Source organism: Bradyrhizobium sp. UFLA05-112, assembly GCF_053572325.1.
This window is the reverse complement of sequence record NZ_JBANBK010000018.1, coordinates 1-57671: the sequence shown is the minus strand read 5'-3', so window position 1 is coordinate 57671 and position 57671 is coordinate 1. Positions and strand designations below refer to the sequence as shown.

Annotated in this window: 51 protein-coding genes, 1 other RNA gene and 1 pseudogene (1 of these 53 running past the window's edge); 36 read left to right on the top strand and 17 right to left on the bottom strand. The window is 63.7% G+C overall.

Translation table 11 applies throughout. From position 1 onward, the window contains the following. Both SO180_RS13280 and SO180_RS13275 read left to right on the top strand, forming a co-directional pair. Positions 1 to 275: the end of a Spy/CpxP family protein refolding chaperone gene (locus SO180_RS13280; RefSeq protein ID WP_449379271.1), read on the top strand. It extends 772 nt beyond the left edge of the window; the window shows 275 of its 1047 coding nt (coding positions 773–1047); the start codon falls outside the window, past its left edge; the stop codon is at positions 273 to 275. A gap of 97 nt (positions 276 to 372) precedes the next feature. After that, complete coding sequence (locus SO180_RS13275; RefSeq protein WP_449379270.1) at positions 373 to 774, top strand: hypothetical protein; 402 nt, start codon at positions 373 to 375, stop codon at positions 772 to 774. Between the two features lie 10 nt (positions 775 to 784). On the opposite strand, the gene SO180_RS13270 is transcribed toward SO180_RS13275, so the two are convergent. From SO180_RS13270 to SO180_RS13260, 3 genes are all read right to left on the bottom strand, one after another. Next, a complete protein-coding gene (locus tag SO180_RS13270) occupies positions 785 to 2464 on the bottom strand; it encodes a SulP family inorganic anion transporter (protein ID WP_449379269.1) in 1680 nt (559 codons plus the stop codon). 121 nt (positions 2465 to 2585) lie between these two features. Then, a complete protein-coding gene (locus SO180_RS13265; protein WP_449379268.1) occupies positions 2586 to 4070 on the bottom strand; it encodes a caspase family protein in 1485 nt (494 codons plus the stop codon). Positions 4071 to 4216: 146 nt separating this feature from the next. Further along, on the bottom strand, positions 4217 to 5137 hold the full coding sequence (locus tag SO180_RS13260) for a LysR family transcriptional regulator (protein WP_449379267.1): 921 nt from the start codon (positions 5135 to 5137) through the stop codon (positions 4217 to 4219). Between the two features lie 96 nt (positions 5138 to 5233). Between SO180_RS13260 and SO180_RS13255 the strand changes: the two genes are divergently transcribed. From SO180_RS13255 to SO180_RS13220, 8 genes are all read left to right on the top strand, one after another. Next, entirely contained in the window at positions 5234 to 5674 is a 441-nt protein-coding gene (locus SO180_RS13255; RefSeq protein WP_449379266.1) for a DoxX family protein, read from the top strand. Between the two features lie 409 nt (positions 5675 to 6083). Further along, entirely contained in the window at positions 6084 to 7115 is a 1032-nt protein-coding gene (locus SO180_RS13250; RefSeq protein WP_449379265.1) for a TRAP transporter substrate-binding protein, read from the top strand. Positions 7116 to 7122: 7 nt separating this feature from the next. Further along, complete coding sequence (locus SO180_RS13245; protein WP_449379264.1) at positions 7123 to 8982, top strand: TRAP transporter large permease; 1860 nt, start codon at positions 7123 to 7125, stop codon at positions 8980 to 8982. Between the two features lie 14 nt (positions 8983 to 8996). Next, complete coding sequence (locus SO180_RS13240) at positions 8997 to 9974, top strand: hydroxyacid dehydrogenase (RefSeq protein ID WP_449379263.1); 978 nt, start codon at positions 8997 to 8999, stop codon at positions 9972 to 9974. A gap of 272 nt (positions 9975 to 10246) precedes the next feature. Further along, the gene (locus SO180_RS13235) at positions 10247 to 10534 is read left to right on the top strand and encodes a hypothetical protein (RefSeq protein ID WP_449379262.1); all 288 of its coding nucleotides are present in this window, start codon (positions 10247 to 10249) and stop codon (positions 10532 to 10534) included. A gap of 231 nt (positions 10535 to 10765) precedes the next feature. Beyond that, positions 10766 to 12781, top strand: a complete 2016-nt coding sequence (locus SO180_RS13230; protein ID WP_449379261.1) for a caspase family protein — start codon at positions 10766 to 10768, stop codon at positions 12779 to 12781. 29 nt (positions 12782 to 12810) lie between these two features. Then, complete coding sequence (locus SO180_RS13225; protein WP_449379324.1) at positions 12811 to 12897, top strand: hypothetical protein; 87 nt, start codon at positions 12811 to 12813, stop codon at positions 12895 to 12897. Between the two features lie 577 nt (positions 12898 to 13474). Further along, a complete protein-coding gene (locus SO180_RS13220; protein ID WP_449379260.1) occupies positions 13475 to 15043 on the top strand; it encodes a winged helix-turn-helix domain-containing protein in 1569 nt (522 codons plus the stop codon). Positions 15044 to 15160: 117 nt separating this feature from the next. Here SO180_RS13220 and SO180_RS13215 read toward each other — a convergent pair whose 3' ends face one another. Continuing rightward, on the bottom strand, positions 15161 to 16321 hold the full coding sequence (locus SO180_RS13215) for an ABC transporter substrate-binding protein (protein ID WP_449379259.1): 1161 nt from the start codon (positions 16319 to 16321) through the stop codon (positions 15161 to 15163). Between the two features lie 327 nt (positions 16322 to 16648). Between SO180_RS13215 and SO180_RS13210 the strand changes: the two genes are divergently transcribed. The 6 genes from SO180_RS13210 to SO180_RS13185 all read left to right on the top strand — a co-directional run bounded on the left by SO180_RS13210 (position 16649) and on the right by SO180_RS13185 (position 25062). Next, a complete protein-coding gene (locus tag SO180_RS13210) occupies positions 16649 to 19051 on the top strand; it encodes a bifunctional diguanylate cyclase/phosphodiesterase (RefSeq protein WP_449379258.1) in 2403 nt (800 codons plus the stop codon). A 221-nt stretch (positions 19052 to 19272) separates the two neighbouring features. Then, entirely contained in the window at positions 19273 to 20574 is a 1302-nt protein-coding gene (locus tag SO180_RS13205; protein ID WP_449379257.1) for an MFS transporter, read from the top strand. 156 nt (positions 20575 to 20730) lie between these two features. Beyond that, the gene (locus SO180_RS13200; protein WP_449379256.1) at positions 20731 to 23316 is read left to right on the top strand and encodes an EAL domain-containing protein; all 2586 of its coding nucleotides are present in this window, start codon (positions 20731 to 20733) and stop codon (positions 23314 to 23316) included. Positions 23317 to 23584: 268 nt separating this feature from the next. Further along, positions 23585 to 24049 (top strand): YidB family protein, encoded by a 465-nt coding sequence (locus SO180_RS13195; RefSeq protein WP_449379255.1) that lies wholly within the window; start codon positions 23585 to 23587, stop codon positions 24047 to 24049. A 23-nt stretch (positions 24050 to 24072) separates the two neighbouring features. After that, positions 24073 to 24228: a hypothetical protein gene (locus SO180_RS13190; protein WP_449379254.1), complete on the top strand. Its 156-nt coding sequence runs from the start codon at positions 24073 to 24075 to the stop codon at positions 24226 to 24228. 6 nt (positions 24229 to 24234) lie between these two features. After that, the gene (locus tag SO180_RS13185) at positions 24235 to 25062 is read left to right on the top strand and encodes a potassium channel family protein (protein ID WP_449379253.1); all 828 of its coding nucleotides are present in this window, start codon (positions 24235 to 24237) and stop codon (positions 25060 to 25062) included. Between the two features lie 61 nt (positions 25063 to 25123). Here SO180_RS13185 and SO180_RS13180 read toward each other — a convergent pair. Further along, positions 25124 to 25474 (bottom strand): annotated as a pseudogene (locus tag SO180_RS13180) (HAD family hydrolase); the annotation flags it as partial. A 110-nt stretch (positions 25475 to 25584) separates the two neighbouring features. On the opposite strand from SO180_RS13180, the gene SO180_RS13175 reads away from it, so the two are divergent. The 7 genes from SO180_RS13175 (at position 25585) to SO180_RS13145 (ending at position 36605) form a co-directional block, all read left to right on the top strand. Further along, entirely contained in the window at positions 25585 to 26817 is a 1233-nt protein-coding gene (locus SO180_RS13175; RefSeq protein ID WP_449379252.1) for a cytochrome P450, read from the top strand. Between the two features lie 303 nt (positions 26818 to 27120). Beyond that, positions 27121 to 30798, top strand: a complete 3678-nt coding sequence (locus tag SO180_RS13170) for an AsmA family protein (protein WP_449379251.1) — start codon at positions 27121 to 27123, stop codon at positions 30796 to 30798. Positions 30799 to 30996: 198 nt separating this feature from the next. Further along, on the top strand, positions 30997 to 32118 hold the full coding sequence (locus SO180_RS13165; RefSeq protein ID WP_449379250.1) for a DUF2336 domain-containing protein: 1122 nt from the start codon (positions 30997 to 30999) through the stop codon (positions 32116 to 32118). 34 nt (positions 32119 to 32152) lie between these two features. Then, complete coding sequence (locus SO180_RS13160) at positions 32153 to 32392, top strand: hypothetical protein (protein WP_449379249.1); 240 nt, start codon at positions 32153 to 32155, stop codon at positions 32390 to 32392. 289 nt (positions 32393 to 32681) lie between these two features. Further along, positions 32682 to 34415, top strand: coding sequence for a SulP family inorganic anion transporter (locus SO180_RS13155; RefSeq protein WP_449379248.1), 1734 nt, complete (start codon positions 32682 to 32684; stop codon positions 34413 to 34415). Then, a complete protein-coding gene (locus SO180_RS13150) occupies positions 34412 to 35845 on the top strand; it encodes a DUF2252 domain-containing protein (protein WP_449379247.1) in 1434 nt (477 codons plus the stop codon). The genes SO180_RS13155 and SO180_RS13150 overlap by 4 nt, the downstream gene beginning before the upstream one ends. Positions 35846 to 35927: 82 nt before the next feature. Next, a complete protein-coding gene (locus tag SO180_RS13145) occupies positions 35928 to 36605 on the top strand; it encodes a hypothetical protein (protein ID WP_449379246.1) in 678 nt (225 codons plus the stop codon). A 4-nt stretch (positions 36606 to 36609) separates the two neighbouring features. On the opposite strand, the gene SO180_RS13140 is transcribed toward SO180_RS13145, so the two are convergent. The 3 genes from SO180_RS13140 to SO180_RS13130 are packed head-to-tail and all read right to left on the bottom strand — an operon-like array spanning position 36610 to position 39231. Then, positions 36610 to 37110, bottom strand: a complete 501-nt coding sequence (locus SO180_RS13140; RefSeq protein WP_449379245.1) for a GNAT family N-acetyltransferase — start codon at positions 37108 to 37110, stop codon at positions 36610 to 36612. 27 nt (positions 37111 to 37137) lie between these two features. Beyond that, positions 37138 to 37515, bottom strand: a complete 378-nt coding sequence (locus SO180_RS13135) for a nuclear transport factor 2 family protein (protein WP_449379244.1) — start codon at positions 37513 to 37515, stop codon at positions 37138 to 37140. A 51-nt stretch (positions 37516 to 37566) separates the two neighbouring features. Beyond that, a complete protein-coding gene (locus SO180_RS13130; RefSeq protein ID WP_449379243.1) occupies positions 37567 to 39231 on the bottom strand; it encodes a sulfatase-like hydrolase/transferase in 1665 nt (554 codons plus the stop codon). Positions 39232 to 39437: 206 nt separating this feature from the next. On the opposite strand from SO180_RS13130, the gene SO180_RS13125 reads away from it, so the two are divergent. Continuing rightward, positions 39438 to 39785 carry a hypothetical protein gene (locus SO180_RS13125; protein ID WP_449379242.1) on the top strand — a complete coding sequence of 116 codons (348 nt, stop codon included), beginning with the start codon at positions 39438 to 39440 and terminating at the stop codon, positions 39783 to 39785. A gap of 162 nt (positions 39786 to 39947) precedes the next feature. Here the strand turns inward: SO180_RS13125 and SO180_RS13120 are convergent, their stop codons facing one another. Both SO180_RS13120 and SO180_RS13115 read right to left on the bottom strand, forming a co-directional pair. Then, positions 39948 to 40229 (bottom strand): hypothetical protein, encoded by a 282-nt coding sequence (locus tag SO180_RS13120; protein ID WP_449379241.1) that lies wholly within the window; start codon positions 40227 to 40229, stop codon positions 39948 to 39950. 334 nt (positions 40230 to 40563) lie between these two features. Beyond that, positions 40564 to 40782 (bottom strand): hypothetical protein, encoded by a 219-nt coding sequence (locus tag SO180_RS13115; RefSeq protein WP_449379240.1) that lies wholly within the window; start codon positions 40780 to 40782, stop codon positions 40564 to 40566. Between the two features lie 327 nt (positions 40783 to 41109). Between SO180_RS13115 and SO180_RS13110 the strand changes: the two genes are divergently transcribed. Then, a complete protein-coding gene (locus tag SO180_RS13110; protein WP_449379239.1) occupies positions 41110 to 41319 on the top strand; it encodes a hypothetical protein in 210 nt (69 codons plus the stop codon). Between the two features lie 602 nt (positions 41320 to 41921). On the opposite strand, the gene feoB is transcribed toward SO180_RS13110, so the two are convergent. From feoB to ssrA, 7 genes are all read right to left on the bottom strand, one after another. Next, positions 41922 to 43793: a ferrous iron transporter B gene (gene feoB / locus SO180_RS13105; RefSeq protein ID WP_449379238.1), complete on the bottom strand. Its 1872-nt coding sequence runs from the start codon at positions 43791 to 43793 to the stop codon at positions 41922 to 41924. Positions 43794 to 43829: 36 nt separating this feature from the next. Continuing rightward, a complete protein-coding gene (locus SO180_RS13100) occupies positions 43830 to 44129 on the bottom strand; it encodes a FeoA family protein (RefSeq protein WP_449379237.1) in 300 nt (99 codons plus the stop codon). A 114-nt stretch (positions 44130 to 44243) separates the two neighbouring features. After that, on the bottom strand, positions 44244 to 44498 hold the full coding sequence (locus SO180_RS13095; RefSeq protein ID WP_254103758.1) for a ribbon-helix-helix domain-containing protein: 255 nt from the start codon (positions 44496 to 44498) through the stop codon (positions 44244 to 44246). Beyond that, a complete protein-coding gene (locus SO180_RS13090) occupies positions 44495 to 44683 on the bottom strand; it encodes a DUF4169 family protein (RefSeq protein ID WP_449379236.1) in 189 nt (62 codons plus the stop codon). Before SO180_RS13090 ends, SO180_RS13095 begins: the two co-directional genes overlap by 4 nt. Before the next feature lie 274 nt (positions 44684 to 44957). Next, positions 44958 to 46388 (bottom strand): class II fumarate hydratase, encoded by a 1431-nt coding sequence (fumC, locus tag SO180_RS13085; RefSeq protein ID WP_449379235.1) that lies wholly within the window; start codon positions 46386 to 46388, stop codon positions 44958 to 44960. A gap of 87 nt (positions 46389 to 46475) precedes the next feature. Further along, positions 46476 to 46994 (bottom strand): SspB family protein, encoded by a 519-nt coding sequence (locus SO180_RS13080; protein WP_449379234.1) that lies wholly within the window; start codon positions 46992 to 46994, stop codon positions 46476 to 46478. Between the two features lie 134 nt (positions 46995 to 47128). Then, positions 47129 to 47494, bottom strand: a transfer-messenger RNA (tmRNA) gene (gene ssrA, locus SO180_RS13075). Positions 47495 to 47579: 85 nt separating this feature from the next. Between ssrA and SO180_RS13070 the strand changes: the two genes are divergently transcribed. The 11 genes from SO180_RS13070 to SO180_RS13020 all read left to right on the top strand — a co-directional run bounded on the left by SO180_RS13070 (position 47580) and on the right by SO180_RS13020 (position 57321). Then, the gene (locus SO180_RS13070) at positions 47580 to 48182 is read left to right on the top strand and encodes a chromate transporter (RefSeq protein ID WP_449379233.1); all 603 of its coding nucleotides are present in this window, start codon (positions 47580 to 47582) and stop codon (positions 48180 to 48182) included. Next, positions 48179 to 48709, top strand: a complete 531-nt coding sequence (locus tag SO180_RS13065) for a chromate transporter (protein ID WP_284266397.1) — start codon at positions 48179 to 48181, stop codon at positions 48707 to 48709. Before SO180_RS13070 ends, SO180_RS13065 begins: the two co-directional genes overlap by 4 nt. Before the next feature lie 93 nt (positions 48710 to 48802). After that, positions 48803 to 49567: a tripartite tricarboxylate transporter TctB family protein gene (locus SO180_RS13060; RefSeq protein ID WP_449379232.1), complete on the top strand. Its 765-nt coding sequence runs from the start codon at positions 48803 to 48805 to the stop codon at positions 49565 to 49567. A 7-nt stretch (positions 49568 to 49574) separates the two neighbouring features. Next, a complete protein-coding gene (locus tag SO180_RS13055; RefSeq protein ID WP_449379231.1) occupies positions 49575 to 51092 on the top strand; it encodes a tripartite tricarboxylate transporter permease in 1518 nt (505 codons plus the stop codon). Positions 51093 to 51288: 196 nt separating this feature from the next. Continuing rightward, positions 51289 to 52083, top strand: coding sequence for a thymidylate synthase (locus tag SO180_RS13050; RefSeq protein WP_449379230.1), 795 nt, complete (start codon positions 51289 to 51291; stop codon positions 52081 to 52083). 99 nt (positions 52084 to 52182) lie between these two features. After that, positions 52183 to 52668 (top strand): GNAT family N-acetyltransferase, encoded by a 486-nt coding sequence (locus SO180_RS13045; RefSeq protein WP_449379229.1) that lies wholly within the window; start codon positions 52183 to 52185, stop codon positions 52666 to 52668. After that, entirely contained in the window at positions 52668 to 53177 is a 510-nt protein-coding gene (locus tag SO180_RS13040; protein WP_449379228.1) for a dihydrofolate reductase, read from the top strand. Before SO180_RS13045 ends, SO180_RS13040 begins: the two co-directional genes overlap by 1 nt. A gap of 154 nt (positions 53178 to 53331) precedes the next feature. Continuing rightward, positions 53332 to 54471, top strand: a complete 1140-nt coding sequence (gene hflK / locus SO180_RS13035) for an FtsH protease activity modulator HflK (protein WP_449379227.1) — start codon at positions 53332 to 53334, stop codon at positions 54469 to 54471. Next, positions 54468 to 55373 (top strand): protease modulator HflC, encoded by a 906-nt coding sequence (gene hflC / locus SO180_RS13030; protein ID WP_449379226.1) that lies wholly within the window; start codon positions 54468 to 54470, stop codon positions 55371 to 55373. The genes hflK and hflC overlap by 4 nt, the downstream gene beginning before the upstream one ends. A 71-nt stretch (positions 55374 to 55444) precedes the next feature. Then, positions 55445 to 55648 carry a DUF2065 domain-containing protein gene (locus SO180_RS13025; RefSeq protein ID WP_449379225.1) on the top strand — a complete coding sequence of 68 codons (204 nt, stop codon included), beginning with the start codon at positions 55445 to 55447 and terminating at the stop codon, positions 55646 to 55648. 158 nt (positions 55649 to 55806) lie between these two features. Then, positions 55807 to 57321: a Do family serine endopeptidase gene (locus tag SO180_RS13020; RefSeq protein WP_449379224.1), complete on the top strand. Its 1515-nt coding sequence runs from the start codon at positions 55807 to 55809 to the stop codon at positions 57319 to 57321. The last annotated feature ends 350 nt before the right edge of the window (positions 57322 to 57671 follow it).

Sequence of the window (57671 nt, the reverse complement as noted above, 5' to 3'; positions counted from 1 at the left end):
AAATCGAAGCGAGGCTTCACCCCGACGACACCCAGCGCGGCGCGTTGCAAGTGCTCCAGGATACCAGCGCCAAGGTCAGCGCATCGCTCAAGGCGGCCTGCCAGCCCAGCGACGTGATGACGCCGCCGGCGCGCATGGCTGCGATCCGCAAGCGGCTCGATGTGATGCTCGACGGCGTCAAGTCGGTGCGATCAGCGCTTGAGGATTTCTATGCGACGCTCAATGACGAGCAGAAGGCGCAATTCGAGGCGATCGGTCCGCGTCGGACGTCCTGAGCGCGTCGCAAGCCAAAGGCGTGGCGGGAAAAACCGTCTCGCCGAGCGCGGTCGAGTTCAATATGCTGGGGGGTGTCTGAAGGCCACGGGTAGAGCGATGAAGTGGTTAGCGCGACAAAAGCCCGGAGACATCTGGGACGAGCCGGTTTCGGGCCCGATCGGCGACATTGAGGCCGCCGACCGGATCCGGAATATTTGCCAGTCCGCGACTGCGAGCGCCGAGCTGATCGGCGACTTTGCCGCGCGCCCCGACAATCGTGAAAAATCGGTGCAGAAACAGAGGAAGCACGAGAGCGAACGCTATCAGCGTGCCGCAAGAGCCGCGATGGGAATCGCAATGAAGATGTCTGACGATCTCATGCGCGACGACGCCGTTCGGCGGATCGTGGAGCTCTGCATGAAGGCCAACGATGTCGAGACGGCTCAGATATTGAACCGCGCCGTGCAGACCGCCTGGGTCAGGGAAGCGATCCGCCGGGATTATCCGGCGCTGGGCTAGCGTGCCGAATTCATTGCTTTGCCAGCGCGTGGATGGCTTCGTCGACGCTGTGGAAGACATGCTGCCGTGGCAGGATGTCGAACAGCGCAAAACGCTCGAACGCGTTCTGCGCCCGCACCGATTCCAGCCGCGCCACTGCGACGCTGACGCCCTGTTCGCTGCACGCCCTGAAGATCTCCAGCAGAGCCTGCGCCGCGGTGAAGTCGATCTCGACCATGCCGCTTGCCTCCAGCACCAGGAGTTTTGGCGTCGAGGTCTTCAGCAGGTCCGCAACGTCGTTGCGGAAACCGGGCGCATTGAGGAACGACAGTGGCGCCTGCAATCCGATCACGGCGACGTCGGGAAGGCGTTCGCCCGGGATATGCGGGTGGGTCGGCCACCAGATCGTGGTGCCCGGCACGCGATCGAACTCGACGAGTTTGGCGCGCGTCGTGCTCCAGATGCCGTGCAGCAGCGAGAGCACGATGCCGAGGAACGCACCCTGCTGGATCGGCAGCACGATGATCAGCGCTGCGGTCGCAAGGATCAGCAGGAACTCGCTGAAGGACTGGCGATAGATGGTCGCGATCTGCTTCACGCGAATGATCCGCAGCGCCACGAACAGCAGGATGCCGCCGAGCGCTGCATCCGGCACGTGCTGCAACAGGCCGGTCCCGAACGCGAGCAGCGCCAGCACGATCAGCGCCGCGGCAAGCCCCGACAGTTGCGACCGCCCGCCGGTCTCGACCACGATGCCCGTGCGCGGCGGGCTGGCATTGACCGGAAACGCGCCGAACACGCCCGCAAGAAGGCTGCCGGCGCCGGCGCCGAGGAAATCGCGGTCGACGTCGGCGGGCTTGTCGGGATCGGAGGGAAACGATCGCGTCGTCGCTGCGGTTTGGACCATCACGACGACGGTGACCACGAAGGCCAGCGGAACGAGGCGCACCCACGCCTCGGGGGCAAGCTCCGGCAAGGTCGGCATCGGCAACGTGCCCGGGACTGTGCCGACCACCTTCACGCCTTTGGCTTCGAGCCCGGCCCCGATCACCGCGAGCGTTGCGCCGACGAGTCCGATCAGCGCTCCGGGAATCTTGGGGCTGATCGCCTCGGCGAGGAAGACGACGGCGAGCACGCCGAAGCCGATAAAGATCGTGTAGGGATTGGACCGGCCGAGCTCGCGCGCCAGCGTGCCGATGCGGTCGAGCGTCGGTCCGCCTGGCGCCTCCACGCCGAGCACGCCCGGCAGTTGCGAGACGATGATGTGGACGGAGATGCCGGCGAGGAAGCCCACCATCACCGGCACCGACAACAGATTGGCGATGCCGCCAAGCCGGAAGATACCGCTCGCGACCAGCATCGCGCCGACCATCAGCGCGAGCGCGATCGCAAGCGATTGATATTCCGGCGAGCCGGTCGCGGCGGCCGCGGCAAGGCCGCCGGCGAAGATCGGCGTGATCGTGGAATCGGCGCCGCAGGACAGGAAGCGGTTGCTGCCGAGCAGCGCAAAGCCGAGCGAGCCCGCCATGAAGGCGAAGAAGCCGATCTGCGGCGCGAAGCCGCCGAGCCGCGACGTTGCCATCTGCTCGGGGATGGCGATCGCCGCCAGCGTCAGGCCCGCCATCAGGTCTCCAGGGAGCAGGCCGACCTGGTAGGACGAGAGCGAGCGGAACAACGGCCAGGATGGCTTGGCGTCAGCGTCATGCGGCATCGATACGAATCCCCGGCGACAATGCGGGGAACAGACTAACAGGAATCTGGCGATGTCAGGCGCCCATGAAGATGCCCGCAGACGCTGTATGCATCTGCGGGCGCCTTTTCGATCTCGAGCTCTAATACCTGCGATAATCGCCGTGGTTCATCTCGCCGCCGCGGCCGCCGCCCATGCCCATGCCGAGGCCAATTCCGACGCCGATGCCGATGCCTTCCATGATGGCGCCGGGCGGTGGACCGCGGTCCGGCGGCGGCGGACGGCGATCGACCACGACCTCGTCCGGCGGCGGCTTGCGCTTGGGGGTGTCGACGACCTTCCTCTTCGGCGGCGCGTCGTCGACGCGTTTCTTGATGATCGGCGCGACGATCGGGTTGATCGGCGTCGCCGGTGTCGACGGCGTCGAGCACGGGCAGGTCGGCGCCATCGCGACGGCGACCGGTACTGCGGCGGCCGCAGCCGTCGGCCCGTAGTTGCGGTTCTGCACGCGCAGCAGCAGCCTGCGCGCGGTTGCCGCGAGGTCGCTGCTGCTCCAGTTCGTGAGATACGTCTCGTACGAGGCGCGGGTGTTGATCGCGACCGCCAGCTCCCAGGCCAGCATCTGGCGCCGTCGCTCCAGGATCGTGCGCAGGCGCGGAGTGGCAGGTGCCTGCGCGAACAGCTCGACATAGGCTTGGTACGCGGCGACGGTGTCGTCGGCGATCACGAGATCATAGGCGACCTTGGGCTCCTTGCCCCGCAACTCCTGACGCCAGTCCTCGACGGTGCGGCTCGCGCTGGCCAGTGTCGGCGAACCCGCACCGGGAACGGAAGGCGGCTGACCGCTGCCGTCGCCGAAGAACTTGAAGTCGGCCGTCAGCGACGAGCTTTCCCACGGGATCTGCCGGCCGTCCGTCGACTGGGCGACGGCGACGCGGATGCGCTTGAAGACTTCCTCGATCGGCAGGTTCGGCTGCTTGGTGATCGTCAGCGTCGCCGTGGTGTAGGGACTGTCGACGCCGGAGCCGTCCTCGGCTTCCGCGCCGGGTGAGGTCGAGTAGGAAATGAAGGTGCCTGGCGCGCCGGCCTTGGTGTCGACGATCGCAAGCCCGTGGCCGGCGCCGCTAAGTGCCGGGAAGGGATTGTTGCGACAGGCATCGAGCATGAAGATGCGCGCGCGCGTCGGCAGTGCGCCCAGTGTGTTGAGCAGGTCGTTCAGCCGCACGCCCTGCAAGGGAATGTCGGCCTCGCGCTTCGGATCGAGATCGACCGGCACCAGATAGTTCTCGCCGTCGATCTGCAGGCCGTGGCCGGCATAGAACACCAGCGCGACCGTTTCGGCGCCGCTGGCGCTGACCTTGCCGGCGAAATCGCTGATCGTCTGGCGCATCTCGTTCTGCGCCAGATTGGGCGCGGTGGTGACGTCGAACCCGGCGCTGCCGAGCAGCTCCGTCATGCCCTTGGCGTCGTTGGCGGCGTTGGGCAGTTCGGGCACTGCGCGATAGGCGGACTGACCGATCACGAGCGCGAGCCGCGTTTCGGCGGAGGCGTACGTCAGTGTGATGAGCTGGAAAAGAACGAGAAGGCTGGACGCAAGAAACAAATGGCAAAGGGCGGGACGGCGCATGAAGTCACCTCCATCGGCAATGCGCGCGAGGGTGACAGCTTGTCTAGCCGCGTACCAAGACTGAGTCTGTGCGCTAGCTCACTCTGGGATGTGCGGCAAATTGGGCAGTTCTCTTGCCCAGGGGCGCCCCTCACGTGGTGGCGTCGTCAGAACAGGCCACGATCCCAGGGCGGCTCCGGCGAAAAGCGCGCCGCCAGGAAATCGATGAAGGCGCGGACCTTCGCCGGCGGCCGCCGATCGGGCAGATAGACCGCATGCACCGCCGACGACTGGACCTCCGGCTGGTCGAGCGGCAGCGCCACCAGGGTTCCGGCGCGCAAATCATCGGCGACGATGAAGGTCGGCTGCCGCGCCAGGCCCAGGCCGGCGAGGCTCGCGGCGCGCAGCGCATCGCCATTGTTGGCGCGGAGGTTGCCGCTCACCTGGACGCGGATCTCGCCATCCGCGCCGAACAGCCACTCGGCGGCGCTCGCCTGCTGCGACAGCGTGTAGCCAAGGCAGTTATGGGCAGCGAGGTCGGCGACGGTACGCGGCGTGCCATGTTTGGCGAGGTAAGACGGCGCGGCGCACACGACGAGACGGTTCGGTGCCAAGCGCCGCGCCACCATGCTGGAGTCGCGTAGGCGCCCGATGCGGATCGCGAGGTCCCAGCCTTCCTCGGCGAGATCGACCAGCCGGTCGTTGAGCCCGAGCTCTGCCGTGACCTTGGGATAGCGCTCGGCAAAATCACCGAGCAGCGGCGCGATCTGCCGTGTGCCGAACACCACCGGCACGTTGACGCGGAGCAGGCCGCGCGGCTCGACCCGTTCGGCGGTGACCGCGGCGTCGGCAGTCTCCATGTCGGCCAGGATACGCTCGGAGGATTCGAGATAGCTGCGTCCGGCCTCGGTGATCGACAGTCGCCGCGTGGTGCGATGGAACAGCTTGATGCCGAGGCGGGCTTCAAGCGACGCAACGTGCTTGGTGACCATGGTCTGCGACAGGCCCATCGCGCGCGCGGCGCCGGTGAGGCTGCCGACCGCCGCCACCTTCGCGAAGACTTCCAGGCTGGTCAGGCGGTCAAGCAATGATCTCACTCTCTGGGTGTGAACTATTGTTCCAAAATAGCAGATTATCACCAAATTGAGAATAGATCATAAGGCGGGCCATCAAAGGAGACTGCTATGATCGATTCCCGTACCGCGCCCTATGCGGCGCTGGTGTTGCGCGTGACACTGGGGGCGCTGTTTCTCGCCCATGCCAGCTTGAAGTTTTTCGTCTTTACCCCGGCCGGGACAGCAAAGTTCTTCGGCAGCCTCGGCTTTCCGCCGGAACTCGCCTATCTCGTGATGACGGTTGAGGTGCTGAGCGGCATCGCCCTGATTCTCGGCGTCTGGACCCGCTACGCCGCGCTCGCCGGCATTCCGATCCTGCTCGGCGCCATCTTCACCGTTCACGGCGCCGCCGGCTTCTTCTTCACCAATCCGAAGGGCGGCTGGGAATTCCCGGCCTTCTGGGCCATCGCGCTGTTTGCGCAGGCGCTGCTCGGCGACGGCGCCTATGCGCTTCGCCCCTCGCGCCAGGACGCCGCGCTCGGCGAGTTGAGCGGCGCGCATTCGCGCTGACGCCGTTCGCCAGGACCTATTGCCAGGACTGATTGCCAGGACTGATTGCAAGTACTGATTGAGCGACAAAGGCTGCGGGATGACATCCCGCAGCCTTTTTCGCGTTTCGTTGCGCGGGCAGCGAGAGCCCGATCGCAACCAATATGACTTCTGCATCGATCCATACCCGAATTGGATCGATCGATTATGGGCCTGGCTGAACGCCGTACCGTTCATCGCGCGGCCCGCTGGAAACGGCTGCAAACATAGGCCAATCGCGCGTCGTTCTACCGACGTGCTCACGATTGCCGCGACCCCCGCCGATGGTCCGCTACCCTTGCCTGCTTTGTCGCTTTGGTCCTACAGTCCGACAGACGGCTGCGGCAACGACCGTGGCACGAATAAAAAAGACTTGGGGAGAGAGAGCACCATGACAATTGTGCCAGTGAGCCGTCGCGCGTTCATCAAGTCCTCGACGGCGATAACCGCCGGCCTCGTCTTCTCTCCCGCCATCATCGGCCGAGCCGAAGCCGCGACATTGAAGCTGAAATGCTCCTCGTCGCTGCCCAACGATCCCAAATTTGCCAACGGCCGTGTCTATTACGACAATCTGGTCAAGCAACTGAAGGCCAACGGCCTCGGTGAGCAGGTCGAGGTCGCCTTCTTCCCTGACAACCAGCTGGGCCAGGAAATCGACGTCATCAATTCGGTGAAGCTCGGCGTCATCGACCTGATGGTGTCAGGCTCGTCGATCTCGGCCAATCTGGTGCCGCTCGTCGGCACCTTCGACCTCGGCTATCTCTTTGCGAGCTTCCCGCAGCAGACCAAGGCGTTCGATGCCGGCGCCGCCAAGCCGATCGAGGATGCGCTGCTCAAGGGCGCCAACATCCGCATCATCGCCTGGGCGTATAATTTCGGCTCGCGCAGCGTGCTCGCGAAGAAGCCGGTGAAGACGCCCGAGGATCTCGCGGGCCTGAAGATCAGGACACTGCCCAATCCCGTCATCACGGAATGCCTGCGATTGATGGGCGCAGCGGCGACGCCGCTGGCGTTTGGCGAAATCTACACGGCGCTACAGGCCGGCGTGCTCGACGGGCTCGAGCACGACCCACCGACCATCCTCGCCAGCAAGTTCTTCGAAACGGCAAAGTTTTATGCGTTGACGCAGCACAACTTCTCGCCGCTCGCGATCTACTTCAGTGACATGACCTACAACCGCATGGATCCGAAGCTGCGCGACGGCTTTCTCGATGCTGCGAAGAAGGCCGCGGCCGACACGCGTACGCACGGGCTTGCGGTCGAGAAGGAGGCGCTGGCGGCGCTGACCGAGAAGGGCGTGACGGTGGCCGAATGCGACCGCGAAGCGTTCAGGAAGCGCGTCATGCCGCAGACCGATAACTTCATCAAGGCGCGGCCTGAATCCAAGCCTGTCATCGACATGATCCGCGCGACCCAGGCCTGAGATGACGATGACCGCCGCCGCGTCCCTCTCAGGCGGCCGCCGCGGGAGCATCGCCCTTTTGCTGCGCGTGAGCGACGGGGTCGCGGCCATCCTGCTGGCCGCTGACCTCGTGGTGGTCTGCATCTCGGTGCTGCTGCGCTTCCTCTTCAATGCGCCGGTCGAATGGTCCGACGACGTCGCGCGCGGTCTGATGGTCGGATCGGCCTTCTTCGGCGCGGCGAGCGCGCTCGCGCGCGGTGAGAATGTCGGCGTGTCCTTTTTCCGCGACATGCTGGCTCCGCGGCTTCGGGCGCTGGTCGATGCCGCGAGTGCGCTGCTGATCGTGCTGATCTCGGCCTATGTCGCCTACAATGCGATCAAGCTGGGGACGCTGACCACGGGCCAGACCACGGGATCCGGGCTGCCGCTCGAGCTGACGTTCTATCCGATGGGCGTCGGCGCGCTTTTCATGACCGTGTTCGCGATCGACCAGCTTTGCGCAAGGCCGCTTTCCGAGATCGCCAAGGGTCTCTTTGCGATCGTCATCGTCACCGGCCTCTATCTCGCCTGGGACGCGCTGCTGCCCGCGTCGGTGCCGTCGTCGGGCACGCTGATGCTGATCGGCTTCTTCGTCACGCTGTTCGGCGGCCTGCCGATCGGCTTTGCGCTGGCACTGGCGGCGTTGCTCTTCATCTGGGTGGAGGGCGCGCTGCCCGGCGTCATCTTCGCCCAGCAGATGGCGCGCGGCATCGACAATTTCGTGCTGCTCGCGATCCCCTTCTTCATCCTGGTCGGCTACCTCATGGAAGCCAACGGCATGTCGGTACGCCTGATCGAGCTGTTGCAGCGCGCGGTCGGCCGCATGCGCGGCGGCCTCAACGTCGTGATGGTCACCTCGATGGTGCTGTTCTCCGGCATTTCCGGGTCGAAGATGGCCGATGTCGCCGCGGTCGGCTCGGTGCTGATCCCGGCGGCGCGCCGCTCGCGGCAGAATCCGGGCAGCGCAGTGGCACTGCTCGCGGCCTCCGCCGTGATGGCCGAAACCATTCCGCCCTGCATCAACCTGATCATCCTCGGCTTCGTCGCGAACCTCTCGATCGGCGGCCTGTTCATGGCGGGCCTGCTGCCGGCGGCCCTCATGGCGCTGGTGCTGATCGCCGTGTCCATCATTTTCGGCAAGCCGGCGGCGTCGACTGAGGCCGAGGATCTCGAGCCGCAGATTCCCGTCTCTGGCCTCTGGAGCGGTGCGATCGCATCCTTCGGCCTGATCTTCATGATCTTCACCGGTTTCAAGACCGGCTTTGCCACCGCAACCGAGATCTCCGCCTTCGCCGCGGTGTATGCCGTCCTGGTCGGCAGCCTCGTGTTCCGCGAGCTCACGCTGAAAGCCGCCGCGCACAGTTTCGTGCAGGCGGCGACACGCGCCGGGCTCGTGCTCTTCATCGTCGCTGCCGCTCAGTCGCTCGCCTTCACGCTGACCTTGCAGCAGGTCCCGCACGCGGTCGGCGATTTCATGCTGGGCCTGTCCAAGACCTCCGGCGTCTGGCTGTTCATGCTGCTCGCGATCCTCGTCCTGATCGTGATGGGCTCGGTGCTGGAGGGCGCGGCCGCGCTGATCATCTTCGGGCCGCTGCTCTTGCCGGTCGCGGTCCAGCTCGGCATCGATCCCCTGCATTTCGGCGTCGTGCTGGTGATCGCGATGGGCATCGGCCTGTTCGCGCCGCCGCTCGGGCTCGGTCTTTACGGTGCCTGCCTGATCGGCAATGTGCCGATCGAGCGGACGGTGAAGCCGATCATGGGGTATCTCGGGCTGTTGATGCTCTGCCTGCTCGTGATCGCCTTCGTGCCGTCGATCTCGACCGCGTTGCCGCGCGCATTCGGCTATTAGAGGGAGTTTTCGCAGTGAAGGTTCTGCTGGCTCATACGCCGGAGATGCGCAGGAATTACTACGGCGAGCGCAGCCTGAAAGGCTTGCTGGCGCTCGCCGAGGTGATCATGCACGAGGGCGAGCAGCCGCTCGATGCCGTCGGTCTCGTCCGCGCCGCGGCAGAAGCGGATATCATCGTCGCCGACCGCATGACCGAGGGGCGCGGCGAGATCTTTGCGCAATTGCCGCGCCTCTCCGCCTTCGTCCGCTGCGCCGTCGACATCCGCAATGTCAATGTCGAGGCCGCTTCTGAAGTTGGCGTGCTGGTGACGCGCGCCGGTCCCGGCTTCGTGCAGGCGGTGGCCGAGCTCGCGCTCGGCTTCATGGTTGATCTTTCCCGCGGCGTGTCGCGAACCACGGCGGACTACCAGGCGGGCCGCAAGCCCGAAGCGCGGATGGGGCGTCAGCTCGCCGGCAGCAAGCTCGGCATCATCGGCTTTGGCAGCATCGGGCGCTATCTTGCCGAGGTCGCAAAAGTGCTGCGCATGGAGGTGCTGGTCGCCGATCCCTTCGTGGCGATCGACGATAGCGCGATCAGGCATGTCCTGCTCGACGAACTCCTGGCGGCATCGGATTATGTCGTCTGCCTCGCCATCGCCAACGAACAGACGGAGAATCTGATCGGCGCGGCGGCGTTGGCGCGCATGCAGCAGCACGCCGTCTTCATCAATCTCTCACGGGGCAACCTCGTCGACGAGGCGGCGCTTGCGGCCGCGCTGCGCGAGAGGCGAATCGCCGGCGCCGCGATGGATGTCGGCCGCGCTCCGGACCAGATGCCGACGCCGGAGCTGGCACGGCTTCCCAACGTCATCGCCACACCGCATGTCGGCGGCCTGACGCCGCAGGCGATCGAATATCAGTCGCTGGAAACCGTGCGTCAGGTGGAGGCGATCATCAAGGGCAAGATCCCGCCGGGCGCCGTCAATGCCGAACGCTGGACGCGCCGTCCGTGAAGAGCACTTGAGTCCTGGCGTGTGCTCATAAAGAGGCGGACGCCAACTTCCTGGCGGCCAAGCGCAAATCCTTACGATCAGTCATGGCTTTTGCGCTCATGCCCTGTATTGGGCGCGACCGGCGCCGTGATCATTTCTGCAATTGAACCAACATCAAATCCGGCCACACCAAGACCAAGTAGCGCTCGTGGACGCACCTGGCTTTAACCCTGCCGATTGACGCGCAACACGGCCTGGTCATCAAACCGGTTACTTGATGAGCGGATGTTTGAATGCAGTTCTTTCTTTATGAAATCGTCGCACGCATCGTCGCAATCTATCTTTGCGTCGATTGCTTCCGCACCGTGCGATCTGGCCTTCTCGAGAGAAAGATCACGGCTTACCCGCATAGTACTGGTATTCTGGACTGGATTGTCGACAGTCTTGCAGGATTGTCGAAGCAGGTTGTTCATAGAGACACCGCTCCGGTTCGGTATTGGCTCGAAATGGGTCTGCAGACAGTCAGCCTGGTTGGATGCTCCGTCGTTGCGATATTCGGCTGGTTTCACCCAAACACCTGAGCATCCGCTGATGGCTGAAGAAACTGGGATGCCGCCCCGGACCGGCTGCTCGGGAATGGATCGGCCTGTCTCCCGTGAAGCTCGACGGGGCTCTTGATCGATAGCGGTCCAAGCGGCAAGTCGCCCGGTCTCTGACGTGTGAGTGGCCAACGGACCGTGCCGAAGATCACAATTTGCCTTTCGGCTCATATCATATTCTTATTGAAGCATTGTTCTCCGTAGGAGGCACGGGTGAAAATCCGGTCGTCCCTTTCAGCGCTTCTCTTAAGCCTGCTTCCACTCCTGTTTATGGCGATCACCGACCGGTGCCTTGCCGATACGAGGGTGGCCCTGGTCCTCGGAAACGGGGCCTATCGCAACGTACCGCGCCTGACCAATCCGGCGAACGACGCCGCCGATGTTGCCGCCGCGCTCAAGCTTCTCGGATTCGAAACCATCGTGGCAACAGATCTCGATCGGGCCGGCATGGACGAGGTTGCGATCCGCTTCGCGCGCGCGGCGCGCGGCGCCGATGTCGCACTGCTGTACTACAGTGGTCATGCGCTTCAGTTCGGCGGAGTCAATTATCTGGCGCCGATTGACACGCAACTGACGGATGTCGCGGACCTGCGGCGTCTGGTGCGCCTCGACGACATCATTGCCGACCTACAGCAAGCCAAGAACTTGCGCGTTCTGGTGCTCGATGCCTGTCGCGACAACCCGTTTGCCAACGAACTCCGGCGCTCGCTCGGCGCCAGCCGAGCCGTTCCGCTCCAGCGGGGATTGGCCAAGTTGGACAACGCGCAAGGCATGATCGTCGCCTACGCCACCCAGGCCGGGCAGACCGCGGAGGACGGCGATGGACGCAACAGCCCATACACCACGGCGTTTCTCGCGAACATCAAGGCACCGGAGGAGATTGGGACAATCTTCCGCAGGATCAGCTCGGACGTCTATGAGTCGACCAAGCACAGTCAATTGCCCGAACTTTCCCTGTCGATCATCGGGGAGTTCTACCTGCGTGGAAAGGTGGAGGTCTCGTCGGCGCCTGAGCAGTCCGGCTTGTCCCGAACGTTGCTTGGCACGCAGTTCAATGCCGACGAAGTCCCCTTCCTATGCGATCAATGCCGTGCGCAGATCAAGGCTGCCTTCGCGGGCAAGCCATTGCATTCCGCTCTGGTCGTGGCGATCGACGGGGGATATTACTGGTCGACGGCACGACGCACCGCTCTGGAGGCACGCGCCAACGCGCTGGCTCTATGTTTGAATGCCAACCGGCAAGGCTGCCTCGTCTATGCCATCGATGGCCGGATCAGCTGGGACGAACCGCCGCCGCCCCTTCCGATCGAGCCCTGGTTTTCATCGAGCTCCGGCGTAGCCCGGCCCTTGAACATCCAAGACATCGGCGCGATTCATGCGAGCGATCGGGACAAGGTCGCCCGGCTCTATCGGGAGTTTCACGGCAAGGCTCTCGCCGTCGGGCCGGACTGGCAATGGTCTCTAACTGGCCGGGCCGACTCCGATAACGAAGCTGCTCGTATCGCATTGCAGAGATGTGGCTACATCACCCATTCGCCGTGCCGTGTCGCCGCGATTGCCGATTCGTTAGTCGTCGACCGCAACCTCCTCGATTTTGTGCCCCGCTCGATACCCGCAAGACCCCTGACGCAAAACGTGACGGGACCCGACTACGCGCTGACGGGACCGCAATTCCGGTCAAGCGAAATTCCATTCGTCTGTGATCAGTGCCGCGAGCAGATCGAGCAGCAGTTGAGCGCCAAGCCGGGTCACACCGCGCTCGCCATTTCCTTGTCCGGAGGCTTCTGGCCGACATGGGGGCGGGGCAGCGCAGAGGAGGCTCGGACGCGCGTCCTGGGCGCATGCCTAGGGGCCAGCCAAACAATGTGTTTTGTCTATGCCGTCGACGGAAAGGTGGTGTGGAAGGAAGCTCCGCTGGACGTTCCGCCAGCCCCCTGGTTCAGTCACGCAGGCGAGACACCGCTGGCGGTCGCCGATCCCATCTTCTCGGAAAGGGCACGGACGTACGTCGAGAAGTTCTATTCTCCCGCTTCCGGCCCAAAGGCGATAGCCTACGGCGAAGGTGGCTTTTACGGCTACGGGTATGGCGCGCTACTGAGATCCGAGAACGAGGCAGCGCGCCTGGCGCTTGAACGTTGCGGATTCCTGGTCCAGGCCACATGCCGTGTCATTGCGATCAACGATAGCTTCGTCGTCGACACTGACGCGATTGCGCGCCAGCGCCATTGAACTCCAGCGGCACTGGGCGGCTGGACGGCATGAACGAGCACGGGCTCGCCATCGGCCTGCATCTCGTGAAGGCGCGACCGCGATCGCCCGGCCTCATTTCCAGACGTCGCAACTGAGGCGCCTGAACCGCCGCGTTGCGCACGCGATTGACCGGCTGCCGCCGCTCGAAGGCTGGGCCGCGCGGAAGCTCAGTGCCGAACAGACGTTCACGGCGCTGAACTTCTCCGCCTCACCGGCCTTCCACAACTACGGCAACGCCCAGACGCTGCACACCACCGTTGCCGAGCCGGTCAGGCGACAGCTCTTGATCGGCATCGGCGGCGATGCCGCCGCGCTCGATGAGGATATGCTGGACGTTGATTTCAAATTGTGGGTCGCCGGTGAAGATCTCCCGACAAAGCAGCTCAGGGGGCAGCTCGGCTTGGGTCGGCTATCGCCCGGCGAACGAGAGCGAGGCTATACCGCAAGGTCTGAGCCCCGAAGCGGATGGGTTTACGAGTGCACGCCCTAGTCGATCGACCTGAACATCCCGTTCCTCTGGATCATCGTCAGAAATACTCTTGGTGGCGCGTCGAGCATCCGCACGCCGACCGCGGGGTCGACGAACGGCTTACATTTTCCTTGCCGGCGGCCTATTCTTCTGGCGTCAGACGTCACCATAGCGGCCTCAAAGGGCAACGGGGGGAACGTCCCTTGCGCTATTTCTTCGAACACTACGCGTTCGACACTGACCGGCGCGAGCTGCTGCGCGGATCTGACGTGGTGCCTACGACGCCTCAGGTTTTCGACCTGCTCGATTACCTGATCCGGCACAGGGAGCGCGTCGTCAGCAAGGACGACCTCATCAACGCCATATGGAAAGGACGTGTCGTCTCGGACGCAGCGCTGACGACCCGCCTGAATGTTGCCCGGATCGCAATTGGCGATTCCGGCGGGGAACAGCGCCTCATCAAGACATTGCCGCGGAAGGGCTTCCGCTTCGTCGGACGAGTGCAGGTAGCGCAAGAAAGCAAGGGCGCTGCAGTCACCGACAACGGGATAGAACCGACAACGCCCACGCTCACTCTCCCGGATAAGCCCTCTATCGCCGTGCTGCCGTTCGAGAACCTGAGCGGCGATCCCGAGCAGGAGTATTTCGCGGACGGAATGGCGGAGGAAATTGTCACGGCCCTCTCTCGAAACAAGCAGCTATTCGTCATTGCCCGGAACTCTAGTTTTGCCTTCAAGGACAGATCTGTCGAGATCAAGCAAGTGGCTAGGGATTTGGGGGTTCGATATATTCTCGAAGGGAGCGTCCGGAAATCCGGTAGTCGCGTCAGGATAACCGGTCAGTTGATAGATGCAGCTTCCGGCACGCATCTCTGGGCTGACAGGTACGATGGAGCGCTCGAGGATATCTTTGAGCTGCAGGATCAAGTCGCCGCCAAGGTGGCTGGCGCAATTGCGCCAAGCGTGAACCAAGCTGAAATAGAACGTGCCAAACGAAAGCCCACCAGTAATCTTGATGCGTACGACTACTATCTGCGTGGGGAGGCGGCACATTTCGAATACACGAGGGACGCCACGGATCGAGCCATTGGTCTCTACGAGCGGGCGATTGCGCTGGATCCGCAGTTTGCACTGGCCAACGCTGCACTGGCAGCGACGTTGAGCACCCGCAAATCCTGGGGATGGAGTACCGATCCAGAATCCGACAAATCTCAGGCCATCGCGTACGCCAAGACCGCTTTGCGTCTGGAGAGGCAAGACGCTTTGGTGTTGGCGCGATCGGCACTGGTTCTGACATTCAACAGCAATGAAGTCGAACTGGCCGATAGTCTTCTGGATGAGGCAATTCACCTTGATCCAAACGGAATGTCGGGATGGATGTGGGGTGGATGGACCAAAACCATCTTGGGCGACTCGCGAACCGCGATTGACTACCATCAGCGCGCATTGAGACTAAGCCCGCTGGATGTGCGCATCATCTTCGCACACGAAGGATTAGCTTTCGCCCACTTCTTTCTCGGCAACTATAAGGAGGGGCTTGCGTTCGCAGCCAACATGTTGCGTCATCATTCGACCTACACGCAGGGCCTACGCATGGCAATGGCTTGTCATGCCATGTTGGGCAACATAGAAGCTGCACAAAAGCTCTGGCAGCAAGTTGCCCTTCTCTCTCCGTCTGATTGTTTGTCCGGGAGGCGAGAGCGCGCTCCATGGAGAGATCAGGACGTTGCGAGATTGGAGGAAGCCTATCGCCTTGCTGGAATGCCGGACTGAGCGACCGTTCGTCTGCTATTTGCCCGGCAGGGATCTTTCGTGAGGTCCGCCATAGCGCCGCCATAAGGGGTGCAGCGGACCTCGCACGCGCCCTGACTGCGGTGCGGGGTACAAGCTCTAGTCGATCGGCTTGAACGTCCCGTCCTTCTGGATCATCGTCAAGAACACTTTTGGTGGCGTGTCGATCATGCGGATGCCAACGGTGATGCTGCTTCCGCTGATCTCGAAGCGGCCGACGTCGTTGATGGCGCGCAACAGCCCCGCACGCGTCGGGTTCGGTCCGGCCTTCTCCAGCGCCGCGGCGGCAAGGCGCGCGGAGATATAACCTTCGAGCGACACGAAGTCCGGCGTCAGCGTCGGGTCGAGCGTCGTCTGCGCCGCCTGGTAGTCGGCAACGAGCTCTTGCGATGCGTCCCAGGGAAACGGCACGACCTGCGAGACGATGACGCCTTCGCCCTCGGGCCCGAGCTCCTTGGCCAGCGCGTTGGCGCCGACGAAGGAGATGTTGACGAAGGTCGGATTGAGACCGCTGCGGTGCACGAGCTTGATGAACTCCGCGCACGGGCCGTAGGTCCCGACCATGACGATGGCTTCCGGCTCGGCGCGCCTGAGCATCCGCCAGGCAGACGCAACGGCCTTGGTGTTACGCTCAAAGGTGCCTTCGGCCGCAAGCTCGAGGCCGCGCTTGGCGAGCGCGCGTTTCACGCCCAGGAGACCGTCGCGCCCGAAGGCGTCATCCTGGTAGAAGATGCCGATGCGGCTGAACTTGCGGTCTTCGGTGAGATGCTTGATCCAGGCCTCGGCCTCCGCGCCGTAGGAGGCGCGGATGTTGACGACGTTGCCGAGCTCCAGATCGCGCAGGAATTCCGCGCCGCTGAACGGGCCGATGAAGGGAATGTTCCTGAGGCTGGTGATCGGAATGGTCGCCATCGCGGTCGGCGTGCCCACCGCGCCGATCAGTGCGAACACCTTGTCCTCGTCGATCAGCCGCAGCGTCTGCGCCACCGACCGGTCGGGATCATAACCGTCATCGCGGCTGATGAGTTGCAGCTTGCGGCCATGGACGCCGCCCTTGGCATTGATCTCGGTGAAAGCGGCGACGATGCCTTGCCGCATGCGCAAGCCAAGCGCGGAGGAGGGCCCTTCAAGCGCCGCAGCCTGGCCGAACAGGATCGCGTCGGCGCTGACGCCGGCCTCCTCGCTTCGCGCCGTCGGCGCGGTGAGCGCGACCAGCGCGACGGCCAGAACGATGCATGTCGCGGAACGGACTCGTGTCATGACGAAGTTGATAGGGGATTTGCGGTAATTACGGGAAGACGATAGTTCCGCTGTTCTGAACAGCTCGCTAACCGCGAGGCTGACCGCACTCCGTATTACTCCGGTGAAATCCGTGCAGATTGTTTCCAAGATGCGGCGACTTGCGGGGTAACCGTTAACTAAGCCCCGCAGTCGCGTGTGGTCTCGCAGTGAAATTGTGCACTTCTTAACCGAGCTCCATGTCCCATCGGCGTCCCGACGGCTCAACCAGAAGTTCGATCCGTCACGCCAGAGGGACGGCTGAGAGAGATGGGCGATCGCGATCAGAATGATCAGGATCGGAAGCGCATGATCGGGCGATGGAGCCCTGCGAAGCTAGCCGGGATCTATCGTCCTGCGCTCGTCGCAGCAGGCCTAGGCGTCTTGTTCTCGGTGGTGGGCGCGGCCGCGGTCGGGCGCTGGGAGGACCGCGTCAACAAGGTCGAGTTCGAGAGCGCGGCCGAAACCGAAGCCATCGTCATGCAGAACGGCATGAACGAATATATCAGCCGGCTCGTGGCGCTGCGTACCCTGTTCGAGTCGGCCAACGAGGACGTCACCCGCAGCGAGTTCGAGACTTTCGCCGGCCGACTGTTCGAGCATCACCCCGGCATGCTCCGCGTCGCCTGGCTGCCGCGCATCAACCGCAAGGAGCGCGCCGAATACGAGGCCGCCGCGGTCGCGGACGGCGTGTCCGGCTATCGCATCAAATCGTTTCAGGGCCAAGGAAGCGATCAGGGCTTTGCGACCGCGCCGCAGGGCGAGGAGTATTTCCCGGTCTTCTATTCCACGCAGCCGAAGACCTCGCTCGTCTACGGGATGGACTATGCCAGCATTCCGGATCGCCATGCCGCGATCGAGCGCGCGCGCGACCATGACCGGATCGCAGCGCTGCGCACGCAACTCTACGAGCCGCGGGAAGGCGGCCAGTCGCCCAACGTCCTCGTCGTCGTTCCCGTCTACGCCAAGGGCACCTCGCGCGACACGGTTGCCGATCGCCGCCGCAACCAGGCGGGCGTCATCGTCGCCGTGTTCGATCTGCCGCTGCTGCTGCGCGCCATCCGGACCACGACGGCGGCGAGTCCCGCGATCAGCGTCAACGTCTATCCGCCCTTCACGGCGCAGATCGTCAGCCTCGAGCAGTCGCTGCCGGATTTCTCGTCCTCGGCAACCGCGCCGCAATCGATGAGCGACGTGTCGAAAAGCGTGCACTGGTCGGGTGGCTTGCGGATCGGCGACACCGATTGGCAGGTGCGTGCCGTGCCGACTGCTGGCGGTCCGCTGGAAACCGCCTATGATCGCGCGCTCACGGTGCTGGTTGTGGGCATGCTTCTGACGCTGTCGCTGGCGAGCTATCTCGTGCTCGCAAGCCGCAATTCGCGGCGGCTGTCGCTTGCCAACCGCCGGGTGCTCGAGCTCGCCCAGACCGACATCCTGACCGGCCTGCCGAACCGCGCCTTCTTCCTCGCGCGGCTGGACGAGATCAACCGTCAGATGCGCGAGGACGGGCTGACGTTCTCGATCCTGATGCTCGATCTCGACCGCTTCAAGAACGTCAACGACTCGCTTGGCCATGGCGCCGGCGACCTCTTGCTGCGCCAGGTGGCGCAGCGCCTGAAATCCGCGCTGCGGGCCAGCGACGTGCTGGCGCGGCTCGGCGGCGACGAGTTCGCGATCATCCAGGAAGGTTGCGACGATCAGCGGGTGTGCTCGACCGAGCTCGCAGGCCGGATCGCCAAGCTCGTCACCGAGCCGTTCTTCCTGCCCGGCCACCGCGTGGAGATCGGCACCAGCATCGGCATCGCGATCGCGCCGGAGCACGGCAGCAATCAGGAACAGCTGCTGAAGAAGGCCGATCTCGCGCTCTACCGCTCGAAAGGTGCAGGGCGCAACTGCTTCACGATCTATGATGAGGCGATGTCGGCCGATCTCGAGGCGCGCAACGTGCTCGAGGGCGACCTGCGCGACGCCATCGCGCGCTGTCAGTTCGAGCTGCACTACCAGCCCTTCGTCGACGTCGCCAACGCCGAGCGCCGCGGCTTCGAAGCGCTGGTGCGCTGGCGTCATCCGACGCGCGGGCTGATCCCGCCGGACCAGTTCATTCCGCTCGCGGAGGAGACCGGCCTGATCGTGGCGCTCGGCGAATGGGTGCTGCGGCGCGCCTGCGAGGACGCGGCGTCATGGCCTTCGGACACGCGAGTCGCCGTCAACCTGTCGCCGGTGCAGTTCAAGGAGGCCGAGCTGTTCGACGTGATCTGCGCGGCGCTGCAGGATTCCGGCCTGCCGCCGGAGCGCCTCGAGATCGAGATCACCGAGTCCGTCCTCTTGGAACGCGGTATCGAGAACCACGCCTTCATGGAGCGGCTCAAGAGCATCGGCATCGAGCTGGCGCTCGACGATTTTGGCACCGGCTATTCGTCGCTCAGCTACCTGACGGCGTTTCCGTTCGACAAGATCAAGATCGACAAGTCCTTCATCTGCAATCTCAGCCATCGGCCGCGCAGCTCGGCCATCATCTCCTCGATCGTGACGTTGGCGCGCGGCCTCGACATGTCGGTGACGGCAGAGGGCGTCGAGACCAGCGAACAGTTCGAGCGGCTGAAGGGGCTCGGCGTGAATTTCGCACAAGGCTATCTCCTGGGAAGGCCGCAGCCGATCGAACGGATGGCGCTTGAGGAGCGGGTCTCCGGCTCGCAGCTCGACGCGGCCTGAGACCGACCGCCGCGCAAAGGTCAGTCGTGCGCCACAGCATGATCCGGAAAAGTGTGGAGCGGTTTTCCGAAAAGATCATTGCTCAAACAACAGCCCAAAGCGGGATGACGATTCATCCTGATCTCATCGCGCTTTAGCGTGGGCCGGGCATGCGCGAAAAGCGCTTGACCCGGACATCCCCTTAATGGTCGGAAAGATCGTCCAGGGATGAAACCATCACAATGCGGCTTCCGTTCTTCTATGGCTGGGTCGTAGTCGCGGTGACCTTCGTCACCATGGCCATCGGCGTCAATGCGCGCACCGCCTTTTCACTGTTCTTTCCTCCCATTATCTCCGAGTTCGGCTGGGAGCGCGGCGTCACCGCGGGCGCCTTCTCGTTCGGCTTCGTGGTCTCGGGCGTGGTTAGTCCGCTGATCGGGCGGCTGATGGATCGCGCAGGCCCCCGCGCGGTGATGGAGGTCGGTGTCGCGCTGATGGCGGGCGGCCTCCTGCTCGCGCCGCTCACGAGCCAGCCTTGGCATCTCTATGTCACCATCGGCGTCATGGTCGGCGCCGGCAGCGTCTGCCTGGGCTATTCCGGCCAGTCGCTGTTCCTGCCGAACTGGTTTATCCGCAAGCGCGGCTTCGCCATCGGGATTGCCTTTGCCGGCGTCGGCATCGGTTCGGTGACCCTGCTGCCCTGGGCGCAGCACATGATCGAGCAGAGCGGCTGGCGCAGCGCCTGCACCGCGATGGGACTGTTGCTGTTGATCGCGCTGGCGCCGATCAACCTGCTGCTCCGCAAGCGGCCTGAGGATCTCGGTTTGCGGCCGGACGGCGACGCGGCGCTGTCGCCGAGCGCGGCACGGCCTGTTTCCAACATCGTCGATCCGGTCTGGGCCGGTACCGAATGGACGCTGAAGAGTGCGCTGCGCACGGCGCGGTTCTGGTGGATCGCGCTCGGCTATTTCTGCGGCCTGTACATCTGGTACGCGGTGCAGGTGCACCAGACCAAATTCCTGCTGGATATCGGCTTTAGCCCGAGCGTCGCAGTGTGGGCGCTCGGCGCCGTCAGCCTGCTCGGCATTCCCGGCCAGATCCTGCTCGGCCATGTCTCGGACCGGATCGGCCGGGAATGGGTCTGGGCGACAAGCTGCGCAGGCTTTGCGATCTGCTTTGCTGCGCTGATCGGCCTGAAATTCGAAGCCTCACTCTGGCTCGTCTACCTGATGGTGTTTACGCAAGGTGCGCTCGGCTACGGGCTGACCTCGATCATGGGCGCGGTGGTGTTCGAGATTTTCGGGGGTAGGAATCAGGGCAGCATCTTCGGCATGATCATGCTGGCCGCGCTTGCGGGCGGCGCGGCCGGGCCCTGGGTGACGGGCATCCTCTATGATCTTGCCGGCGACTACACGCTCGCCTTTGCCATCGCGATGGTCGTCAGCGGATTGTCGGCGCTGTCGATCTGGCAGGCGGCGCCGGGCAAGGTGAGGGCGGTCGCCGGCCGGCTGCACAAGCTTCAGCCCGGAACCGGCGCCCGATAAGTCGCCTCCCTTCGCAATTCCGCGGCTCGTCTTTGCGGAATCTTAAGCATGTCTCATCTTGACGAGCCTACGCCAGGTTGAGCCAACTACTTGGACACCATCGGACCGCTAGGCTCGCCGCCCTTGTCGCACCTTGCGACGCGCCCGAGTCCAACAATGTCGGCTGAGGATTGCCCTGCAATCGGAACTCCGGAAGTCCTGCTGGCTGCGCTTGAGCTGGCCGAGGACGGCGTTGTCATCGTCGATGCCGATCGCCGGATCACGCATTTCAACGCGGCTGCGCAGCAGCTCTGGAAGCTCCCGCGGGCGGACGCGCTCGGACGCGACGTCCGCGTCCTCTCGCTCAAATGCTTGCAGGCCGACCCGGTCACGGATGTCCGCGACGAGATCAGCCTCGTGCGTTGCGACGGCACGCGGCTCAGGGCGGCCATCTCGCTTTCGACCATCACTGCCGACGGCGCGACCCACCATGTCGTCTTCGTTCGCGACGTCACCGAGGAGGCCGAACGTCGCGTGCGGATCGGGCTGCTCAACGCGGTCTCCGACCAGACCAATCGCGCGGTGATCATCACCGATACCGAGCTGAATATCCGCTACACCAACGCGGCCTTCGCCGCTGTGTTCGGCTATGCCTCCGACGAGGCCAATGGGCGGCGCGTGAGCGAGCTCGTGGCCGGACGCCACACCAACCGCAGGGCGCTTGCAAGGCTCGGCAAACGGCTGATGGCGGGTGGCCGGGGCGGCGAAGCCGAGGTGATGCTCTACAGCAAGGATGGCGAGGAGATCTGGGTCGCTGCCAGGATCGATGCCTTCCGCGATCGCAGAGGCCGGGTCAAGCATATCTTCGCCCTGATCGAGGACATCACCGAAACCAAGCAGTTGCGATCGCTCCAGCAATTGATCACGTGCGCGCTTGCCGACGAAGTCCCGATCACCGAGATCGCCGACCGGCTGTGCCGGCGCGTCGAGGAGATCGCGCCCGATGTCGTCTGCTCGCTGCTTCATGTCGATGCCGCCGGTTTCGTGCATCCCCTCGGCGGTCCCAGCCTTCCCGAGGACTATTCGCGGGCGCTGGACGGCGTCGCGATCGGACCCGATGTCGGCTCCTGCGGAACGGCGGCCTACTACGGCAAGCCGGTGCTCGCGGTTGATATCGACAGAGATCCGCGCTGGCAGCCATACAAGGCGATGCCGCTGTCGATCGGCTTGCGCGCTTGCTGGTCGACGCCGATCAAGTCCAAGGAAGGAAGGGTCATTGCCACCTTCGCCTTCTACTACAGGGAGCCGCGCGCGCCGAGCCGCTGGCACCGGCGCATCGTCGATGCCTGCGTCAATCTCGGCGCGCTCGCAATCGAGCGCAAGGAAGCACGCGCTGAGATCGCGCGGCTCGCCTATCACGACATCCTCACCGGCCTGCCGAACCGCGTGCAATTGCGCCACCTGATCACGGCCGCGATCGACGATTGTCGACCCGGCAGCCATGTCGCGCTGGCGTTTCTCGATCTCGACCATTTCAAGGACGTCAATGACACGCTCGGCCACGCCGCGGGCGACGAGCTGCTGGTCGAGCTGGCGCATCGCCTGCGCGCGCAGATCGAGCCCAGCGACATGCTCGGCCGGCTCGGCGGCGACGAATTCGTCATCCTGTTGCCGAACCGCGACGCCGAAAGTGCCGCGCGCGTCGCGAGCCGGATCACCCAGTCGCTCGCGGAGCCGCTGCGGCTAGGCGCGCGGCAGATGCAGATGTCCGCCAGCATCGGCATCAGCCTCTATCCTGATCACGCCACCGATATCGACACGCTGATGCAGCAGGCCGATGCGGCGATGTACAACGCCAAGCAGGCGGGACGTTCCACCCATCGCTTCTTCTGCGCCGACATGAACGGGCTGACCGAGCAGCGCCTCGCTCTCACCGCGGCGCTGCGCAGCGCCATCGCCGAGGACAAGCTCAGCCTGCGCTACCAGCCGCAGATTCGCACCGCCGACGGCGCGATCCATGGCGTCGAGGCGCTGGCGCGCTGGCATGACGTTGATCTCGGCGACGTTTCGCCGGCCAAGTTCATTCCGCTCGCCGAGGAATGCGGCTTGATCGAGCAAATCGGGCTGTGGTCGATCCGCGAGGCCTGCCGCCAGATGGCAGGCTGGCGTCGCGCCGGGCTCGACATCCCCAGCGTATCGGTCAACCTCTCTCCGATCAATTTCCGCAACCTCGTGCTGGCAAAGCATGTCGGAAGTGTCCTCGCAGCGCATGATCTGCCGCCGGACGCGTTGATGCTCGAGATCACCGAGGGCGCGTTCATGCAGGAGCGGGCGGTTGCGCTCGAGACCATGAAGGCGATCCGCGAGCTCGGCGTCGGGCTGTCGCTGGACGATTTCGGGACCGGCTATTCCAGCCTGAGCCGGCTGGCGCATTTGCCGATCCGCGAGCTGAAGATCGACCGCAGTTTCATGCGTGATATCGAAGCCGACGCCGGTGCGCTCGCCATCGCGACCGCTGTCGTGCGCGTTGGTCAGGGCCTTGGCATGACCGTGGTTGCCGAAGGCGTCGAGACCGAGGCGCAGCGCAAGGTGCTGGCCGAGCTCGGCTGCGACGTCGTGCAGGGCTTCCTCTACGCCCCGGCGCTGACACCTGTCGCGTTCGAACGCTGGCTGACCGACCATGGCGCCGACAGAGCGAGGGCGATGCGCGACCATCTCGATCGCGCGCAAGCCGATGCCGCGCCAGTCAAGCGCACGGCCTGACGGCAACAATGCCCGGGCCGTGTGCTCATCAAGGCAATGTCGCTTTCTGACGGCCAAGTAGAAAGTAGCCGCTCCGATTGAGCTTTGCCGGTTTTGACCCGAACGGGCAGGCAACGGCCACAGCACGAAGAACATCGCTTCATTGATTCAGATCAAGACCGCGCCTGTCAAAGGCCCACTACGGTCGACCGGATCAATCCCGTGGCGATTTCAGATGCGCGGATTGGAGAATCCATGAGCTAAATCTGTCGATCACAAGGAGGGTGAAATGAGCCGTGGCATGCCATCGATGACTGCGCTCCTTGGAATGCTTGCCCTTGCGGGATATCAGAACCGGGACAAGCTGATGGAAATGTTCAACAACGCGACGGGCGCCTCGTCCAAGCCCGGCGGCGGACAGCCGCAGGCGCAAGGCGATTTGTCGAGTGTCTTCGGCGGTCTGCTGGGCGGCGGAGGCGCCGGAAGTCTTCTTGGTGGCGGGCTCAACGAATTGTTCGATCAATTCACGAAAAACGGACAGGGCGAAGCTGCCGAGTCATGGGTGGGGCCGGGCCAAAACAAGGAAATAGCGCCTCCTGAGCTCAAGCAAGCGATAGGTCAGGATGTTTTGGCGACGCTGGTAAAGCAGACCGGACTGTCGCAGGAAGAACTCCTTGCCCGACTTTCGCGGGAGCTGCCGACAGCCGTCGATAAATATACGCCGGATGGTCGTTTGCCTCCTCGGGACGCCTGATCACCGCATAGGGAAACAACAGGATGAGCATCGTATGGACCATCATTGTTGGATGTCTGGCGGGCGTCGTTGCGAAGATCATCATGCCCGCAAGCACTGAACCCGTTGTCGGAGCGGTCATCCTGCTGGTGATATGCGGATTCTTTGCCGGGAAGCGTCGAGCTGGCTGTTTGATCTGATCGGCCATGGCGCTTCCTCAAACCCCGGATAAACACGGGTTGCTCGACTCTGTCGCCAGCCCATTTGAGCTACTGAAGACCGGGATTCGGCAACTATATGAGGGCGAATCTTCCGTCGGCGTGCGGTTCAGGTACGCCTTGCTCCTGCTCGATGCCGTCACGGTCTTGTTTATCATCGTGACATCGTTCCTGCCTCGCAGCCGAGCCATTGAATCGCTCGACCTGGTGTTCGGTGTCCTGATCCTTGCGGATTTCTCGGCGCGTTTGATTATCAGCCGACATCCGCTGCAGGAGTTCGTCCGTCTGTCGACATGGACGGATATCGTCGTGATCATTTCATTTCTTGCGCCGCTTGCCGGAGAAGCTGGCGGCTTCCTGCGCACGCTTCGAACATTGCGATTGCTCCGCGACGTTCGGATGGTGGCGCGGCTTCGCACCGACAGCTCCTTCTTTCGGCAAAATGAGGAAGTTGTCTTTGCCGTGGCAAAGCTCGCCGTATTTATCTTCGTGATGACGGGCGTTGTCTACGAGACTCAAGAATCTCACAATAAACAGATCGCCAATTACGCCGATGCGCTCTACTTCACGGTCACGGCGCTGACCACGACCGGCTTCGGCGACATCACCCTGCCGGGAACGACTGGTCGCCTGATAACCGTTGTCATAATGATCTTCGGCGTGACGCTTTTCCTGAATCTCGCCAAGGCCCTGTTGGCGCCGGCGAAGGTGCGGTTTCCGTGTCCGGTCTGCGGCCTGCAGCGCCATGATATCGATGCCGTGCATTGCAAGGCGTGTGGCACGGTATTGAACATTCCTGACGAAGGCTCCGACTAGTCACATGCCGCCATGGTTGCAGAAGGCGTCGATGCCAGGGCGCAGCGAGCTGCATGTCTGAGCGGCCGTTGGTGACAATGCCGAGTTTGAAGGCGTTATGCCGAAGATCACGCAAGAGGTCAGCCGCTCCCTGCCGCAGACGACACTGTTTGGGAAATGAGAGCAGATAATCGCTGAGAAGGTTGTCGCAGGCGTGACGTGCTTGCGGAAACTCCTGGCTCAAGGCTTGGTAGACCTGATCCTTCCAGACTCTACCGCGCTCTTCGAGTTGAATGAAACGTTCTGCGAACCGGCAGGCGTCGGCTTCTCGCATAGCCAGGACTCGCCGTGCCTGGGAAAGGATGAAGACTTCAACACTGGCTGTACGATCATGGAGCGTGCCCTCCAGATCGAAGAAGACTGCACACTGCATTGCAACTCGATACAATAATGTATTGAGTTGCGGGATCTAGATGGTCACGCCGCACGTTTTCCGGCCCCGCGGCGTGTTCGATGTCATGCGGCGAACGATTTGAGGTCACCATGAACGAGCATGCGCAGCCGGCAGCAACCGATCCGCTGTTCAATCCACTGGCCCCCGACTTCATCAGGGATCCCTATCCCCATTACGAGCGGCTGCGCGCGGTCGATCCGATGCATCTGACCCCATTCGGCTCGTTCGTCGCCAGCCGTCATGCCGAGGTGAGCCTCGTGCTGCGCGACAAGCGCTTCGGGAAGGATTTCGCTGAGCGCTCGAGGCGCCGCTACGGTCCTGAGATCATGGAGGAGCCGGTCTTCCGGAATTTGGGTCACACGATGCTCCAGGCCGATCCGCCGGATCACACCCGGTTGCGCGGTCTCGTGGTCAAGGCCTTCACCGCGCGGCGCGTGGAAGACATGCGGCCGCGTATCCAGGAAATCGTCGATCAGACGCTCGATGCGATGATCGATCGCGGTCAGATGGACCTGATCGGGGATTTCGCCTTCCGTCTGCCGGTCACGATCATCTGCGACATGCTTGGCATCCCGGAAGAGCACCGCGAGGGGTTCCACAAGGGTTCGAGCGATGGTGTGCGAATCCTGGATCCTGTTCCCATGACGCCGGACGAGATCAAGCAGGGCAACGCACGCAACCTGATGGCGCAGATGTATTTCCACCAATTGTTCGAGCTGCGTCGCCGCAATCCGGGAGACGACCTCACGACCCAGCTGGTGCTGGCCGAGGAAGACGGCAACAAGCTCACCAACGAGGAATTGACCGCGAACATCATGTTGCTGTTCGTGGCCGGTCACGAGACCACCGTCAATCTCATCGGCAACGGCTTGTTGGCCCTGCACCGCAATCCGGACCAGCTCGCACTGCTGAGATCGCGGCCGGAGCTGATCACCAACGCGATCGAGGAGTTCCTGCGCTATGATTCCTCGGTGCAGATGACCGGGCGCGTCACGCTGGGGGATATCCACGATCTCGGCGGCAAGCGAATCCCCAAGGGCGAGAGCGTGCTGTGCCTCCTGGGCTCGGCCAACCGCGATCCGGCTGTCTATCCCGATAGCCCCGAACGCCTCGACATCCTCAGAGACAACGTCAAGCCGGTGTCGTTCGGTGGCGGCATCCATTTCTGCCTGGGCGCCCAATTGGCGCGCATCGAGGCCGAGATCGCCATCAACACCCTGCTCAGGCGGCTGCCGGACTTGCGGATCGACGATGTCCAAAACCCCGAATGGCGGCCGACCTTCGTCCTGCGCGGTCTGAAGCGGCTGCCGGCGAGCTGGTGATAGCCCTCACTGCTGTTTCTGGGAGCCCCCTCCTCATCCTGAGGAGCCCGCCTAAGGCGGGCGTCTCGAAGGATGGCCGCGGGCGGGAGCGGGGCCTCTACGGTTCGAGATGGCGCTTAGCGCGCCTCCTCACCATGAGGGTCTGATTGAGCACCAGCGTTAACCTCCGCGCGCAACAGTCGCTGTGACATTGCCACACTTGCCCCTATATAAGGGGCAGTTCCGGCGCGGCTTAGGCTTCGATTTGGCTTAGACGTAGGCTTGGGTTTGGCCCGGGTGCCGGTTTTGGCCGAGGGGAGACCCGTGCAGACGACGCTGCTCGGATTGGCGATTGCCTTCATCATTGCGCTGCTGGCCGCGCTGATCGGGCCTTACTTCATCGACTGGAACCAGTTCCGGCCCCAGTTCGAGGCGGAGGCGAGCCGGATCATCGGTGTCCCGGTGCGGGTGGCCGGCCAGCTCGATGCGCGGCTGTTGCCGGCGCCGACGCTGCGGCTGCGCTCGGTCACCTTCGGCGGCAACAACGACCTCGGCAAGCTGCGCGCCGACAAGCTCGACGTCGAGTTCAGCCTCTCTTCGCTGATGCGCGGCGAGTGGCGGGCCACCGAGCTCACGGTCAACGGCATGGCGGCCGACCTCGGCCTCGATGCCAAGGGCCGGGTCGACCTGCCGTCCACGGCGAGCGGCACCTTCAACTTCGCCTCGCTGGCGATCGAGCGGCTGAATCTCACGGGCCGCATCGCGCTTCATGATGCCGCCAGCCGCTCGACGCTGGAGCTCAGCGACATCGCGTTCGCCGGCGACGTCCGCTCGCTTGCGGGCTCGGTGCGGGGCGATGGCAACGTCACCCTGTCCGGCACGCGCTACCCGTTCCGAATCTCCTCCGGGCCGAGCCCCGACGGCACCGCCACCCGTCTCCACATCAATATCGATCCCGGCGAGCGCGCGATCCTGGCCGATCTCGAAGGCGTGCTGGCCTTTGACGGCCGGCTGCCGAAATTCGACGGCGCGCTCACGCTGGCCGTGCCTCCGCCCAAGGAAACGTCGAAGGAAACGTCGAAGGACAGGCCGGCAGCCCCCGCGCCGACGCCGTGGAAGCTCACGACGAGGCTCAAGGCCGATCCGTCGCTCGCAAAGTTCGACCAGATCGATGCGAGCTTTGGCCCCGAAGACACCGCCCTCAAGGTTGCCGGCGTCGGCGACCTCAAATTCGGCGCCGCACCCCTGCTGCGCGCGAATTTGTCGGCGCGGCAGCTCGATGCCGACAAGCTCGCGGCCAAGGACAATACCGAGCCGCTACGCATCCTGCCGGCGCTGCGCGCAGGGCTCGCCGCGATTCCGCAGGCGCCAATCCCGGCGCAGATCTCGTTCAGTTCCGAGCAGATCATGCTCGGCGGCCGGCCGCTGCAAAACATCGCCGCGGAGTTGCAGACCGACGGCAGGTCCTGGACCTTCCAGCGGCTCGATCTGCGCGCGCCGGGCATGACCCAGGTCGCGCTCAACGGCGCAACGCCAGGATCGGACAGCTTCAGCGGCCGGCTCAGCATCGAATCCTCCGATCCTGATACGCTTGTGGCCTGGCTTCAGGGCCGCAGCGAGATCAATCGCCGCAGCACGAAGCCGTTGCGCCTGAGCGGCGACGTCACGGTCGCCGCCAACCATCTCGCGATCGACAAGCTGAACGCCGAGATCGAGGGTGGCGCGGTCGAGGGCCGCATCGCCTTCGCGCAGACCGCTGCCAACAAAGGCTCGCGGTTTGATGCCGAGCTGAAGGCCGACCGGCTCGACCTCGACGCCGCCGCAAGTTTCGTGCGCGGCCTTGCCGGGCCGCAAGGCGAATGGCCGGACGAAGCCAAACTGTCACTCGACGTCGGCCGTGCGATCTCGGCTGGGCAGGAACTGCGGCCGTTCGCCGCCAAATTCGGTTACAGCCCGGCCACGCTGGCGCTAGAGCAGTTGCAGTTCGGCCAGGCGAGCGGCGTGACGACGGAAGCGAGCGGCAGCTTCGATCGTGCGCATGCGACCGGCAGGCTGACGCTGAAGTCGGCGGCCAATTCCCTTTCTCAGCTCACGGCCCTGATCAACCCGATCGCGCCGGCGATTGGCGCGCGCTTTGAGCGCCTCGACGCGCTGCCCGGGCCGGCGCGCCTCAAGCTCGACCTGAACCTGGACAAGAACGCCGAGCATGCCGACCGCACCAATGCGCGCGCCGCGCTCGATCTCGAAGCGCCGCAATTGAAGGGAACGGCGACGCTGTCAGCGCAGACGTTGGTGGCGGCGATCAACGGGCTCGACCTCGACAGGCTGCGCAACAGCGACTTCACGCTGGAATCAAAACTCTCCGCGCCGCAGGCGAGCTCGCTGTTGACGCTGTTCGGCCTCGACCGCGTGGTCGCGGCGGGCGAGGGGGCTTCGCAGGCAGAAGGCAAGGTGAGCGGCGTCTGGGGCCGGCCGCTTCAGCTCAACGCGAAGATCGCGGGAGGCGGACTGGATGCGGACGCGCAGGGCAGCGTCGAATTGTCCTTGCCCGATCCGAAGGCCAGCGTGAACTTGCGCGTGCGCAACGCCAACCTCGCGCCGCTGTTCGGGATCGGTGCGGGCGAGAAGTCAGCACAAAACGTCAATCTGTCCTCGCGCGTGACCTTGTCCGGCAACAGGCTGATCTTCGATGATCTCGACAGCGCCGCCTCGGGCTCGCACTTGCGGGGTCGTCTCGCGATGACGCTGGACCCGGAGAAAACCATCGATGGCGAGGTCGGGCTCGATACGCTCGATCTCGTGCCGGCCCTGGCGGTGGCCATCGGGGCGACCGGGCGCGACGCAGACCAGCCGCTCGCGGCGGGGCTTCTCAACGGCTGGCGCGGCCGCATTGTCTTCCAGGCCCTGCGCGGCGGTCTGCCCGGTGGCGTCGAGATGCGGCCCTTCAGCGGCGCGATCCGCAATGACGGCCAGTCGCTGGCACTGGATTCCCTGAAAGGCGGCATCGGCGGCGGCGAGATGACCGCAAGCATCGATGCACGTGACAGTCCCAACGGGCTGTCGCTGAACGCGCGCATCCAGCTTGCCAATGTCGATGCGACGGTGCTGCGCTATCGCAATCTCACGATGCCGAAGGGCCGCGCCTCGGTGCAGATGGCGCTGTCGGCCCAGGGCCGCAGCATTGCGGCGCTGACCGGCGCGCTCGCCGGCAACGGCACCGTGACGCTGGAGTCGGCCGAGCTTGCCGGGCTCGATCCGCGCGCCTTCGAGCTCGCGATCCGCGCCAGCGATGGCGGCCAGGTCGCCGACGACTCAAGGCTCAGGCAGCTCGTCGAGTCTGCGCTGTCGGCAGGCCCGCTGAGGATCGGCTCGGCGCAGATCCCGTTCACGATCCGCGACGGCCGCCTGCGCGTCGGCGCGACCACGCTAGAGGCAAAGAACGCCCGCGCCATCGTCTCCGGCGGCTATGACATTCCCGCCGACCAGGCCGACATCCGCGCCAGCCTGACGCCGATCATGACCGGCCTCTCCGGCGCGCCTCCGGAAATCCAAGTGTTCGCGGCGGGCCCGCCGGACAAGCTCAACCGTACCGTCGATCTCACGCCGCTGTCCTCGTGGCTGGCGGTGCGGACGATCGACCGCGAGACGCGGCGCCTCGACGCGATCGAGCGCGGCGAGCCGCCGCCGGCGACCGCGGCACTGCCGCGACTCGTGTCACCTGACGCAGCGCCCGAGCCGCCGCCGGTCGACGTGCCGATGCCCGGCCGCGATCCTCGACGCGCCCAGCCCAAGGCTAAAGTCGAGCCCAAGGCCGCGCCGACACCGCGCTCGTCACTGGCTGCACCGGGTCCTTCGGGCCCTTCGATTTCAAGCCCGCCGATCGCGAGCCAGCAGGTGGCGCCGCTGCCGCCGCCGATCGAGGTCAGGCCCGCGCCCGGTCCTCCGCCGCCAAGGCCCAAGCCGAAGCCGCCGCTGGTCCTGGTGCCGCAGTCCAATCCGTAAAACTCGCATGCTGGCGCAGGCGTGGGGCGTTGCGCGGGCGTAAAGCCATTCGCGTAAACTTTAGCGAATTTTGCTCGGAAAAACTGATTTGCCGATTTTACCGAATTCTCGCGTTTGACCGCTAGCGTGGTTCCCAGAGGAATTCGGCGTCCTGCCAAAGCGGACAGGACGGCCCGCCAAGAACTGGGGACATTCGCCATGAACGAAGCGAAATCGCTTCTGCAGGATCTGGACGACGCGATCGCGCGCGGCACCGACGAAAGCCGTGCACGTGCATTGTGGCATGCGACCGACCTGTTGATGACCGGCCGCTACAGTGCCGACGAGATCAGCATGTTCGGCGAGGTGATCGGCAAGCTCGCGGACGAGATCGAGGTGGCGGCGCGGGCGCAGCTCTCCGACCTGATGGTCGCCTGCGACCACGCCCCGCTCAACGTGCTGCATCAGCTCGCCTTCGACGACGAGATCGCGGTCGCCGGCCCCGTGCTGCGCGAGTCCGACCGGCTCGACGAGAAAACGCTGATCGAGAATGCCCTGAGCAAGGGGCAGGATCACCTTCTGGCGATCTCTCAGCGCAAGTCGATCGGCGAGGCCGTGACCGACGTGCTGGTCAAGCGTGGCAACCAGGAGGTCGTGACCTCGGTCGCCAGGAATGAGGGCGCACGCTTCTCGGGCTCCAGCCTGCTGCACATGGTGAGGCGCGCCGACGGCGATTCGATCCTCGCCGAGCAGCTCGGCCTGCGCAAGGACGTGCCGCGGCACATCTTCCAGCAGCTCATTGCGAAAGCGTCGGAGGACGTCCGCCGCCGGCTCGCGAGCGAGCGGCCGGAGATGATGTCTCAGATCCAGAGCTCGGTGACCGACGTCACCGGCGACCTGCAATCGAAATTCGGGCCGTCGTCGCGGACCTATTTCGTCGCCAAGCGCGTGGTGACGACGCAGCACCGCCAGGGCAACCTCAACCAGGATTCGATCTCGAACTATGCGCGCCAGCACCGTTTCGACGAGGTGCAGATCGGCCTGTCGCTGCTCTCGGCGCTGCCGGTCGACGTGATCGAGCGGGCGCTGATGGACCGCAATCGCGAGATGCTGCTCGTGCTGTGCAAGGCGCTGAATTTCTCGTGGGACACGACGATGTCGCTGTTGTTCCTCGGCGCCAAGGATCATCTGATCACTGCGCGCGATCTCAAGGACAACGAGCGCGAGTTCGGCCGCCTCAAGATCGAGACGTCACGCAGCATCCTGAAATTCTACCAGTCGCGCAAGAACAGCACCGCCGCCGATCCGACGGCAGGCCGCGCCGAACTCCAGATGCACTGAGCGCCATCGGGAAATCGAGAGGGGAGTATTTGCCATGTTGCCTCAATTCGGCACCGCAGCTCGCAAGAAACTCAACAAGTCGCTGAGCACCGACGCCGGCGGCGCGAAGCCCGACAAGGCCTCGGTCGACGCAGCGTGGCTCGTGCTCGAGGCCGCCAACGATCTCGGCGACCATGCCGCGGTGGAAGCCTGCCGCCGGGTGATCGACGCCGACCTCAACGGCACCGCCGCCGGCCGCTCCGACCTCGACCTCGTGCTGGATTATTTTCGGTAGGTCGAGAGAGCAGTCCAGAAGCCCGGATGGAGCGCAGCGCAATCCGGGACGGTCTGATCCGCCGGCACAAGATCCCGGATTTCGCTACGCTCCACCGGGCTACGCGCCCTTCTCGATAATCAGGGATTGTGGATGGAGCGAAACCCATCATCTCTCCCCCGATCAAGCACGCCACTGTCATCGTCCCTGGCTCCGGCTGGCGATCCCGGAGAGGCGGCGTTGATCTTGATCAATGGTTTGGGCTGAGAACCACATGCAATGACTGCTTCCGTCCGCGGACAGTTGGATCATGGCGATTTCCGGCCTCGTCTCGGTGCCTCACAGACTGCTTCCGATGCTCGATTGGATACCGGGCTATCGGCGCGAATGGCTGGTGCCGGACGCGCTTGCAGGTGTCGCGCTCTGGGCAGTGATGGTGCCCGAAGGAATGGCTTACGCCGGGATCGTCGGCGTACCGCCGATCATGGGGCTCTATACGATCGTACCGGCGTTGCTCGCCTATGCGCTGTTTGGCACGTCGCGCCAGCTCGTTGTCGGACCGGATACCGCGACCGGCCTGATCTCTGCATTGACGGTCGGCGCCGTCGCGGCGCACGGCACGACCGAGTTCAATTCCCTTACGTCCACCCTGGCCGTCATGATCGGGGTCCTCTTCCTGTTCTTCGGCATCGCGCGCATGGGATGGGTCGCGAGCTTTATCCCTACGCCTGTCATGCGCGGCTTCATCGAAGGCCTGGTCTACGTGACCATCATCGGCCAGGTGCCTCATCTGCTCGGGATCAGCGGCGTGTCCGGCAATTTCTTCGAAAAGCTCTGGCACGTCCTGCAGCATCTCGCGGAAGTTTCGCTCGCGCCGGCCCTGACCGGACTGTTGTGCCTCGCGGCGATGTTGTTGCTCCGTCATTGGGCGCCGAGCATTCCGGCGGCGCTCGTGGTCATGTCCTTGGCAACGATCCTGGTCGGACTGCTCGGAGGAGAGGCCGTTGGCGTACACGTCGCCGGCCATATCCCCTCCGGCCTGCCAGGGTTCACAATGCCAAACCTGGACGGTCCGGTCCTGCGCGAACTCGCGCCGGGCGCGCTTGCGATCGTCCTGGTTGGCTATGCCGAGGCTTTGGGCGCCGCGAAAGCGGCGGCCCTGCAGGATGGAAACGATATCGATCCGAACCAGGAGCTGATCGCTCATGGGCCTGCAAACATCCTGACCGGCCTGTTCGGAGGATTTCTCGTTGTCGGCAGCCTTTCGAAGACGTCGGTGGCCATGGCGGCTGGCGCGCGCAGCCAGATCGCCAACCTGATCGCCGCGGTATTCTGCTTCCTGACCCTGATCCTGCTGACACCGTTATTCCGAAACATGCCCGAGCCGGCGCTGGCAGCCATTGTCATTGCGGCGATGCTGCACCTCACAAAGCCGACCTACCTGCATGACGTGTTGGTCCGCAGCCGCTGGTCGTTTGCGGTCGCGCTTATCGTCATCACGGGCGAACTGACGTTGGGCGTGTTGCAGGGCATCGCGATCGGAGTCGTGCTGTCGCTCCTGAGGTTGATCTATCTGGCCAGCCGTCCCAAGGGCGCCGCGCTGGGACAACTGCCAGGCACGGAAGCCTACCGTGATGTCCGGGTTCATCCGGAAGCAATCACGTTTCCAGGGCTCCTGATCTGGCGCGTCGGCGGCGACCTCTTCTTCGCGAGCGTTGGTCACATCGGCGCCGGGCTGCGCGCCTCGATCGCGGCGCCGCCGCCGGTAAAACGCGTGCTCTTCGATCTCGCCTCGGTGGATTTCATGGATATCACCGGAGGTGATGAGCTGCTGCGGCTGGTCCGGGAGCTGCAGAAGAAGGGGATCGGCGTGGCATTCGTCCGCGTTCGTGATCCCATTCGCGAGGACATGCGGCGCGCCGGCATAGAAGCGGCCGTAGGGCCGGACGGATTCTATGAGCGCATCACGGACGGCGTGCGCGCCTGGCACCAGCGCGCCGGTGATTTCCCCTGCAGCGGTCGCAGCTCCGGGAGCCAATCATGAGAGTGGCCAATCTGCAGCCGCCGTCCACATTCTACCGCATGATCGAGGCGCATGGCGATCGTGCCCTGATCGACAGCTTCCTGCTGAAGCGGCCGTCCGTCAGAGAGCGCCTGGCGGCGGGCAAGGCGTTGCGAAAACAGGTTCCCCGCTCGGCGCAGGCTAACTTCGAGCCAGCAGCGAGGCGCGCGGATCCCGTCGACATTCTGGCGCAGCAGGATGCCGGCCGGGTCAAGGAGCTCCTGCCGATCAAATACGGCCGCATGCTCGAAAATCCCTTTGCATTCTTTCGCGGAGCTGCGGCCATCATGGCGAGCGATCTGGCGGGCCTGCCGATCTCAGGCACTGCCGTGGTTGGATGCGGTGACGCGCACGTCAAGAACTTCGGCGTCTATGCTTCGGCCGAACGTAATCTCATCTTTGCAATCAACGACTACGATGAAGTCTATGTGGCTCCGTGGGAATGGGACCTCAAGCGGCTGGCAGCGAGCGCGGCGGTGGCGGCGCAATGCCTCGGCGGTGACAGAGTGAAATGCGAACAGGCCGCCCGCGAATGTGTCGCCATTTATCGTGAGCGCATCTTTCGCTACGCTGAAATGGGCTATCTGGAAGTCTGGTATGATCGGATCGACGAGCGCGCCATTCTTGACGGCCTGCCGTCCAGGATGCGCCGTATAGCCCTCGACGTCATCGACAAGGTGCGACACATCCGGCCGCTCGAAAAGCTGACCGAGCAAGTGAACGGCAAGCACCGCTTCATCGAGCACATTCCCCTGATCGAGCGCACGACGCGGAGCTCATCCGGTACGCCCGCGCGGGTGTTCCTGGACCGTCTTCTCCAGGCCTACATCGATTCCATGACTTACGATCGGAGGCTGCTGCTGTCGCGTTACCAACTGGTCGATTTCGCGCGCAAGGTGGTCGGGATCGGAAGCGTCGGCACGCGGTGCTGGGTACTTTTGCTTCAGGGTGTCGACGAGAGCGACCCGCTCTTTCTCCAGATCAAGGAAGCACAACGCTCCGTGCTTGCGTCCCATGTCGGGATCAAGCTGCCCTTCGAGCACCAGGGGCGCAGGGTGGTGGTCGGCCAGCGACTGATGCAGGGATCGCCCGACATCTTCCTCGGCTGGGGACGGGCCGATGGACGGGATTTCTACGTTCGGCAGCTTTCGGAACTGAAGGGTGGGGCCGCACTCGAGGATCTGGAGTCGCTGCCCGACTATTGCGGCATGTGCGGCTGGGCCCTGGCACTGGCGCACGCCAAGTCAGGCGATGCCGCGACGATCGCAGGTTATTGCGGCAAGAGCGATGCACTAGATGACGCGATCGGCAAATTTGCGATCGGCTATGCCGGGCAGACCGAACGGGACTTCGAGTTGTTTGCCAAATCGAGGAGAACAGGCCGGATCAAGGTCGCATCGGTTCTTGCGTGACGTCTCCTCGCAGCAAGTGCCGGCCATATCGTGCCACCGGGATTTCGCGTCATCTTCGCCGGCCATCTGAGGGAGTTCTGCTATGCGCGATTCCGCTGACAGGGCAGGCGTGATGCACGCCCATTTGCGAACCCCGAGAGCCGCCGCGATCGCCGGTGTCGTGTTCTCGATCCTGCTCTTTGCAGTGTTTGTGCTGATGCGGCATTCGGTGCCGCGAGATCCCCTGGAAACGGGCGCCTGGCTGCATACCGGAGCTACCAACGTTTTGATCGCGTTGAATCTGGTGCCCTTTGCTGGAATAGCCTTTCTCTGGTTCGTCGGTGCGCTCCGTGACAAGCTTGGGGAGCGCGAGGACCAGTTCTTCGCAACCGTATTTCTTGGCAGCGGCCTTCTGCTCCTGGCGATGCTGTTTGCAGCAGCGGCCGTCGTGGGGGCGATCATCCTCGCGTTTCACGCCGCCCCCGAGGTCCTGGTCAATTCGGCGACGTTCCATTTCGGACGCGCGCTGGCCTACGGCATGATCAACATCTACGTGGTGAAGACAGCATCCGTTTTCATGATCACGACGTCGACGATCGGCGTCTACACCGGTTTCACGCCGCGCTGGCTGGCGCTTGGCGGATACGTGATCGCGGCGATCCTTCTGATCGGCAGCTACTATTTCGACTGGAGCATCGTGGTGTTCCCGGTCTGGGTTCTCTTGATCAGCATCAGCATTCTGACCGACAAGAATGCCGCGGCGACCGGGCAGGTCCGATGACGGGCTAGACCTGCTGGGCCCGGTAAATCACGACGTCCTCGCCGCGATAGATCGTGTGCCGCTCCAGGCTGAAGCTGGATTTCTCCAGCACGCGACGGGATGCGTGGTTCTCGACGAAAACCAGGCCGATAAGGGACGGCAGCTCGAGCCGTGCCAGTCCGATGCTCGTCAGCGCGCTCGCGATCTCGCTCGCCAATCCCTGGCCCCAAAGACTGCGCTTGAACGTGTAGGCGATCTCGGTCTCGTCGACGTCATCCACGAGAATATGCCGAATTCCTGCCCGCCCGGCGAACTCCCCCGTCGGCATTCTCAGCGCCCAGAGCCCAAAGCCGTGGCGGTCCCAATGGGCCATGTTGACTGCGAGATAGGCCTTCGTCGCCTCGGGAGAGCGCACTCCGCCGAGATAGCGGGACACCTCGGGGTCGAGGTGCAGTGCGACCAGGTCGGCGAGGTGACCTTCATGCAGCCGCTCGGCGGTCAATCTCTCGGTGCTGAAGGATTGCATGGAAGCAGACCGCCGCGCGCCGTCCATTCAAACGCGCGCGACGAGATGCGCACGCGACGGCGCTGGCTCGAACCGGTCGGCGAAATATTGCGTCTCGTGCGCCACCAGTCCTTCGCGGAACTCCATGATGCTCACTGCATAGGACGGGATATCATCATAGCTGAGCGTGAATTCAGTCACCCAGAGATCGCCGCTTCCAACGATTCGCCGGACCGCAAAGCGCTTCTTGTTCGGCTGCACGAACCGGCTCTCCCTGATGTTATGCCGGCCACGGATTCGCTCGCCGGATTGCGGATAATCAAGCACGGCATCCTCGCGGTAGATGTCATGCTCGACGTCGAAATCGCCGGCATCCGACGCATTCCAGTGACGCTCCAGCGCAAGCCGCTTGGTTCGGTCATCCATATGAACCTCCTGCATGGTGGCGCCGAGCAAAGCACGGAAAAATGCGCCCGGCTAGCGAGCGTGCCGAACGCGCGGTTTCAAGTCTATCAGGCCCCGATCCACGAGCGTGCGGTGGAATCGGCGTTTCCGTTCGGAGGCCGATGCAAAGTAGGATGCTCCGCAATCGTCAAGCAAGCTTGCACGCGTAGCGAATATTGGGTCAAGCGGGAGACCCGCACGTCGTAAGGCGACAGTTCCAAGAAACGCGATATCGAGGTCCGCGCCCCGTCCAGGCTCAAAGTGAGGGATGTTCAAAGCCTCGATCGCGTAAAATGTACGAAACGGACTCCGGCCGTCTCCCGGGCCTTCCAGGTGCCGATCGATCCGTCTCGTTAGCACGGGTTGATGGTCCCCATAGTGCACCACGAGAACAGGGCGCCCCGGAAAACTGCTTGCCAGCTTCTCCCTGAGCTTTTGCCAGGTCGAGGCGGTCTCCACGAGTCGCGCGTAATATTCAGCGTATCCGGCGTCGGGAAGGCTCGCCAATGCAAAGGCGCGCTCCCGCTCAAGCTGTCCGGGCGGCACAAGCCGCCGATTATGCGGACCGTGATTGAAGTTGGTCAGCACATAAAGAAATTGAGGTGACTGGTCGTTGGTAACCCTTTTGGTATGAGCGTCGATCACCGCCTGTAGAAATGTTGCATCGGAATTCGTCGCCTCGAAACGCCTGATGTCAAAGGGCAGCGGAAAGTCGTCGATGAAAATGCGTTCGTCGATGCCGATCGAGCTGTAAAATTCATCATAGTCGAGAAAGTTGCGGCGACAGCTCGATGTGAGTGTCGTCTTGTAACCGAGCGAGGCCAACGAGCGCGGCAGGCTGCTGTGGAACCGGCCGGCGCCTTTCCTGAAGAGGTAGTAGGCGCCCGAACCGAAACTGGCACTTGAAAGACCGGTCAGCAGGCTGAATTCGGACTGCCACGAGCCGCCACCGTAGATGTCCACGTTGAGGCACCCGGACTCCCCTTCTGCAGGAGACAGGAACGCTTCGAGGACCGGCTCGATCGGCAGCCCGAACATGCGCGGGTCGAAGACCGACTCGTGCTGGATGACGATAATGTCTGGACGGTCGCTGGAGCGCGCAGGCACCGCTTCCTTCAGCGGCAGCGGTTCGTTTGCGATATCGCTCAGAGCCAGCCCATTGAACTGTCGCCAGGACGCGGGGTCGACGAGCGAGGCCATGAAGGTGGAATAAAAGCACCGGCCTTGCGTCAGCGTCAGCCGCAAGGACGTGGCTCCCTTGATGGCGGAGACCTTCGCGAAGCCGATGAGCGCAAGGCAGAACAAGGGGATTCGAAAAGCGACGGAAATCGGAGATCCGGCGGCGTAGACCAGGATCGCGACGGAAGCGAAAGCGAGCAGGAATCCCGCGGCGAGAACACCCAACATCATGCGTGGGTATTGCAACACGAAGAACGGGACCGTGCCTGCAAACGCGAGCGGCACATCGGAAACGATCAGTTTGAGTGCGCTGTGTTTGAACTTCACGATCGATACACCGGCGATTGCGACTGCCAGCGTACCGGACAGCAGGATCGCTCTCTCGAAATCGGCAACGAAAACCAGCAGCAGAGCCGCGTTGAGGAAGAGCGCCGCGATCGCAAACAGCAGGTGTTCAACGCTGCGTTCCGTTAGCGCAACGACGCAGATGGTCGTCACAAGTGCCAAGGTCAAAGCCATGGGAGCAGAATGCCCTGAGCCTTCGATTTCTTCAATTCGGCTCTCAGGCTCTGATCGCCGCCCAGATCCTCCGCGGTCGGACCTCGGCGCTGATGCCGGGAACCGGCCGGGCATTGATCTAGCTCAATGGCTCGTGAGGGCGCTCATCGGAGAGGTGGCGTCGGCAGATATTACCGAATAGCATTGTGCGTCCCAAGGAGGGCGCGATGGACAGGATGGACCGGTATATCGCCCAGGCCAACATCGACCACTATCTCAGCCTCCTGAACAGCGCTGATCTCAGCGAGAAAAATCGCGATACGATCATGAAGCTGCTCATCGCCACCGAGGACGCGCTGAGCTACGATCTCGAGCAGCTTGAATTCGCCGAGCGCAGAGCGGCCACGGGCCGAAGTCGCGTGAGCTATCTTACAAATCTGCGAAACCACTTTGTCGTGGGGTCAGCGGATCGCGAACGAGCCGACAGGCTGCTTGCGAACTTCGAAATTCTCCAGCGTCAGCTGGAAGAGCTGTGTCACAGGATGCGTGAGAGAGTGAATTCGCATCACGCCTGACGGGCATCAGCCAGTTCGTGTGGCGCGGTCATGGTCGAGAGGTTGTTTGGGCGGCCCAGGGGCGGCGTACGTGCGCAAGAAGGCGTACGCCGCACGCCGGCCGGTACAATGGGGAAGAAACGACGCGGCTCGTCGCGGACAAGCGACGAGGCTCGCGCAAGCTCAATAGCAGGGCGGATAGGGATAGTAGCCACAAGCCCGGCGATAGCCATAGGCACCATAGGCTGCAGCTCCCGCCGCCGCCGCACCGTAATAGGCGCGCCGATGCACTCGGCGGTTGACGCCTGCAACGCTCATGGGCGTCAGCGGCCGCCCAACGCGCGCTTCGGCGCGATCAATGGACACGGATAGCGTCTCCGTGGGTGAATAGCGGAACGACAGAGGGGCTGCCGTCAGGAGCGCGGCACTCACGATCAGTCCAAGAAGTCTGGCATGTCCAGTCATTTGCTTTCTCCTTGCAGGACAATGAGAAGACCTGACATGCGACCGGGTCCCACCATTGATCGAAATCAATGCGGAACCAGTTTCTGTCCGGGTTGACGAGCCTTGATCTTGCAAGCCGGGCGCGACCCAGTGCCTTGCATGCAAGCCGGATGATGCATGCTGTAGCGGCTTGGAGTCGCGTTTGGCGCGATCGCGACGCTCGCATGATCGGGAACAGTGTGGAGCGGTTTTCCCTCGCGACCCAAGGCGGAACGCGTTTGCGCGGAGATCATGCTCAGACAACACCATAAGGGCCGATCGAAATTCAGCCCAATCTCATCGCGCTTTAGTCAGTTCAAGCGCGATCTAGTTCTCGGAGGATTTGATCGCGGTGCGCGAGAAATTGCATCTGCGTGCAGAGGAATGTTTCCAGGAGTGCGCGGGCCAGAGTTGTATCATGCCCATGATGTTTGAGGTCTTCGATACGCTGCTCTTGGTCCGAAACGCTCTGCTCGCCACGCAATAGGTGGCGCTCAGCTTGTTCGAGATGTTGAAGTTGCCGGGACCGATCCATCTTGCTCTCCTCGCCATAGGCGGAAGCGAAGTGGTCTCTCAGCCACTCGACGCCTATGGGCAGAGCCTTAGCCGGTGATAAGCAAAGGTTTAGCGCCGATTGCGGACTGGTCACAAGGGCGGAAAGTCGGAAGGCGATAGCATGGCGACTTCATATCGCCTGTGAACGAGTCCAAGGTTCAACTTGATGTCTGTTTCCCAGTTTGAGCGTCGCCGGTTCCAACATCCGCAAAATCGGCCTTCGTTCCAGTGACCCATCGGTTGACGCGAAACATTTTCTCACCCTGTAACTTGAGTTAATCGTGGGGCCGATCAAAGAAGTCGCGTTATGGAACCGATCAGCCGAATATCGGACCGCATCGACCATAAGACTGCCCGGTCGATCTGTGACGAGGTGGGCGACAGGTTGCAACAGGACCTATCTCGCGAAATGTCGCCCCTGCCGCCCTATCTCGAGCGTCTCGTCGATGAGCTGCGCAAACACGAGCGTCATCCAAATGATGGCGTCGAAAGCTGGCGCGCCTCGCGCGCCCGTTGACCGGAGCATGATCCGGGAACGTGTGGAGCGGTTCTCCTCGCGATAAACGCGAGACGCGTCCACGCGGAGGTCATGCGCAGACAACAACCTAGAGCGCGATGACGATTCAATCTCGTCGCGCTTTAGTTCATCTTCCTGCGGAGCCTCTCCGCGATCTGACGCTGCAATTCGGCGTATTCTTCCGCGACTTTGCGCGCGTCTTCGGTACGGTCCGTACGCTCTCGTTCCCGTGGCGGCTTCTGGTCTTCATCCTGATCCATCGGCTCTCCTCCGCGCCGCCCAACGGCAGAGGAAGGAGGTGGTTCCTATTGGCGACAGGTCTCCCCGCGATGAATGTTCCCCAAGTTGTGCGTCCGGCCGGTACGGTTCCGGCCGATCGTCGATCAATACGCCGACGGGGTTTCTGTGTTCCCCGCGTCGCGGCAGCTGCCAAGCCCCCCAGGATGGCATCGTGCCGGTGATTTGCCCGACGTGTCAACGGATTTTCCGAATCAAAAGGAGGGCGTCGGCCGCCGCCGGCTTACTTTGCATGGGGTTGTTTTCGAGATTTTTGGTTTTGGGGATGAAGGCTCTGCGAATGCGAGCCCGTTGAGCACGAAGAGCTACCCCGCGCCCAGCGCCATCGCGATGTTGTAGGTCGCAAGGCTCGCCGCATAAGCGAGCGCCAGCATGTAGGCGAAGGTGGTCGCCATCCATTTCCAGCTTCCGGTCTCGCGCCGGATCACCGCCAGCGTCGAGGCGCATTGCGGGGCGAAGATGTACCAGGCGAGCAGCGACAGGGCGGTCGCCAGCGACCATTTCGTCGCCAGCACCTGGCCGATCTGCTCGGCCGCTTCCTTGCCACCCTCGATGGCATAGACGGTGCCGAGGGCTGCCACCGCGACCTCGCGCGCCGCCATGCCCGGGATCAGCGCCACCGCGATCTGCCAGTTGAAGCCGACGGGCGCGAGCAGCGGCGCGATCGCCTTGCCGAGGATCGCAGCGAGGCTGTAGTTGATGGCGGGGTCCGCTGCGCCAGCCGGCGGCTGTGGGAACGAAGCCAGGAACCAGATCAGCACCATCATCGAGAAGATCGTGGTGCCGGCGCGTTGCAAGAACATCTTGGCGCGCGTGAAGATGCCGATCGCGATCGATTTCGGCCGCGGCATCTTGTAGTCGGGCAGCTCCAGCATGAACGGTGCCGGCGCATAGTCGCGCAGCATGAAGAACTTGATCAGGAACGAGACGAAAAGCGCGCTGATGATGCCTGCGGCGTAGAGGCCGAACATCACGAAGCCCTGGAGGTTGACGAAGCCCCAGAGCTGTTTTGCCGGAATGAAGGCGGAGATGATCAGCGTATAGACGGGAATGCGCGCCGAGCAGGTCATCAGCGGCGCGATCAGGATCGTGGTCAGCCGGTCGCGCCGGTTGTCGATCACCCGTGTCGCCATGATGCCGGGAATGGCGCAGGCAAAGCTCGACAGCAGCGGAATGAAGGCGCGCCCGTGTAGCCCGGCGCCGCCCATGATGCGGTCCATCAGGAAGGCCGCGCGCGCCATGTAGCCGAAATCTTCCAGCAGCAGGATGAACAGGAAGATGATGATGATCTGCGGCAGGAACACGATGACGCTGCCGACGCCGGAGATCACGCCGTTCTGCAGGAAGCTCTGCAACAGGCCGGCGGGCAGGGTGTCGTGCACGAACTGCCCGAGCGCGTCGAAGGAGGAGGACAAGAGCTCCATCAGCGGCTGCGCCCAGGCGAACACCGCCTGGAACATCACGAACAGGATCAGGGCGAGCACGATGAGGCCGCCGACGGGATGCAGCACCACGGCGTCGATCCGCGCGGTCCAGGTGTCGGGGCTAGCAGGCAGGCTGACGGTGGAAGCGATGATCCGGTCGGCCTCGCGCTGCGTGGCGCGCAGTTCGGCGACGCCGAGCGGCCGCCAGTTGTTCTCCTGGGGCTGCGGCTTCACCTGCGCGGAGATCTCGTCGGTCAGCTTGAGCAGATCGGCGGTGCCGCCTTTGCGCACCGCGATCGAGGTGACCACGGGTACGCCGAGCGCGTCGGCCATCCGCGCCACGTCCACCGTGATGCCGCGGCGGGTCGCGATGTCGAACATGTTGAGCACCAGCACGATCGGTCGTCCGGTGCGCTTGAGCTCGAGCAGGAGGCGGATGGTCAGGCGCAGATTGGTGGAGTCGGCCACGCACAGCACGAGATCGGGCTTCGTCTCGCCCGAGGCCTTGCCGAGCACGATGTCGCGGGTGATCTCCTCATCCGGGCTGCGGCCGCGCAGCGAATAGGTGCCGGGCAGGTCGACAACCGAGACCTGGCGTCCCAAGGGAGTGACGAAAAAGCCTTCCTTGCGCTCGACGGTGACGCCGGGATAGTTCGCGACCTTCTGCCGGCTGCCGGTCAACGCATTGAACAGCGAGGTCTTGCCGCTGTTCGGCGTGCCCACCAGGGCCAGATGCAGCAGGGGAGCTTCCATGGGATTAAAGGCCTGGGTCAGCGGTCCGGTCGCTCGTTACGCGACGATGATGGCCATGGCTTCGCGACGGCGCACCGCGATGGTGACGTTGTCGACGCGAACCGCAATCGGGTCACGGCCGACGATGCCCTCGTGCAGGATCTCGACTTTGGCACCCTCGACGAAGCCGAGCTCGATCAGGCGGCTTTCCAGCTCGACGTCCGACAGGGCCGAGCCCGCACCGTTGGCGGAAAGATGCTGGATGACGCCCGAATAGCCGCGTTCGGCCAGCCCCAGAGGCGAACCCGAGGGCAGGTGCGTGGATGTCTGCGGGAGCGTGATGTTGTCGTCGGTCATGCCCTGTATTTTCAACGGCAGCGAGACAGGTCAAGCGCGCTCACGCAGCCGGGACCGCACCTTAGAGTGATTATAAAGTGCGGCCTCGCGGATGCTTTACCTGACGGCTCCGGCCTATTGGGCCGGCACTTTTTGCTCGGGCAGGACCGCTGCAGCGCGGTTCTTGAAGTAATCGAGCACGAACAGCCGGATCGCGGACGACAGGTTGCCCTGCTGGCGATTGCCGTCGATCTCTCCGACCAGCTCCGACAGCGTCATGTTGCGCAGGCCGGAGATCTCCTTCATGCCATTCCAGAAGGCCTCTTCCAGGCTGACACTTGTCTTGTGGCCGGCGACGACGATCGATCGCTTGACGACGGGCGATTTCATGGCTGTTCCTCGCGCTCGATCCGATGCTGATCCAGGCGCTCCTTCGCTTGGGCCTCGCGCTTCTCCTCCGCCGATCGCTCGGCCTTGCTGCGGCCGAACTTCGTCCGGTTGGCCTCCGCCTGCTTCGCCGAGGCTTCCCGCTCGGCGCGCTTCCGGAAGCGGTTCAGGTTGATGACGTTCCCCATGCCGCGTCTCCATCACTCGATCCTCGGCGGGCGGGGTGAAACATGCGGAAATAAGGCGTTGCGCCGCGCTCCATGACACTTGATCGCCATTTGATCCTCGTCAATCGGCCTCTGGTACCATCAAACAATCAATTTCGCCCGGTCAGGGGCAAACACTCGCCTAGCATGCGCCAAGGCCAGAACATTGACGGTAATCAAATCCCCTTGCCCGGACCCCATATTTCATGCCGTTTTTTCCTCCGTATCTTTACGGAGGCCTATCGAAATTCGGAAATCAGCCGGGATGGGTCATCTTTTCGGGCTGGACCAGCCGCTCGAACTCGTCCGCCGACACCAAGCCGAGCCGGAGCGCCTCTTCCTTGAGCGTGGTGCCGTTGGCATGCGCCGTTTTCGCCACCTTGGCCGCGTTGTCGTAGCCGATCTTCGGCGCCAGCGCCGTCACCAGCATCAAGGAGCGCTCCATCAGCTCGCGGATCCGCTTCTCGTCGGCGCGGATGCCCGATACGCAATGCTCGGTAAAGGAGCGCGCGGCATCGGCCATCAGCCGGATCGAATGCAGCATGTTGTAGGCGAGCACGGGCTTGAAGACGTTGAGCTCGAAATGCCCCTGGCTGCCGGCGACCGTGATCGCGGTGTGATTGCCGAACACCTGGCAGCACACCATGGTCATCGCCTCGCACTGGGTCGGGTTGACCTTGCCGGGCATGATCGAGGATCCCGGCTCGTTCTCGGGAAGGATCAGTTCGCCCAGCCCCGAGCGCGGGCCTGATCCCAGCAGGCGGATGTCATTGGCGATCTTGAACAGCCCCGTCGCTACTGAATTGATGGCGCCATGCACGAGCACATAGGCGTCGTTCGACGCCAGCGCCTCGAACTTGTTGGCGGCGCTGGTGAAGGGGAGTTTCGTGATGCCGGCGACCTGCTTGGCGAACAGCCTTGCAAAGCGCGGCTTTGAGTTGAGACCGGTGCCGACCGCGGTACCGCCTTGCGCCAGCGGATAGAGATCCTTTACCGCGACCTTCAATCGCGCGATGCCGCTTTCGACCTGTGCGGCATAGCCGGAAAACTCCTGGCCGAGCGTCAGCGGCGTCGCATCCTGGGTGTGCGTGCGGCCGATCTTGACGATCCCAGCGAACGCCTTCTCCTTCTTGTGCAGCGCGACGAGCAGCTCGGAGAGTGCAGGAATGAGATCGGCCGTGATCCGGCCGGCGGCCGCGATGTGCATCGCGGTCGGAAAAGAGTCGTTCGACGACTGGCTCATGTTGACGTGGTCGTTGGGATGCACCGGCTTCTTGGCGCCGAGCTCGCCGCCCAAGAGCTCGTTGGCGCGGTTGGCGATCACCTCGTTGAGGTTCATGTTGCTCTGGGTGCCCGAGCCGGTCTGCCACACCACCAGCGGAAAGTGGTCGTCGAGCTTGCCCTCGACCACCTCGCGCGCGGCGCGGATGATCGCGTTCGCCCGGCGCTGGTCGAGAAGGCCGAGTTCGCGATTGGTCTGGGCTGCGGCCAGCTTGACGATGCCGAGCGCATGCACGAGCGAGATCGGCATGCGGTCTTCCCCGATGCGGAAATTCTGCCGGGAGCGTTCAGTCTGCGCGCCCCAGTAACGGTCGGCAGGGACCTCGATCGGACCAAAACTGTCGGTCTCGATTCGGGTGGCAGAGCGGCGCGAGGGCCGGGTCGTCTTGTCCATGAGCGCATCCATTCTGCCGCGCGGAATGCGCGCGGCTTCTCGAGCTCATCTATATAGGTGGTTTGGCTGCGCTTGGGCGCTCGTGCCCAGCGAACTCGATCATTTCTTGCGGAAGCGATCCAGTCGGACGACCTCGGCGCCGCCTTGGTTGGGCGCGGTGGGTTCGTCCTCGGCTTCCGCCTTCTCGGCAGCCGGCGCGGGGACCGCGACAGCCGAGGGGGCAGGCGCCGCGGGGAGTGCCGCGGGCGGCACTTCCGCGACATCGGAGGTGTCGAACTGGAGGCCGAATTTCACCGACGGATCGAGGAAGCTCTTGATCGCACTGAACGGCACCACCAGCCGCTCCGGGATGCCGCCAAAGGACAGGCCGACCTCGAAACGGTCCTCGAGCACGGTCAGATCCCAGAACTGGTGCTGCAGGATGATGGTCATCTCGTCGGGGTATTGCGCGAGCAGCCGCGGCGACAGCTTTGCGCCCTCCGCCTTCGATACGAAGGTGATGAAGAAGTGATGCTCGCCCGGCAATCCGTGCGCTGCGGCATCGCTCAGCACCTTCCGCAGCACGCCGCGCAATGCGTCGCGTGCCAGCACGTCGTATCGGATATGATCGGTCGCCATTATGGATCCTGACTATCGGTCCTGTCGTATTTCCCGAGCCGGTGCCGCGCCGACTCGCCAGGCCGCAATGGTACCGCGCCCGACCGGCCAGAAGGAGTCCCCGCCCACGAGAAAAAAGGCGGGAGAAAAATGGAAGTGGAGGCTTCTGTTGCCAGGTGCCTCCGAACCCCGCCTAGCGGAGCTTAACCCGCTAGGACTTTAAAGTGGTCTTTCAAACTGCGTTACGCAGCCTGAGCAACCGGAGCAAAGTTGTCGTTGGCAACTATTGCAGTAGCCCGATAACGGCGGAACAATACCGGGAAAAAGCACGCCCTTTACGCCCTCGTCGATCCTATTTCGCCCCCGCCAAAGCCCGCTCTCGGGTAGCCCGCTGGTGGGCTTTGGTGGAGGCGCCGGGTACCGCCCCCGGGTCCGAATGGTTTATTGCGACGACCGTTTATTTCCATAGCCGGCAAGCCGGCACCCCCAATATAGGCGGCAAAGATCGGGAAAGACAGGGGTTTGGCGAGAGTTCCTTTGGATAGGTGCTGGCCGCCCGGATGGCCAGCCTTGGCGCGGGGATAGCGGCCCCCTTAAGCTGCCACGATGTCCTCGGATTCCGCACCGGCCGTTCAAGAGCCGGATATCCCCGTCAAGACCGACCCACCGGGCCTCTTCGCCCTGTTCATGGCCTTTGCCCGGATGTCGCTGGCCGGGTTCGGCGGCGTCCTGGTGTTCGCGCGGCGGGCGATCGTGGACGACCACCGCTGGATGACGGCGGACGAGTTCAACGAGACCTTCGCCCTCTGCCACTTCCTCCCCGGTCCGAACATCGTCAACCTGTCGATGGTGTTCGGCTCGCGCCTGCGCGGGCTTGCCGGCGGCGTCGCCGCCTTCGCCGGGCTGTTGGTGCCGCCGACGCTGATCATGACGGCTCTCGCCGTACTCTACGCCCATTTCGGCGAGCTCGAGGTTTTGCGCCGCACTCTTGCCGGGGTATCTTGCGCGGCCGTCGGGCTGCTGATCGCGGTGGTCTTTCGTATGATGACACCGCTGTTGAAGCGCGCCGATGCCATCGCCCTCGTCCTGATGGCCGCCGTGTTCGTCGCGATCGGCGTGCTGCGGCTGCCGCTGCAAGCCGTGTTGCTGGTCGCGATCCCTGCCAGCATCGCCATCACGGTTGTCCTGCGACGGAAGGTAGCAGCATGAACAGCGAGAATCCGATCTGGGCGCTGATCTCGACTTTCGGCCTGATGTCGCTGTTCGCGGTCGGCGGTGCGGCCGCGGCGGTGCCCGAGATGCACCGCATCGCCGTGGACGTGCATCACTGGATGACCGACAAGCAGTTCGCGGATGCCTTTGCGATCTCGCAGCTCTCGCCCGGACCGAACGTCCTGATTGTCACGCTGATCGGCTATGCGGTCGCCGGCATTCCCGGCGCGCTCGCGGCAACGCTCGCGATGTGCCTTCCGACCGCCCTGCTTGCCTACTATGTGAGCCGCCTCCTCAACCGTCCCAGCCAATCGCGCTGGCCCGCCATGATCCAGGCTGCGCTGGTTCCGCTGTCGATCGGCCTGATGGCGGCAAGCGCTCTGATCCTGGCCCAATCCACCACGCACACCGTGATTGCCGCGCTGCTGATGGCGGGCGTTGCGGTGCTCGCCTCGGTGTCGCGCGTCAATCCGCTCTGGCTGTTGCTTGCCGGGGGCGTCTTGGGTTTTGCTGGCGTTGTCTAATGAAAATCGCTAGGCAATGATGCTGGTGGGGATCCAATTCCATCCAATAGAACAACAGGGCTCGTGACTTACGGGGTCGCGGAGGAGACATGCATGGCCGACATAATGGGCCACTCGGCGACAACGACGCGAAACACATCGGTCGCCATCGGCATCGTCCTGCTGGCGCTCGCGCCGCAGATATTCGAATTCATCTGGTCGATTGGCACGATCTTCGGATGGGGGAGCGGGCGCGGCCCGGCGACCGTCCTGATCAGCCATGCGACCGCGCTTTTGGCTGGGGCGCCCGGCGCGGTCCTCGGGACGTTCGGCGCTGATGCCAAGAAGGCGCTGTCCTCGGACGTTCTGCTGGCGCTGATCTACTCCTATCCGCTGTTTGCGGTCGCAATCCTCACGCTCTTCATGACCATCCGCGCGCCGCAGGATTATATCGGCGGCATCGTGCTGATGGCGGTCGCGCTGTTCGCGTTGTGGGCGTCGAGTGACTTGCAGGGCATGCGCGGCTTCTCCTTCGGAGCCGGCACGGCGCCGCGCATGTTCGGCGGGCTCTTGGTCGTGCTGTCTGCGGCCATCGCGCTGACGGGACTGCTGACCGAGGGAGCGGGGCTCTCCCATTATTCGTGGCGCGGGCCGTTGTTCGTGATGGCGGCGATTGTCTTCTTCGCTCTGGCGATCCGCCCGCTCGGCCTCGTAGTCACGGCGTTCCTAAGCTTTTTGATCGCGGCGACCGGCTCGCACGAGACACGCTGGATCGAAGCCGCCATCGTCGGCGCCTGCCTGACGCTCGGCTGTGCGCTGCTATTCCCCTACGTCCTGGGATTGCCGATGCCGATGTTCCCGCGATTCCTGGTCCAGTGAGGGCGTGATGGTCGATCTCTTTGCCAACCTCGCTCACGGTTTTGCCGTCGCGTTTTCGCCGATCAACCTCCTGATGTGCCTGATTGGTGCGCTCGTCGGTACGCTGGTGGGCGTGCTGCCGGGCATCGGCACCATCGCAACCGTCGCGATGCTGTTGCCGATCACGTTCGGATTGCCACCGGTCGGCGCGCTGATCATGCTCGCCGGCATCTATTATGGTGCGCAATATGGCGGCTCGACCACCTCGATCCTTGTCAACATTCCCGGTGAAGCGACTTCGGTCGTCACGGCGATCGACGGCCATCAGATGGCCAGGCAGGGTCGCGCCGGTCCGGCGCTGGCGATTGCGGCGATCGGCTCGTTCTTCGCCGGCTGCGTTGCGACGGTCCTGATCGCCGTTCTCGGCGCGCCCCTGACCAAGCTCGCGCTGGCCTTCGGTCCGGCCGAATACTTCTCGCTGATGGTGCTCGGCCTGATCTTCGCGGTGGTGCTAGCCAAGGGTTCGGTGCTGAAAGCGATCGCGATGATCGTGTTCGGACTGCTGCTCTCGATGGTCGGCTCCGACATCGAGACCGGCGCCTCGCGCATGGCCTTCAACATTCCGGAGCTTGCGGACGGTCTCGGCTTCGCGACGGTGGCGATGGGCGTGTTCGGCTTTGCCGAGATCATCCGCAACCTCGATGCCGGCGCTGAGATGAACCGCGATCTCGTGCAGCAGAAGATCACGGGGTTGATGCCGACAAGGAAAGACCTGGTCGACTCGGCGCCCGCGATCGTGCGCGGCACCGTTCTTGGATCGATCCTCGGCATCCTCCCCGGCGGCGGCGCGGTCATCGCCTCCTTTGCCGCCTATACGCTGGAGAAGAAGATCGCGAAGAATCCGTCGCGGTTCGGCCGCGGCGCGATCGAAGGCGTCGCTTCGCCGGAGAGCGCCAACAACGCAGCGGCGCAGACCTCCTTCATCCCGCTGCTGACGCTCGGCATCCCGCCGAACGCGGTGATGGCGCTGATGGTCGGCGCCATGACCATTCACGGCATCGTGCCGGGCCCGCAGGTGATGCAGAAGCAGCCGGACCTCGTCTGGGGCATGATCGCCTCGATGTGGATCGGCAACCTCATGCTGATCATCATCAACCTGCCGCTGGTCGGCATCTGGGTGCGCCTGTTGCGCGTGCCCTATCGGCTGATGTTCCCCTCGATCGTGATCTTCTGCGCGATCGGCATCTACTCGGTGAACAACGCGCCGGTCGACGTCATTCTCGCGGGCGTGTTCGGCCTCGTCGGCTACTGGCTGATCAAGCACGATTTCGAACCGGCACCGCTGCTGCTCGGGATGGTGCTCGGACCGCTGATGGAAGAGAATCTGCGTCGCGCGCTGCTGATCTCGCGCGGCGACTGGAGCGTGTTCGTGACGCGTCCGCTCTCCGCCGTGCTGCTCGCGATCGCAGCCGCCCTCCTGGTGCTCACGGTTCTGCCGGTGTTGCGCGCCAAGCGCGACGAGGTCTTTACGGAATCGGAGAACTGAGGCCGGCGTTACCAACTTGCCAGTATTATCAACAGGGTAGGGCAGGGGCGGGGTGCAAGTTCCGCCCCTTGTCGTTTGCCGGCGGAACGCTCACTTTTCCGGGTATAATCTGTGCGAGGCAGCGAATCGCTGCTGTCGCAGCACGGGGCCGGCCGCTAAGTTCGCCGGCCTCCCAGAAGGCCCATAGCGCACGCACATGCACCAGTATCAGGACCTGCTCGAGCGGATTCTTTCAGACGGCGCCGAGAAGCGCGATCGGACCGGCACCGGCACGCTGTCGGTGTTCGGCCATCAGATGCGCTTCAACCTTGCGGCCGGCTTTCCGATGCTGACCACCAAGCGGTTGCCGCTGAAGGCGATCGTGCATGAGCTGTTGTGGTTCCTGAAGGGCGACACCAACATCAAATATCTGCGCGACAACGGCGTCACCATCTGGGACGAATGGGCCGATGCCAACGGCGATCTAGGGCCGGTCTACGGCCATCAATGGCGCTCCTGGCCCACGGCCGACGGGCGCAGCATCGACCAGATCGCCAATGTCATCGACATGATCAGGAAGAACCCGGACTCGCGCCGGCTGATCGTCACCGCCTGGAACCCAGCCGACGTTGAGAAGATGTCGCTGCCGCCCTGCCACCTGCTGTTCCAGTTCTATGTCGCGAACGGCAAATTGTCGTGCCAGCTCTATCAGCGCTCGGCCGACGTCTTCCTCGGCGTACCCTTCAACATTGCTTCCTACGCGCTGCTCACGATGATGGTCGCGCAGGTCACGGGCCTGAAGCCCGGCGACTTCGTGCACTCGCTCGGCGACACGCATCTCTATTCCAATCATCTGGAGCAGGCGCGGCTGCAATTGACGCGGACGCCGCGTCCGCTGCCGGTGATGCGGATCAATCCGGACGTGAAGGACATCTTCTCCTTCCGCTTTGAGGATTTCGAACTCGTCGGCTACGATCCGCATCCGCACATCAAGGCGGAAGTCGCCGTTTAGCGCATGATCCGGAAAAGTGTGCCGCGGTTTTCCGAACAGATCATGCGCGAAAAAGAAAGCGCGATGATGATTCAACCCGAAACCGTTGCGCTTTAGCCAATGTCGCTCAACATCCGCCGCGCGCGACCCGGCGAGGCCGGGCTCGTTCTCTCCTTCATCCGCGAGCTTGCCGAGTACGAGAAGCTCACGCATGAGGTCGAAGCGACCGAGGCCATGATTGCGGAAGCGCTGTTCGGTGCGAACCCGCGACTTTTCTGCGCGATCACCGAATGGAGCGGCGAAGCGGTCGGCTTCGCGGTATGGTTCGTGAATTTCTCCACCTTCAGCGGCCGGCACGGAATCTATCTCGAGGACCTCTATGTGCGGCCGTCGCATCGCGGCAAGGGCATCGGCAAGGCGCTGCTTAATTATCTCGGGAAGGAATGCGTCGAGAATGGTTGGTCGCGCCTACAATGGACGGTGCTGGACTGGAACGCGCCGTCGATCGCATTCTACAAGTCGCTCGGCGCCGTCATGATGGATGACTGGACGCTGTGCCGCGTCACCGGTGATGCCTTGACGCGGCTTGCAGGGAAGGCTCCCTGATGGAGATCATCTTCGTCGTTGCCATCGCCGAGAACGGCGTCATCGGCGCCGGCAACGCGATTCCGTGGCGGCTGAAATCCGACATGCAGCGTTTCAAGGCGCTGACCATCGGCAAGCCCGTGGTGATGGGCCGCAAGACCTTCGAGTCGCTGCCCCGGCCGCTGCCGGGTCGCACCAACATCGTCATCACCCGCGATGCGAGCTTCCGTGCGGCTGGCGCCGTCGTGACCACATCCGCGGCGGATGCCCATGCAATCGCGCGCGGCGACGCCCAGCGGCGCTCTGTCTCCGAGATTGCCGTGATCGGCGGCGCCGAGATCTACCGGCAATGGCTCGACCGCGCCGACCGCCTCGAAGTCACGGAAGTGCATGCGCAGCCGGAGGGCGACACTGTTTTCGAGATCAACAAGGCAGACTGGGAGGAGGTCGCGCGCGTCCGGCATTCGGCGGCAGGCGACGACAGCGCCGATTTCTCGTATGTGACATATCGTCGGCGGCCGCAACATTAACCGCTTTTACCAATGTTTACATTGACATTTCCCCAGCGCGGCATAGCTCGGAGGCGGTCAGGCGTGCGTTGTAAGGGGGCAAAGCGTCCCCTATAAAGCCGAACCGGACAAAGCGGGTGGGGGCAATTCCAGACCCTGCCGAGGAGACTGTCGAATGCCGTGGAAGAATCAGGGCGGTGGCCCGTGGGGCTCGGGCTCGAAAGGGCCATGGGGCACAGGTCCGCAACCGGTCGGGCCGAGGCCGCCGGATCTGGAAGACCTTCTGCGACGCGGCCAGGACCGGCTCCAGCAGCTTTTGCCTGGCGGTTATTTCAGCGGCATCGGCATCACCGTCATCGTGCTGTTCATCGTCGCGATCTGGCTCGCCTCGGGCTTCTTCCGCGTGCAGTCGGAAGAGCTCGGCGTCGTCCTGCGCTTCGGCAAGCACGTGCGCACCGTGCAGCCGGGCCTGAACTACCATCTGCCGTATCCAATCGAGACGGTGCTGCTGCCGAAAGCGCTGCGTGTCTCGACCATTTCTATCGGCATGACGCTGATCGACGATCCCTCCCGCCGCGGCCGTACCATCCGCGACGTGCCGGAAGAGAGCCTGATGCTGACCGGCGACGAGAACATCGTCGACGTCGACTTCACCGTGCTGTGGCGTATCAAGCCCGACGGCGTCGGCGACTTCCTGTTCAACATCCAGAATCCCGAGGGCACCGTGAAGGCGGTCGCCGAAAGCGCGATGCGCGAGGTGATCGGCCGCTCGCAGATCCAGCCGATCCTGACCGGCGCCCGCAACACCACCGAGCAGGGCGTGCAGGAATTGATGCAGAGGACACTCGACGGCTACGGCTCCGGCATCCTGATCACCCAGGTGCAGATGCAGAAGGTCGACCCGCCGGCGCAGGTCATCGACGCCTTCCGCGACGTGCAGGCGGCGCGCGCCGACCTCGAGCGGTTGCAGAACGAGGCCCAGACCTATGCCAACCGTGTCGTGCCGGAAGCGCGCGGTCGCGCCGCGCAGATCCTCCAGGCCGCCGAGGGCTATAGGGAACAAGTGATCGCCGAGGCCAAGGGCCAGAGCGCGCGCTTTTTGAAAGTGTACGAAGAATATAAGAAGGCGCCGGACGTGACGCGTGAACGGATCTATCTGGAGACGATGGAGCGCGTGCTCGGCGGCTCGGAAAAGCTCGTCTATGACGGTGCCGCGACCGGCCAAGGCGGCGTGGTGCCCTTTCTTCCGCTCAATGAGCTGACGCCGAAGCGGCCGCCGGCCACCTCTGGCCAGCAGGGCGGAGGTACCCGATGAGGTCTCCGGTCACTGGCATCGTCTCGCTGATCGTCCTCTTGCTCATCCTGATCGTGGCCTACAGCTCCGTCTTTACGGTGCAGCAGACCGAGCAGGCGCTCGTGGTCCGTCTCGGCGAACCCGTCAAGGTCGTCACCGAGCCCGGGCTGAACTTCAAGGCGCCGTTCGTCGACAGCGTGATCAGCATCGACAAGCGCATCCTCGATCTGGAAAACCCGTCGCAGGAAGTGATCGCCTCCGACCAGAAGCGGCTCGTGGTCGACGCCTTCGCGCGCTACCGCATCAAGAATGCGCTGCGCTTCTATCAGAGCGTCGGCTCGATCCAGGCGGCCAACCTCCAACTCACGACGCTGCTCAACGCGGCGCTGCGCCGCGTGCTCGGCGAGGTCACCTTCATCACGGTAGTGCGCGACGAGCGCGAGAAGCTGATGGGCCGCATCCGCGAGCAGCTCGACCGCGAAGCCGACGGCTACGGTATCTCGGTCGTCGACGTCCGCATTCGGCGCGCCGATCTGCCCGAGCAGAACAGCCAGGCCGTCTACGATCGGATGAAGACCGAGCGCCAGCGCGAAGCGGCCGAGTTCCGCGCACAGGGCGGCCAGAAGGCACAGGAAATCCGCTCCAAGGCCGACCGCGAGGCGACCGTGATCATCGCTGAAGCCAACTCGCAGGCCGAGCAGACCCGCGGCGCAGGCGATGCGGAACGCACCCGGTTGTTCGCGGACGCCTACGGCAAGGACCAGGACTTCTTCGCCTTCTTCCGTTCGATGTCGGCCTATGAGACCGGCCTGCGCTCGAGCGACACCCGCTATCTGCTGCGGCCGAACTCGGATTTCTTCCGGTACTTCGGTAGCCCAAGCGGCAAGGCGGGTGCCGAAGCGCAGGCGGCGCCGAAACAGTAAGACGAAACAGGGGCGGCGCCGGTGCCGCCCCTACGCGGAACAAGAACGGCACAAGGGGAGGTTCCAGTCCGATGAGGTCAATAGCGTTTGCCGACTTCCTCATCGGCTTGGGCATTCTGTTTGTGCTGGAAGGCTTGATGTTCGCGGCAAGTCCCGCGTGGATGCGCAAGGCGATGAAGAGCGCGCTTGCAACTCCCGATCATATCCTGCGTGCCGTGGGCATCGGCTCGGCCGTGGCCGGCCTGATCCTGATCTGGTGGATCCGGCACCACTGAGCCCGGCACTTCCGACGCGAACGCTAAAGTGAAGCAAAGTCGCCGGTTTTTCGCCGTATTATCCGGGTCTTGAGGCCCGTTAACCTCCGTGCTTGCGCCGCCACCCCGTTCGAGCGCAGTCTGGACAACGAATCCTTAATTCTCTTTCGGAGATCACAATGACCGCTGCCATCATTGCCACGACCCGTCTGCGCCATTGCATGCGACTCGGGCTGGCTGCGATCGCCATCAGCGCGTTCAGCGCGTTCGGCTCGCCGGCTTACGCGCGCGGACCGGAGGGCATCGCCGACGTCGCCGAGAAGGTGATCGACGCGGTCGTCAACATCTCGACCTCGCAGACTGTCGAAGCCAAGGGCGGCGGCACCAACACCATGCCGCAACTGCCGCCCGGCTCGCCCTTCGAGGAATTCTTCGACGACTTCTTCAAGAACCGTCGTGGTCCCGGCGGCGGCAGCAAGGGTGGCGACAGGGGTGACAACGGTCCGCCTCGCAAGACCAACTCGCTCGGCTCCGGTTTCATCATCGACACCTCCGGCATCGTCGTCACCAACAATCACGTGATCGCGGATGCCGACGAGATCAACGTCATTCTCAACGACGGCACCAAGATCAAGGCCGAGCTCGTCGGCGTCGACAAGAAGACCGACCTCGCTGTCTTGAAGTTCAAGCCGCCAAAGCAGTTGGTCTCAGTGAAGTTCGGCGACTCCGACAAGCTGCGTCTCGGCGACTGGGTGGTCGCGATCGGCAACCCCTTCAGCCTAGGGGGCACGGTGACGGCCGGCATCGTCTCGGCCAAGAACCGCGACATCTCGTCGGGCCCGTATGACAGCTACATCCAGACCGACGCCGCCATCAACCGCGGCAATTCCGGCGGCCCGTTGTTCAACCTCGAAGGCGAGGTCATCGGCGTCAACACGCTGATCATCTCGCCCTCCGGCGGCTCGATCGGCATCGGGTTCGCCGTGCCGTCGAAGACGGTGGCTGGCGTCGTCGACCAGCTTCGCCAGTTCGGCGAACTGCGCCGCGGATGGCTCGGCGTGCGCATCCAGTCGGTCACCGACGAGATCGCCGAAAGCCTCAACATCAAGCCGCCGCGTGGTGCGCTGGTTGCCGGCGTCGACGAGAAGGGCCCGGCAAAGCCCGCCGGCATCGAGCCCGGCGACGTCGTCGTCAAGTTCGACGGCAAGGACATCAAGGACCCGAAGGATCTCTCCCGCGTCGTCGCCGACACCGCGGTCGACAAGGAGGTCGACGTCGTCGTTATCCGCAAGGGCCAGGAGGAGACCAAGCGCGTCAAGCTCGGCCGCTTGCAGGATCCGGAAAAGGTCCAGGCCGCAGTGAAGACCGACGAGCCGGCGCCGGAGAAGCCGGTGACGCAGAAGGCGCTCGGCCTTGATCTGGCGACGCTGAACAAGGACCTGCGCGCCCGCTACAAGATCAAGGACAGCGTCAAGGGCGTGGTCGTCACCAATGTCGATGCCAGTTCCGACGCGGCCGAGAAGCGGCTCTCCGCCGGCGACGTCATCGTCGAGGTGGCGCAGGAGGCCGTCTCCAGCGGCGCCGACGTCCAGAAGCGCATCGACCAGCTCAAGAAGGACGGCAAGAAGTCAGTGCTGCTGCTCGTCTCCAACGGTGACGGCGAGCTGCGCTTCGTGGCGCTGAGCGTGCAGTAAGGCACGCTCTCGGCCCCACACTCACAGTCCCGTAGGGTGGGCAAAGCGAAGCGTGCCCACCGCCACCGTCTTTCCACCATCGCAACGGAAGGGGTGGGCACGGCGCAAGCGCGCCTTTGCCCACCCTACGGCTGCTGAGCGTGCAGTAAGGCACTCTTTCAGCCGACACTCACTGTCATGCTCTGCGAAGGCGGGGCAGCCAATACGCCTCGGCCTCTCCGTGGCCAGGCGCAGTCTCTGGAATACTTGTATGGGCTTGGTCAAGGATGAGTCGTTGTTAGATCATTTCAGATCATCTCCTTGTTCGAAGGAGGCGGACGTCTGCTGGTCCTGACCTCAAGACGGCTGGC

Coding starts and splice junctions, on each gene's coding strand:
- SO180_RS13270 (WP_449379269.1), bottom strand. CDS start 2,464: ATGCCGCATGACGCTGACGCCAAGCCATCCTGGCCGTTGTTCCGCTCG.
- SO180_RS13225 (WP_449379324.1), top strand. CDS start 12,811: ATGAACGAGCACGGGCTCGCCATCGGCCTGCATCTCGTGAAGGCGCGA.
- SO180_RS13210 (WP_449379258.1), top strand. CDS start 16,649: ATGATCGGGCGATGGAGCCCTGCGAAGCTAGCCGGGATCTATCGTCCT.
- SO180_RS13135 (WP_449379244.1), bottom strand. CDS start 37,515: ATGGATGACCGAACCAAGCGGCTTGCGCTGGAGCGTCACTGGAATGCG.
- SO180_RS13275 (WP_449379270.1), top strand. CDS start 373: ATGAAGTGGTTAGCGCGACAAAAGCCCGGAGACATCTGGGACGAGCCG.
- SO180_RS13150 (WP_449379247.1), top strand. CDS start 34,412: ATGAGAGTGGCCAATCTGCAGCCGCCGTCCACATTCTACCGCATGATC.
- SO180_RS13040 (WP_449379228.1), top strand. CDS start 52,668: ATGGAGATCATCTTCGTCGTTGCCATCGCCGAGAACGGCGTCATCGGC.
- SO180_RS13090 (WP_449379236.1), bottom strand. CDS start 44,683: ATGGGGAACGTCATCAACCTGAACCGCTTCCGGAAGCGCGCCGAGCGG.
- SO180_RS13070 (WP_449379233.1), top strand. CDS start 47,580: ATGTCCTCGGATTCCGCACCGGCCGTTCAAGAGCCGGATATCCCCGTC.
- SO180_RS13250 (WP_449379265.1), top strand. CDS start 6,084: ATGACAATTGTGCCAGTGAGCCGTCGCGCGTTCATCAAGTCCTCGACG.
- SO180_RS13065 (WP_284266397.1), top strand. CDS start 48,179: ATGAACAGCGAGAATCCGATCTGGGCGCTGATCTCGACTTTCGGCCTG.
- SO180_RS13050 (WP_449379230.1), top strand. CDS start 51,289: ATGCACCAGTATCAGGACCTGCTCGAGCGGATTCTTTCAGACGGCGCC.
- SO180_RS13160 (WP_449379249.1), top strand. CDS start 32,153: ATGTTGCCTCAATTCGGCACCGCAGCTCGCAAGAAACTCAACAAGTCG.
- SO180_RS13235 (WP_449379262.1), top strand. CDS start 10,247: ATGCAGTTCTTTCTTTATGAAATCGTCGCACGCATCGTCGCAATCTAT.
- SO180_RS13145 (WP_449379246.1), top strand. CDS start 35,928: ATGCGCGATTCCGCTGACAGGGCAGGCGTGATGCACGCCCATTTGCGA.
- SO180_RS13125 (WP_449379242.1), top strand. CDS start 39,438: ATGGACAGGATGGACCGGTATATCGCCCAGGCCAACATCGACCACTAT.
- fumC (WP_449379235.1), bottom strand. CDS start 46,388: ATGGATGCGCTCATGGACAAGACGACCCGGCCCTCGCGCCGCTCTGCC.
- SO180_RS13165 (WP_449379250.1), top strand. CDS start 30,997: ATGAACGAAGCGAAATCGCTTCTGCAGGATCTGGACGACGCGATCGCG.
- SO180_RS13110 (WP_449379239.1), top strand. CDS start 41,110: ATGGAACCGATCAGCCGAATATCGGACCGCATCGACCATAAGACTGCC.
- SO180_RS13255 (WP_449379266.1), top strand. CDS start 5,234: ATGATCGATTCCCGTACCGCGCCCTATGCGGCGCTGGTGTTGCGCGTG.
- SO180_RS13200 (WP_449379256.1), top strand. CDS start 20,731: ATGTCGGCTGAGGATTGCCCTGCAATCGGAACTCCGGAAGTCCTGCTG.
- SO180_RS13045 (WP_449379229.1), top strand. CDS start 52,183: ATGTCGCTCAACATCCGCCGCGCGCGACCCGGCGAGGCCGGGCTCGTT.
- SO180_RS13130 (WP_449379243.1), bottom strand. CDS start 39,231: ATGGCTTTGACCTTGGCACTTGTGACGACCATCTGCGTCGTTGCGCTA.
- SO180_RS13190 (WP_449379254.1), top strand. CDS start 24,073: ATGAGCATCGTATGGACCATCATTGTTGGATGTCTGGCGGGCGTCGTT.
- SO180_RS13195 (WP_449379255.1), top strand. CDS start 23,585: ATGAGCCGTGGCATGCCATCGATGACTGCGCTCCTTGGAATGCTTGCC.
- SO180_RS13155 (WP_449379248.1), top strand. CDS start 32,682: ATGGCGATTTCCGGCCTCGTCTCGGTGCCTCACAGACTGCTTCCGATG.
- SO180_RS13205 (WP_449379257.1), top strand. CDS start 19,273: ATGCGGCTTCCGTTCTTCTATGGCTGGGTCGTAGTCGCGGTGACCTTC.
- SO180_RS13245 (WP_449379264.1), top strand. CDS start 7,123: ATGACCGCCGCCGCGTCCCTCTCAGGCGGCCGCCGCGGGAGCATCGCC.
- SO180_RS13120 (WP_449379241.1), bottom strand. CDS start 40,229: ATGACTGGACATGCCAGACTTCTTGGACTGATCGTGAGTGCCGCGCTC.
- SO180_RS13025 (WP_449379225.1), top strand. CDS start 55,445: ATGAGGTCAATAGCGTTTGCCGACTTCCTCATCGGCTTGGGCATTCTG.
- SO180_RS13060 (WP_449379232.1), top strand. CDS start 48,803: ATGGCCGACATAATGGGCCACTCGGCGACAACGACGCGAAACACATCG.
- SO180_RS13080 (WP_449379234.1), bottom strand. CDS start 46,994: ATGGCGACCGATCATATCCGATACGACGTGCTGGCACGCGACGCATTG.
- hflK (WP_449379227.1), top strand. CDS start 53,332: ATGCCGTGGAAGAATCAGGGCGGTGGCCCGTGGGGCTCGGGCTCGAAA.
- SO180_RS13055 (WP_449379231.1), top strand. CDS start 49,575: ATGGTCGATCTCTTTGCCAACCTCGCTCACGGTTTTGCCGTCGCGTTT.
- SO180_RS13215 (WP_449379259.1), bottom strand. CDS start 16,321: ATGACACGAGTCCGTTCCGCGACATGCATCGTTCTGGCCGTCGCGCTG.
- feoB (WP_449379238.1), bottom strand. CDS start 43,793: ATGGAAGCTCCCCTGCTGCATCTGGCCCTGGTGGGCACGCCGAACAGC.
- SO180_RS13020 (WP_449379224.1), top strand. CDS start 55,807: ATGACCGCTGCCATCATTGCCACGACCCGTCTGCGCCATTGCATGCGA.
- SO180_RS13185 (WP_449379253.1), top strand. CDS start 24,235: ATGGCGCTTCCTCAAACCCCGGATAAACACGGGTTGCTCGACTCTGTC.
- SO180_RS13140 (WP_449379245.1), bottom strand. CDS start 37,110: ATGCAATCCTTCAGCACCGAGAGATTGACCGCCGAGCGGCTGCATGAA.
- SO180_RS13175 (WP_449379252.1), top strand. CDS start 25,585: ATGAACGAGCATGCGCAGCCGGCAGCAACCGATCCGCTGTTCAATCCA.
- SO180_RS13265 (WP_449379268.1), bottom strand. CDS start 4,070: ATGCGCCGTCCCGCCCTTTGCCATTTGTTTCTTGCGTCCAGCCTTCTC.
- SO180_RS13095 (WP_254103758.1), bottom strand. CDS start 44,498: ATGAAATCGCCCGTCGTCAAGCGATCGATCGTCGTCGCCGGCCACAAG.
- SO180_RS13100 (WP_449379237.1), bottom strand. CDS start 44,129: ATGACCGACGACAACATCACGCTCCCGCAGACATCCACGCACCTGCCC.
- SO180_RS13115 (WP_449379240.1), bottom strand. CDS start 40,782: ATGGATCGGTCCCGGCAACTTCAACATCTCGAACAAGCTGAGCGCCAC.
- hflC (WP_449379226.1), top strand. CDS start 54,468: ATGAGGTCTCCGGTCACTGGCATCGTCTCGCTGATCGTCCTCTTGCTC.